Source organism: Rothia sp. HMSC066H02 (genome assembly GCF_001814995.1).
GTDB lineage: Bacteria > Actinomycetota > Actinomycetes > Actinomycetales > Micrococcaceae > Rothia > Rothia mucilaginosa.
Window position 1 is genome coordinate 459,795 of the sequence record NZ_KV818688.1, and the last position, 45,720, is coordinate 505,514.

At 59.5% G+C, this 45,720-nt stretch carries 34 protein-coding genes and 1 tRNA gene; 7 read left to right on the forward strand and 28 right to left on the reverse strand.

The window, feature by feature from the left end; all coding sequences use genetic code 11:
• Positions 1 to 244 precede the first annotated feature (244 nt).
• The 3 genes from HMPREF2999_RS09065 to HMPREF2999_RS09075 form a co-directional block, all read right to left on the reverse strand.
• Positions 245 to 1,018 carry a transcriptional regulator FtsR gene (locus tag HMPREF2999_RS09065; RefSeq protein ID WP_070674954.1) on the reverse strand — a complete coding sequence of 258 codons (774 nt, stop codon included), beginning with the start codon at positions 1,016 to 1,018 and terminating at the stop codon, positions 245 to 247.
• Positions 1,019 to 1,614: 596 nt separating this feature from the next.
• The gene (gene gcvH, locus HMPREF2999_RS09070) at positions 1,615 to 2,007 is read right to left on the reverse strand and encodes a glycine cleavage system protein GcvH (RefSeq protein WP_049337538.1); all 393 of its coding nucleotides are present in this window, start codon (positions 2,005 to 2,007) and stop codon (positions 1,615 to 1,617) included.
• Positions 2,008 to 2,354: 347 nt separating this feature from the next.
• Complete coding sequence (locus tag HMPREF2999_RS09075) at positions 2,355 to 5,846, reverse strand: bifunctional proline dehydrogenase/L-glutamate gamma-semialdehyde dehydrogenase (protein ID WP_070674951.1); 3,492 nt, start codon at positions 5,844 to 5,846, stop codon at positions 2,355 to 2,357.
• A gap of 513 nt (positions 5,847 to 6,359) precedes the next feature.
• Here HMPREF2999_RS09075 and HMPREF2999_RS09080 point away from each other — a divergent pair.
• The gene (locus HMPREF2999_RS09080; protein ID WP_005506591.1) at positions 6,360 to 7,286 is read left to right on the forward strand and encodes a LysR family transcriptional regulator; all 927 of its coding nucleotides are present in this window, start codon (positions 6,360 to 6,362) and stop codon (positions 7,284 to 7,286) included.
• A gap of 197 nt (positions 7,287 to 7,483) precedes the next feature.
• Here the strand turns inward: HMPREF2999_RS09080 and HMPREF2999_RS09085 are convergent, their stop codons facing one another.
• The 3 genes from HMPREF2999_RS09085 to HMPREF2999_RS09095 all read right to left on the reverse strand — a co-directional run bounded on the left by HMPREF2999_RS09085 (position 7,484) and on the right by HMPREF2999_RS09095 (position 10,890).
• The gene (locus HMPREF2999_RS09085; protein WP_070674948.1) at positions 7,484 to 8,302 is read right to left on the reverse strand and encodes a transcriptional initiation protein Tat; all 819 of its coding nucleotides are present in this window, start codon (positions 8,300 to 8,302) and stop codon (positions 7,484 to 7,486) included.
• Positions 8,303 to 8,313: 11 nt separating this feature from the next.
• On the reverse strand, positions 8,314 to 9,690 hold the full coding sequence (locus HMPREF2999_RS09090; protein WP_070674946.1) for a 6-pyruvoyl tetrahydrobiopterin synthase: 1,377 nt from the start codon (positions 9,688 to 9,690) through the stop codon (positions 8,314 to 8,316).
• 252 nt (positions 9,691 to 9,942) lie between these two features.
• Entirely contained in the window at positions 9,943 to 10,890 is a 948-nt protein-coding gene (locus HMPREF2999_RS09095; RefSeq protein ID WP_044150602.1) for a sugar-binding transcriptional regulator, read from the reverse strand.
• 121 nt (positions 10,891 to 11,011) lie between these two features.
• On the opposite strand from HMPREF2999_RS09095, the gene HMPREF2999_RS09100 reads away from it, so the two are divergent.
• The 4 genes from HMPREF2999_RS09100 to HMPREF2999_RS09115 all read left to right on the forward strand — a co-directional run bounded on the left by HMPREF2999_RS09100 (position 11,012) and on the right by HMPREF2999_RS09115 (position 16,471).
• A complete protein-coding gene (locus HMPREF2999_RS09100) occupies positions 11,012 to 12,757 on the forward strand; it encodes a glycerol-3-phosphate dehydrogenase/oxidase (protein ID WP_070674943.1) in 1,746 nt (581 codons plus the stop codon).
• A gap of 344 nt (positions 12,758 to 13,101) precedes the next feature.
• On the forward strand, positions 13,102 to 13,899 hold the full coding sequence (locus tag HMPREF2999_RS09105) for an MIP/aquaporin family protein (protein WP_005507711.1): 798 nt from the start codon (positions 13,102 to 13,104) through the stop codon (positions 13,897 to 13,899).
• Between the two features lie 42 nt (positions 13,900 to 13,941).
• The gene (gene glpK, locus HMPREF2999_RS09110) at positions 13,942 to 15,498 is read left to right on the forward strand and encodes a glycerol kinase GlpK (RefSeq protein ID WP_070674940.1); all 1,557 of its coding nucleotides are present in this window, start codon (positions 13,942 to 13,944) and stop codon (positions 15,496 to 15,498) included.
• Between the two features lie 667 nt (positions 15,499 to 16,165).
• Positions 16,166 to 16,471 carry an N-acyl-D-glutamate deacylase gene (locus tag HMPREF2999_RS09115; RefSeq protein ID WP_239663434.1) on the forward strand — a complete coding sequence of 102 codons (306 nt, stop codon included), beginning with the start codon at positions 16,166 to 16,168 and terminating at the stop codon, positions 16,469 to 16,471.
• Positions 16,472 to 16,563: 92 nt separating this feature from the next.
• Here the strand turns inward: HMPREF2999_RS09115 and HMPREF2999_RS09120 are convergent, their stop codons facing one another.
• Entirely contained in the window at positions 16,564 to 17,202 is a 639-nt protein-coding gene (locus HMPREF2999_RS09120; protein WP_141757063.1) for a hypothetical protein, read from the reverse strand.
• Between the two features lie 311 nt (positions 17,203 to 17,513).
• Between HMPREF2999_RS09120 and HMPREF2999_RS09125 the strand changes: the two genes are divergently transcribed.
• Entirely contained in the window at positions 17,514 to 18,125 is a 612-nt protein-coding gene (locus HMPREF2999_RS09125; protein WP_070674934.1) for a methylated-DNA--[protein]-cysteine S-methyltransferase, read from the forward strand.
• Between the two features lie 215 nt (positions 18,126 to 18,340).
• Complete coding sequence (locus HMPREF2999_RS09130) at positions 18,341 to 19,129, forward strand: DNA-3-methyladenine glycosylase I (RefSeq protein ID WP_070674931.1); 789 nt, start codon at positions 18,341 to 18,343, stop codon at positions 19,127 to 19,129.
• A 135-nt stretch (positions 19,130 to 19,264) separates the two neighbouring features.
• On the opposite strand, the gene HMPREF2999_RS09135 is transcribed toward HMPREF2999_RS09130, so the two are convergent.
• From HMPREF2999_RS09135 to HMPREF2999_RS09235, 21 genes are all read right to left on the reverse strand, one after another.
• Positions 19,265 to 19,654: a DUF1304 domain-containing protein gene (locus HMPREF2999_RS09135; RefSeq protein ID WP_005506606.1), complete on the reverse strand. Its 390-nt coding sequence runs from the start codon at positions 19,652 to 19,654 to the stop codon at positions 19,265 to 19,267.
• 277 nt (positions 19,655 to 19,931) lie between these two features.
• Entirely contained in the window at positions 19,932 to 21,554 is a 1,623-nt protein-coding gene (locus HMPREF2999_RS09140) for an L-lactate permease (protein ID WP_070674928.1), read from the reverse strand.
• A 576-nt stretch (positions 21,555 to 22,130) separates the two neighbouring features.
• Complete coding sequence (locus tag HMPREF2999_RS09145; RefSeq protein ID WP_070674925.1) at positions 22,131 to 23,753, reverse strand: L-lactate permease; 1,623 nt, start codon at positions 23,751 to 23,753, stop codon at positions 22,131 to 22,133.
• A gap of 507 nt (positions 23,754 to 24,260) precedes the next feature.
• Positions 24,261 to 25,898, reverse strand: a complete 1,638-nt coding sequence (locus HMPREF2999_RS09150; RefSeq protein WP_005507703.1) for an L-lactate permease — start codon at positions 25,896 to 25,898, stop codon at positions 24,261 to 24,263.
• A gap of 580 nt (positions 25,899 to 26,478) precedes the next feature.
• A tRNA-Pro gene (locus tag HMPREF2999_RS09155) sits at positions 26,479 to 26,552 on the reverse strand.
• 214 nt (positions 26,553 to 26,766) lie between these two features.
• Positions 26,767 to 28,347, reverse strand: a complete 1,581-nt coding sequence (der, locus tag HMPREF2999_RS09160; RefSeq protein ID WP_049358671.1) for a ribosome biogenesis GTPase Der — start codon at positions 28,345 to 28,347, stop codon at positions 26,767 to 26,769.
• A 111-nt stretch (positions 28,348 to 28,458) separates the two neighbouring features.
• Positions 28,459 to 29,151, reverse strand: a complete 693-nt coding sequence (gene cmk / locus HMPREF2999_RS09165; RefSeq protein ID WP_005507701.1) for a (d)CMP kinase — start codon at positions 29,149 to 29,151, stop codon at positions 28,459 to 28,461.
• A gap of 54 nt (positions 29,152 to 29,205) precedes the next feature.
• On the reverse strand, positions 29,206 to 30,375 hold the full coding sequence (locus HMPREF2999_RS09170; RefSeq protein ID WP_070674922.1) for a prephenate dehydrogenase: 1,170 nt from the start codon (positions 30,373 to 30,375) through the stop codon (positions 29,206 to 29,208).
• A gap of 18 nt (positions 30,376 to 30,393) precedes the next feature.
• On the reverse strand, positions 30,394 to 31,554 hold the full coding sequence (locus HMPREF2999_RS09175) for a pseudouridine synthase (RefSeq protein WP_005507699.1): 1,161 nt from the start codon (positions 31,552 to 31,554) through the stop codon (positions 30,394 to 30,396).
• 81 nt (positions 31,555 to 31,635) lie between these two features.
• Positions 31,636 to 32,682: an SMC-Scp complex subunit ScpB gene (gene scpB, locus HMPREF2999_RS09180; RefSeq protein ID WP_070674919.1), complete on the reverse strand. Its 1,047-nt coding sequence runs from the start codon at positions 32,680 to 32,682 to the stop codon at positions 31,636 to 31,638.
• Positions 32,675 to 33,682, reverse strand: a complete 1,008-nt coding sequence (locus tag HMPREF2999_RS09185) for a segregation and condensation protein A (RefSeq protein WP_070674916.1) — start codon at positions 33,680 to 33,682, stop codon at positions 32,675 to 32,677. Before HMPREF2999_RS09185 ends, scpB begins: the two co-directional genes overlap by 8 nt.
• Positions 33,683 to 33,874: 192 nt before the next feature.
• Complete coding sequence (locus HMPREF2999_RS09190) at positions 33,875 to 34,735, reverse strand: ParA family protein (protein ID WP_005506637.1); 861 nt, start codon at positions 34,733 to 34,735, stop codon at positions 33,875 to 33,877.
• Positions 34,736 to 34,828: 93 nt separating this feature from the next.
• Positions 34,829 to 36,148 (reverse strand): tyrosine recombinase, encoded by a 1,320-nt coding sequence (locus tag HMPREF2999_RS09195; RefSeq protein ID WP_070674913.1) that lies wholly within the window; start codon positions 36,146 to 36,148, stop codon positions 34,829 to 34,831.
• 92 nt (positions 36,149 to 36,240) lie between these two features.
• Positions 36,241 to 36,915 (reverse strand): NUDIX domain-containing protein, encoded by a 675-nt coding sequence (locus HMPREF2999_RS09200; protein WP_070674910.1) that lies wholly within the window; start codon positions 36,913 to 36,915, stop codon positions 36,241 to 36,243.
• A gap of 145 nt (positions 36,916 to 37,060) precedes the next feature.
• On the reverse strand, positions 37,061 to 38,755 hold the full coding sequence (locus tag HMPREF2999_RS09205) for a CTP synthase (RefSeq protein ID WP_005506644.1): 1,695 nt from the start codon (positions 38,753 to 38,755) through the stop codon (positions 37,061 to 37,063).
• Between the two features lie 340 nt (positions 38,756 to 39,095).
• A complete protein-coding gene (gene recN, locus HMPREF2999_RS09210; protein ID WP_070642029.1) occupies positions 39,096 to 40,814 on the reverse strand; it encodes a DNA repair protein RecN in 1,719 nt (572 codons plus the stop codon).
• Positions 40,815 to 40,833: 19 nt separating this feature from the next.
• Positions 40,834 to 41,844, reverse strand: coding sequence for an NAD kinase (locus tag HMPREF2999_RS09215; RefSeq protein WP_083315064.1), 1,011 nt, complete (start codon positions 41,842 to 41,844; stop codon positions 40,834 to 40,836).
• Positions 41,845 to 42,112: 268 nt separating this feature from the next.
• Positions 42,113 to 42,841, reverse strand: coding sequence for a TlyA family RNA methyltransferase (locus HMPREF2999_RS09220; RefSeq protein WP_005506657.1), 729 nt, complete (start codon positions 42,839 to 42,841; stop codon positions 42,113 to 42,115).
• A 90-nt stretch (positions 42,842 to 42,931) separates the two neighbouring features.
• On the reverse strand, positions 42,932 to 43,099 hold the full coding sequence (locus HMPREF2999_RS09225) for a hypothetical protein (RefSeq protein ID WP_005506658.1): 168 nt from the start codon (positions 43,097 to 43,099) through the stop codon (positions 42,932 to 42,934).
• Positions 43,092 to 44,129: an HAD-IIA family hydrolase gene (locus HMPREF2999_RS09230; RefSeq protein ID WP_070674907.1), complete on the reverse strand. Its 1,038-nt coding sequence runs from the start codon at positions 44,127 to 44,129 to the stop codon at positions 43,092 to 43,094. The genes HMPREF2999_RS09225 and HMPREF2999_RS09230 overlap by 8 nt, the downstream gene beginning before the upstream one ends.
• Before the next feature lie 188 nt (positions 44,130 to 44,317).
• Positions 44,318 to 45,418, reverse strand: a complete 1,101-nt coding sequence (locus HMPREF2999_RS09235; protein WP_070674904.1) for a tetratricopeptide repeat protein — start codon at positions 45,416 to 45,418, stop codon at positions 44,318 to 44,320.
• Between the last annotated feature and the right edge of the window lie 302 nt (positions 45,419 to 45,720).

Consider the following 45,720-nt stretch of genomic DNA (forward strand, 5'->3'; position numbering starts at 1 on the left):
GCAGGCCGGGAGCCCCCCTGGTGAGAAAGCTCTTCGTGTTGGACGAAGGGGTAGAAATTCCGAGCGTGCCAGCGTCGGCTTCGTCCAAGTCTAGAGACCGCTACCCGTTGGTGCGGGTAGGGACTATAGAGGGAAACACCGTGGTCAGCAGTGTATCCCGGAAGGAAAACCCCGTTCGGGGTGCGGTAGAACCGCTGAGAGTTTACGAACGGCAGGCTGTCCGGCAGCCTGCGTCTTCATTCGCCTACTCGTAGGTAGGCATCGCCGATTCGACGAGAGTTGCGTGCAGTTGCAGACACAACTTGCGAATCTTGTCGGCTCGTTCCTGCGCCTGAGCCTGGGAAGCTGCGTCGCGGCGCGAGGCCAGCGGAGCCACTGCGATTTCCACGAGGGAAATTTCGCGGTCTGCTGCAGACTTGAACGCGCGCAGGTGACGGGGCTGAATGCCGTGCTGGGTCAGCTCTGCGCTCACGCGGGCAATCAGCACGTCGTAATCGGTATACTCCACGTCCGAGCCATCTTCGAGCAGTCCAAAGTCAATCAGCTCGCGAATCAGTTCGGGAGTGGTGTTAGCGTATTCTGCCAGTTCCCGGAGGCTGTAAGTACGGCCTTCCTGCTCGTCCGGTCCGAGGACGGTATCCAGGACGTCTTCACTTACGGTGGCGGGCATGGAGTTCAGCACGCGACCGGCTTCCAGATCCTCCAGATGCTGACGGATTACCTTGAGCGGCATGTAGTGGTCGCGCTGCATAGTGAGGATGTAGCGCAGGCGCTCAATGTCAGTCTGGGAGTACTTGCGGTAACCGGTTTCGGTACGGCTGGGGTGCACCAGACCGCGCTCCTCCAGGAAGCGAATCTTGGATGCACTAATTCCGGGGAACTCCAGGTCGAGCTGGCTAAGAACCTGACCAATGGTCCGGCTCTTAACGTCACGCGGGTTACGGTCAGAGTCGCCGTTCTCCACGTCCTCTAGTTCAACCTCAGCGTTAGTGAGGTTTTCATCGATGCGTGAGGTCATCTATGTCTTTCGGGTACTTTGTTCAGCCGATGTCGATACGAGCCGAAATTTGAGTGAGTGGCTCGTTCCCCCGGTCGGGAGTCTCGCTTCGTGCCGAACATCTTTGCTTAGTGTTGAGAGTGTGATAGATAAGTTTAGTTGTTTATCACGAAATGATAAACCGCAAACCTTCGAGACAATCTTATAGCCTCACAAGGCATTTTGCTATTTAGCTCGCCCTTTTCAGAGGCTTTTTGAACCCAAAAATAGCCACACAATCAAACACTATCCAGTAGAGACAGTACCAATTTTAGCAAAATTCCAATACTCCGAACACATGCATCTCATATTGGACTGCTTTACGAGGAAAATTTTATCTTCTCGCGATAGTTGAAGTTTTCATCACATTTAACTTGAAAGAGGCTCCCACTAGGGGTTTAGCCATCTTTCAAGCCTCTTCAACAGGTTTAGACACCCTCAAGATGAACCTTAAATACGCCCCACTATTTGCGTTTGTGTGCATTTTAAAAGAAAAACGGCGAGACCAATCGGTCTCGCCGTCTCACCACTACATACCTCTTATCCGAGGCGTATAGAAGGTCTTAGAGTCTATCGACTTAGAGCTTGTCCAGCTCAGCCTTGTACGCCTCTGCATCCAGCAGGTTCGCCAGGTCATCAGCGTTCTCGGGGCGAATCTCAATGATCCAGCCCTCGCCGTAGGGATCGGAGTTAACCAGTGCGGGGTCATCCTCCAGACCCTCGTTCACTGCGACAATCTCGCCTGCAATGGGAGCAAAGAGATCGGAGACAGACTTGGTGGACTCAATCTCACCGAAGCTATCCTCAGCAGCTACAGAGTCGCCGACAGAGGGAAGGTCGACGTAGACGACGTCACCCAGTGCATCCTGAGCGTGGTCGGTAATACCAACACGTACGGTGCCCTCGGCGGTGAGAGCGGAAACCCACTCGTGCTCAGAAGTGTAAGAGAGTTCTGCGGGAACGTTGCTCATAGCAGCGGTGTCCTTTCAGTGTGTTCTTGCGTAGCGCGGACCGTCCCGCGCACGGTGTCGTTCCGTATGTGGGATGACGGAACGTCCTACACCAATTATCACATAAGAAGTAACGCGGGGCACGTCCAAACACCCCCGTACCACTTCTAAGACACTATATTTTCCTTATCCTATCTAGCCGCTCAACAATCACCCTTTCCCAAGCCCCTAGAAGCACCCCTATTACTCACCTCCAGCAACTTACCTCCAGCAGACAGCCATCAGACACACCAAAAGGCTCAGGGCCCCACACCATGAAGGTGCAGGGCCCTGAGCCTTAGGCTAGAGAGCTAAACTCTCACAGCGCCTTAGCGGGAAGAAATGACGCGCTCGGAGAAGCGGTTCGGGTTACCGAAACGGTGTGCGGTAATCGAAACAGCCTGCTCGCGGAGGAAGGGCAGCATCTCGATACGGCCAGCCTCGGTGACGGGTGCGAAGTACACTGCAACGTCCGGGCGACCACCCAGTGCGGTGTAGAGGGACTTCTCATCGTTACCGATGTAGCGGATACGGGTGCCTTCCAGCGGGGTACCAGCCAGTGCGCGAACCGGGGTCTTAGCGTTCGAAGCCAGGTACTCGCGGAACTGAGCGTCCGACTTGACTTCGTACTTGATGCCCTTGTTCTCGAGGACGCCACGGACGTCGACCGGCAGGTCCTTACCGACGGACAGAGCAACCGGTGCGTTAGCTGCCAGACCGGCAAGCACAACGCGCAGGGTCTCTGCTGCGGATGCAGACTCGTCTGCACGAACCAGAACCTGGGTGGGTACGTAGCGCAGGATGTTGCGCTCCACGCCCAGCTTCGAGGGATCGTGACCGAAGCCGAACTCGGTGTCCCAAGCGTGTGCGTCAGAGGAGACACCGCGCTTGATGAATGCGAAGTCCTCGCGCTTGCCCAGCTCGGAGTTCTCGATGGTAGCCAGGGTCTCGCGGACGGTCACGGACTGGGTGACAGCGGTTGCGGTTGCCTGTGCGGGCTCCCAATCGGACAGAGCGATCAGGTAGCTGGGGCCACCAGCCTTGGTACCGGAGCCAACGGTGGACTTCTTCCAACCACCGAAGGGCTGACGCTGAACGATTGCACCGGTAATTGCACGGTTGACGTACAGGTTACCTGCCTGGACCTTGGAGAGCCACAGCTCGAGCTCGTCAGCATCCAGCGAGTGCAGACCTGCGGTCAGACCGTAATCGGGTGCGTTCTGCAGCTCGATTGCCTCTTCCAGGGTGTCAGCGGTCATGATACCCAGGATGGGGCCGAAGTACTCGGTCATGTGGTACTCGGAACCGGGCTTGACGCCTTCGCGAACACCGGGGCTCCACAGGCGACCGGTCTCGTCCAGTTCCTTGGGCTGAACGAGCCAGCGCTCGCCCGGGCCGAGGGTGGTCAGACCACGCAGCAGCTTCTCTTCCGGCTTCTGAACAACGGGGCCCATCTCGGACTCGATGTCCTGCGGGTGTGCCACGTGCAGGGAGCTGACGGAGTCAAGCAGCTGACGGCGGAAACGCTCGGACTGTGCCACGGAGCCAACCAGGATGACGGTGGAGCCAGCGGAGCACTTCTGACCTGCGTGACCGAATGCCGAGTAGACGACGTCCTTGACGGCGAGGTCGATGTCAGCGTTCGGGGTGACGATGATGGAGTTCTTACCCGAGGTCTCACCGAACAGGGGCAGGTCATCACGCCAGGAGCGGAAGAGCTCAGCGGTCTCGTAACCACCGGTCAGGATCAGGCGGTCAACCTCGGGGTGCGAGATGAGCAGCTTGCCTGCAGCGCGGTCAACAACCTTGACGAGCTTCAGAACCTCCTTGGGAACGCCTGCATCCCACATGATCTCTGCGATCAGGGCACCGGTGCGAGCGGTGATGGTTGCGGGCTTGAAGATGACAGCAGAACCTGCAGCCAGACCTGCCAGAACACCACCGGCGGGGATAGCGGTCGGGAAGTTCCACGGGGGAACAACCAGGGTCAGGTCAACAGACTTGGGCTTTGCGCCGTCGATCTTCTCGAGGTCCTCAGCCAGCATTGCGTAGTAGTATGCGAAGTCGATTGCCTCGGAGACCTCGGTGTCGCCCTGCTCCAGGGTCTTGCCAGCCTCAGCTGCCATAACCTCCAGCAGGTCACCGCGGCGCAGTGCGATAGCTTTACCGACCTTGCGCAGAATCTCTGCACGCTCGTGGCCGGAGAGCTTGCCCCATGCCTTGCCAGCTTCCTCAGTTTCCTTGATCAGCTTCTCAGCGTCAGCTTCGCTGGTCAGCTCGTTAGCCTTGAGGGTGTCGATGCCCAGCTTGGTGGTCTTGGAACGCTCGAGGATTGCGCGGCCCCACTCGCGGTTACCTGCCAGTGCGGGGTCGGTGTCGGGGGTGTTCTCGAAGCGGCCTGCCGGTACGAAGACGTTGTCCTCGTTCTCGGTCTGACGGTTCTGGGTGCGCTTGGATGCGGGAACCTCGTCGGTGACGGAGTTCAGTGCACGCATGAAGCGGTCCTCTTCGCGCTTGAAGATGGACTCGTCGGTTGCCAGGTCGAAGATACCGGACATGAAGTTCTCGGAGGAAGCGTTCTCCTCGAGACGACGGATCAGGTATGCGATAGCAACGTCGAATTCCTTGGGGTTCACGACGGGCACGTACAGCAGCAGGTGGCCAACGCGGCGGCGGATAATCTCAGCCTGCTGCTCAGCCATACCGATCAGCATCTCGAACTCGACGCGATCCTTCACGCCGCGGTCCTCGGACAGCAGCAGTGCGAAAGCAACGTCGAAGAGGTTGTGGCCTGCAATACCGAGGCGAACGTTCTTCACGTGCTCGGGGCGCAGTGCGTAGTCCAGAACGCGCTTGTAGTTGGTGTCAGCAGCCTGCTTGGTGTCCCAGGTGGTCAGCGGCCAGCCATGCATAACAGCTTCCACGATTTCCATGGAGAGGTTTGCACCCTTCACCAGGCGGACCTTGATGCCTGCGCCGCCAGCAGCAACGCGCTTTGCGGACCACTCCTGCAGGTGCTGCATTGCAGCCAGGGTGTCGGGCAGGTATGCCTGAAGCACGATACCGGCTTCGAGGTCCTTCAGGTGGGGCTGGTCCAGGATCTTGGTGAACACCTCAATGGTGAGGTCCAGGTCCTTGTATTCCTCCATGTCCAGGTTGATGAACTTCTTGGGGGAGGTGGATGCAGCCAGCTCGTACAGGGGGGTCAGGCGACGAACTGCGGTCTCAACGACCTCGTCGAATGCCCAGTGCTGGTGGGGGCCGGAAACAGCGGACACCTTGATGGAGACGTAGTCAACGTCGTCACGTGCCAGCAGGCGCTTGGTCTCAGCCAGGCGGTGCTCTGCTTCCTTGTCACCCAGAACTGCCTCACCGAGCAGGTTGACGTTCAGGCGGTTACCGGTCTTGGTCAGCTCTGCGATTGCGTCGCCCAGCTTCTCCTCGGAAGCGTCGACGATCAGGTGACCAACCATCTCGCGCAGCACGCGGCGTGCAACGGGAACGGTGGGCCATGCGACCTTGCCAGCCAGCTTGCCACCGAAGCCAACAGCGGACTTCATGTACCAGGGCAGGAAGGAAGGTGCCAGGCCGGAAATACGGGAAAGGTTGCGGCCGGAGACGTTGTCGTCTTCGGGGCGAATAACGCCATCAACAAAGCCGACGGTGAAGGGAAGACCATTGGGGTCCTTCAGAACACCGGCGAGCTGCTCAGCCGCGAAGGTGGGCTTGATCGACTGGGACTCATTTACCCACTGACGAACAAGCTGACGAGCTTCCAGAGCCATCTTCTGGTAGTGCTCAGATGCGAAAGGATGGGTCATCCTTGACTCCTAACTATCTCACTGTGTGCGGTGCACACCACGTTTGGCGATGTCTCTATTTCACCACAAAAGGGTAATAAATACCTCATTAGAAAAACTGAATGTTTTTTCCAAAATCCATTTAGTTTTTCTAAATGATTGTGCGGTGAGGTTTTCACCCCACGCCCCCTCCGAACCTCCTGTTCGAAGAGACAAGGTGAAGTTTGTAGCGACATCGCTATCCATCTCTCTCAGGCTAGCACTTTCAGAAAGCAAATACCGAACCGATTTCGTAACAATCGAACACTTCAAAACCAGTCCCAAAAGCATCTTCGGCTCTAAGAATCATCACATTCAGCGCGAAAATACTCGCTACACAAGCCAACATGCCGGCACCCCACTTCAGGCGTCTCAAAAAGAGCCAGCCGGAAGCCCACGCGGTACCATAGACAAGAGTCCACGATGAGAGACGCACCACGGAAGAACTCAGAGGCACAATCTGCAGAACAACCAGGCGCGCCAGGGAGGAAACACATGTCAATCTACGACATCCGACGCATGCAAATGCTCCTCGAAATCCAAGAACGCGGCACCGTCATCGCTGCCGCAGAAGCGCTCAGCCTCACTCCCTCCGCCGTCTCCCAGCAGATTGCCACCCTCGAAAAAGAAACCGGCACCCCGCTTCTGCAGCGCATCGGCAGGCGCGTACAGCTCACCAGCGCCGGACTCATCATCGTCGACAGCGCCCGCAGCATCCTGCGCGAACTCGACCGCATGCAAACCTCCGTCGCCAACCTCACCGGCGAACCCGCAGGTATGGTCCGCCTCGCCATCTTCCAGTCCGCGGCCTTCGCACTGCTACCGGAAACCCTCAGCTACCTTGCCGAACACGCCCCCTCACTCACGCTGCAAGTACTGCAAATCGACCCCGAAACCGGAACCTCCCTGACCCGAAGCCGCGAATACGACATGGTGCTCTCCGAAGCCTACCCGCACCATCACATCCCCGAATACCCCGAACTGCATTCCGAGCTACTCACCGAAGACCCGCTCAGCCTGATTGTGCCCAGCACCTCCACCATCACCTCCATTGAAGAGGCGCACGCACTGCCCTGGGTCCTGGAAATGGAGCAGAACACCTCCCGCAGCTGGGCGCTCAACCAGTGCCGCACCGCAGGATTCGAGCCGGTCATCCGCTACAGCGCCAATGACATGATTACGAACTCCAACCTCGTCAAAGCAGGATTCGCCGTCACCATCGTGCCCGGCTTCATCCTTTCCTCCCTCTCCACCACCGAGGGGCTACGCATCGTAGAGCTACCCGGCAAGCCCTGCCGCAAAATCTTTACCGCCGTACGCCGAGAGTCCGCCGCCAACCCCGCCATCGCCATGGTGCGCGAAGCACTGCACCACGCGGTGCAGGTGGCATTCGGCGAACACGACAGGACCGAAACCGCATAGGAAAAATCAGCTACCGCTCACGCCGGCAGACTAGACAATGCAAAGGTCGGGGCCGTTCCCAAGAACGACCCCGACCTTTCAATATGTCTTTTTTGAACAGGCGCCTGTATATAGAGGTATAAAAACACACAACGGAGCCACTCCCCCGCCGTGCCCATCCTTCGCTGGGCCATCTTTCACAAGGGCCAGCTCAACTGCTAGTTCAGCGAAGCAACCACAGCCGGGCTCTGCACCTCGTGGAACGAAGAGGACAAACCAGCCGCCGCCATATCCAGCACAGCGCTCACATGAACCTGCTTCAATGCAGAACCGGCAACACCCGAAGCCACCTGATAATTCAGCTGAACATCCAAGCGGTGACCGCGAGGAATAGCAGTGCGCAACTCCAGAACATTCTCGCTACCGGCACCAGCTTGACCGGTCTGCTCGCTACGGCGCACCGCATCAAGATTCAGAGCATCCACAGGAGCCACCAAAGCCGAAGCACCCAGACCGCCCGAAGGCAGCACCGCCTGACCCGAGGTAACACGAAGAGTCACCGCAGGATTCAACAACAAACCAGTCTTCGGATCCTGCGCGCGAGCACGCACCATCAGGCGAGTACCCACCGGCAGCGTCGAATTGCCCTCATTAATAATGCTCAGGCGAGTCGGCAGATTCCGGAAAGCAACAGTACGCGCCGGCTGACTCTGCAAAGACACAGCCTGCACACCGTTAGCAGCCTTCAACTCCAGGCGGATGCACGACTCGTTATAGCGCATCGGAACCTGCACCAGCGCAGAACTCGCCGCGCCGCCGTTCTGTCCACCACTGTGCTGTCCACCGCCGTGCTGACCGCGTTGCCCGCCGCGCTGTCCGCCAGGACGCTGGGTCACGGGGGTCACGCGAGCGCGCTTACCGCCCGAACGAGTTGCCGCCTCCGCAGCGCTCACGCCGCCAGCTACCAGGGCAGCCGAAGCGCCCGCAACCTTCAACGCGGTACGGCGAGAAGCGTTCATTAGATTATTCTTAGTCATTTTCTACTCCTCTAAGCCTTCGCGATACGGTACACGCCGCTAATCGTGCCCTGCCACCAGGTGCCGTAACGGTCAATCGTGCCCACCATCTGCAGGGTGTCACCACCGCCAAGCAGCAGGCTCACATGCTGGGGCAGGCGCTGCTCGTGCATCGTCTTACCGGTTTCCATATCAATCGCGACAGCCCACGCGTAGGCACCATTCGCCAAACCAGCAGGACCACGGCGACGCTCACACGTGTAAATCAGACCGTCAGCGGTGGAATAGCGAGGAACAGCCGAAGAGTACACGTCCTTACGGTCCCAGATCTTACGCAGACCGCGGTCGGTAATATCCCAACGCTCCATACCCGGGGCAAAAAGCGCGCTCGCAGGAACCGACGGGCCGGCACCCTCCGGGTACTTCGGGTAGGGGTAGCCGTAGGTGCTTGCACCGACCATCGTGTTACCCACACCGATCATAGAGTTCTCAGTGCCAGAGGTACCGGCAGTAAACAGGCCGGCGCTACCGACCTTCGCACCGTTATCGGTGCGGTACACAATGACCGACTCCTGAATATCAGAGTTATCGGTCAGCATCACGTAATCCGAACCGTGCGGACCGAAGAACGTCGGGGAGGCACCCGAACCCCACGCGAGCTTACCCGGCTTGCGGGCGCTACCGCGGTCGTAGGCATGCCACCACTTGAGGATGGGCGCGCCGGTTGCGGTTGCGTTCAGCATATAAATAGCGTGGGAAGTCACCACGCTCACACCCTGCGGGCACGCCGAAATCGAGTTATCGATACGCTCACCCGCAATCGACGCCTTATTCAGGCGCATCGAGCGAATCGTGCCGCGGGCAGAATCAATGACCGCAATGTAGCCGTTCTTCGTCGCAGCCCAAATGCGACCGGACCAGTCGGGTACCAGACCAACCACGGCGTCATTGGGGCTCTGGGCGAGCATGCGGCTTAGGTCAATGCGTTCATCAACTCGGATGCTGCGTCCGTCAGCAGAGTGGGAGAGGCGCAGCAGGCACTGAGATCCATCCACCAGAACCATGCGGTCCTGCGCGTCAAGGTAGGCGTACACGCCACCGAGCAGTGCGCCCTTCGGGATGTCCAGGTGCGAGAGCTCGCGGCCGGTATGCGGGTCAAGGATGGACAGCTTCGGGGTAATGAACTCGCCGTGGGCGAAGACCTGGGTGCAGAGCACCTGAATGAAGCCGTCGCGTCCGGCAAGAATCGTCGGGCAGGCGCCGCCAAGCTTCGTGCCGGTAATCTTCCAGTCGCCAGCGCCGGGGCCGGCAAGAGGAGTAGCGTCAGAGGACTGGGCATCACCGTGCATCGTGGTAATGCCGGGTGCGCCCAGGTGCGGATTCGCCTGGGCGTTATAGGTGGGGGTCATGGTTGGTTCTTTCTAACGGTGAGTGGCGCACACCTTCAATGGAGTGCACTAATATGCACTTTCACATGCGCAAACGTTTCACATTGTAGGGTCAGAAAGCAGTTTTTGACGACACTAAAGGGCACCTTGAAACATTGTTCAGGCGGCGCTTGAGAGCTTCACCAGGAAAACTCTCAGCACTACCCTTTCAGATTCAAGGTGCCCCTTTACCCCATCACCACAGACTCCCATACCCGCGGCGATTATTTTTAGCTATTTCTCCATGAGCGCCTTTGCCAGGGCATCATCAAGAACCAAGTCAGTAATCGCACCCGTACGCAACGCGCCGCGCAAAGCACGCACACGGTGAGTACCGGACGCAACGCAAATACGGCGCGGGATACGAGCCAGCTCCTTCGGAGTCGGACCGGACGCACGCTTATTCAACTCAAGATCAGCCCACGAGCCGTCCTCACGCAGAAGAATCGTGCACATATCCCCCACAACGCCCAGCTCACGCAACTGACGCTGCTCCTGCACCTCAAAATAGCCACCCGAGTACACGTGAGAAGGAATAGGTCCACCAAAAGCACCCACACCAAAAATAGCGAGGTCAACGTTCTGTTGGGCATGCAGATTCTTCTGCACGCTACGCTCACGCCACATGGCAGTCTTCGTGTCCGCATAGTCAAAGAACGCGGGAACCGGAAAATGGATAGTCTGCGCATCATAGGCATTCACCAACTGCCCCAGCAAGGAACCCAGGTACGGAATACCCGAATGGTGCGCATTACCGGCACCGTTCAGCTGAACCACAGTCACGCCCTTCAGAGGACGACGCGGCAGGTGGCGAGAAATCTCAGTCATGGTCGAACCCCACGCCACGCCCAGGCTCGTTCCATTGTCAATCAGGGAATCAAGTAGCGCCGCTGCGGTGCGGGATACCTGGCTCATGCGAGCAATGGGGGTAGCGTCCGAACGGACATTCACGAGAGTAACGCGCACCTTATAGCGCTCGCCGATGCGGCGCTCCAGCTCACTGCGGGCACGGAAGGAATCATCCAGACGGATCTGCACCATGCCGCTCTCACGAGCACTTTTAAGCAGACGCGACACAGTGGCGCGAGAAACCCCCAGACGAGCCGCGATAGCGTCCATCGTCATGTTGTGGATGTAGTACAGCTGCGCCGCCTCGTAAGTGTGGTTAGCGCGTTCGTTCATCGACCCCAGACCCCCAGTGAAAATCCGTTCAAGCTACTTGGTTATTATTTCACCATTGGGTTTTACTATTTGCAAGATGAAACCCCACGCCGCGCACGCGGCACGAGAAGAAAGAGCATACATGAGCTCCCAGCACATTGCACAGCAGTCCCAGCTGACCGCTGAGTCCCGCGCCAAGGCACTCAAGAGCATGGTCAATGAAGAACTCGACATCCTGGTTGTGGGCGGCGGCATTACCGGTGCAGGCATTGCCCTCGACGCAGCAACCCGCGGTCTGCGCACCGGTATCGTCGAAGCAGGTGACTGGGCTGCAGGCACCAGTGCATGGTCCTCCAAGCTCGTTCACGGTGGCCTGCGCTACCTCTACAACCTCGACTTCAAGCTCGTGACCGAAGCTCTCACCGAGCGCGGCCTGTTGCTGAACAAGATTGCACCCCACCTCGTGCACGCACAGCCCTTCCTGTGGCCTCTGAAGATGCCCGTCATCGAGCGCGCATACTCCGCAATCGGCATCGGCATGTACGACACCCTGGCATTCCTCGGCTCCCGCGGCAACAAGGGCGTCCCCTCCCAGCGCCACTTCACCAAGGCCGGCACCAAGACCGTCTTCCCCGACATCAAGGACTCCGCATTCAGCGGCGCAATCCAGTTCTACGACGCACGCGTTGACGACGCACGCCTCGTCATCGACGTCGTCCGCACCGCTGCAAGCTACGGCACACTGGCTGCATCCCGCACCCAGGTTGTCGGCTTCACCAAGGACGCATCCGGCCGCGTCATCGGCGCAGAGCTGGCAGACCTGGAGACCGGCGAGCGCCTGAACGTACGCGCAAAGCACGTCATCAACGCAACCGGCGTGTGGACCGAAGAGTCCGAGTCCCTGGCTAACCCCGATGCAGGCCTGGAGGTTCTCGCATCCAAGGGCATCCACATCGTGGTTCCCCGCGACCGCATCAACGCAACCAGCGGTATCTTCACCAAGACCGAGAAGTCCGTTCTCTTCATCATCCCCTGGCAGCGTTACTGGATCATCGGCACCACCGACACCCCCTACACCGAGGACCGCGAGCGCCCCGTCGCAACCAGCAAGGACATCGACTACGTCCTGATGCAGGCGAACAAGCTGATCGCTAACCCGCTGACCCGCGAAGACATCATCGGCACCTACACCGGCCTGCGCCCGCTGCTGCAGCCCAAGGTCAAGGACGGCGCAGCATCCACCAAGGTTTCCCGCGAGCACACCGTGACCGAGGTTGCACCCGGCATGAGCGCAATCGCAGGCGGCAAGCTCACCACCTACCGTGTCATGGCTGCCGACGCTGTCGACTTCGCGCTGGGCGAGCAGGCTAAGCAGAACCCCTCCGTGACCGCAACCATCGGCCTGGTCGGCGCAGACGGCTACCACGCAATCGCCGCTAACCGTGCACGCTACGCCGAGCGTTACGGCTGGGACGAGGCCCGTATCACCCACCTACTCGAGCGTTACGGCGCACAGATTGAGGACCTTGGCGCCCTCATCGATGCAGATTCCTCCCTCGGCGCTCCCCTGGCTAAGGCACCCCAGTTCCTGCGTGCAGACGTCGTCTTCGCTATCCGCTACGAAGGTGCCCTGCACCTGGAGGACGTTCTGGTCCGCCGCGTACGCCTCGACCTCGAGCAGCGCGACCGCGGCCTGGCAGCAGCAGACGAAATCCTCGACATCCTGCGTGCCGAGCTCGGCTGGGACGACAAGAAGGTCAAGGAAGAACTCGACCTCTACGCCGCACGCGTTGCAGCAATGCGCGAGGCAGAGTCCACCTCCACCGATGCTGAGGCATCGGCAAAGATTGAGGCTGTCACCCCCGTGGCACCCCGTGTGAAGCTCTAATCCGCAGAGATTCCACGCACCTTTCGTGACCGGTTATCCGGTACGAACCGACCGTTCACCCCTCACCGAGCATGGGTTATCTCATATTTTCGGTGAGGGGTGGACGAGAGGTTAAATAACCGTTTACGATAATCCCCTGCATAAGAAGCAGCGAGCTAAATACAGGGTTAACCCACTGGTACAATCTGCTTCTCATCCAAAAACATCTATCAATTTTTCGTAGCAATCCGCTACACATTTCAGCACAGCGTTGTGCCCCGATCCGCCCGTGCGGTGAGGACGCACGGGAATACGCAAGCAAAGGTTCGCTTGCCTTCCAGACGCTTCGTCTTCAAGGAGCATCAATGTCTCTTCTTGCTTCCGCAGGAACTGTACTTGCAGCCGGCTCATCCGCTCTCGTGGATGCATCCGGTGCCCCCACCACTCTTGGTTTTGTACTTTCCGAGTTCTTCGGTACCTTCATCCTGATTCTGCTCGGTGCCGGCGTATGCGCCGCAGTGACCCTGAAGAAGTCCTACGCTAAGGACGCAGGCTGGGTTGTTATCACCTTCGGTTGGGGTCTGGCAGTGTTCACCGCCGTATACCTCTCCTTCCACTCCGGTGCACATCTGAGCCCCGCTGTGACCGTTGGCCTGGCAACTGCAGGCCGCGACCTGGCAACGGGCGTTCCCGCAACCCCGCTGAACATCACCCTGTACATCGTCGCTCAGATGCTCGGCGCAATGGCTGGTGCAACCGCAGCCTACCTGACTTACAAGAAGCACTTCGATGAGGACCCGGGGGACCGCCTCGGCATCTTCGCAACCGGCCCCGCTATCAAGTCCTACGGCTGGAACTTGCTCACCGAGATTATCGGTACCTTCGTCCTGATTGGCTGGATTATCGCATCCGGTAAGACCCCCGCCCAGATTGGCCCCTTGGCTGTTGCCCTGGTCGTTGTTTCTATCGGTATGAGCCTCGGTGGCGCAACCGGTTACGCTATCAACCCCGCCCGTGACCTCGGCCCCCGTATCGCCTACACCTTCTTGCCTATCCCCGGTAAGACCGGCTCCAACTGGTCTTACGCATGGGTTCCGGTTGTTGGCCCGATCATCGGCGCTATCCTCGCTGGCCTGATCGTTCCGGCAGTTCTGCCCCTCTAAACCTCTCTAATACCCCCGTTCTTTTGTTCTAAGGAAAAATCAATGACGACTTCTCTGCACTCCGCAACCCTCAACGTCGAACGCAAGTACATCCTCTCCATCGACCAGGGCACCACCAGCTCCCGCGCAATCCTGTTCAACAAGGCGGGCGAGAACGTGGCTCAGGGCCAGCTCGAGCACGAGCAGATCTTCCCCAAGGCCGGCTGGGTCGAGCACAACGCAACCGAGATTTGGCAGAACGTCCGTAAAGTCGTAGCAATGGCTATGGCAAACGGCGAAGTCAACCACCACGAAATCGCTGCAGTCGGCATCACCAACCAGCGCGAAACCACCGTCGTGTGGGACAAGAACACCGGTGAGCCCGTCTACAACGCAATCGTCTGGCAGGACACCCGCACCCAGGAAATCGTTGAAGAGCTCGCAGGCGAAGAGGGTGTTGGCAAGTACCACGACATCGTCGGCCTGAACCTCTCCACCTACTTCTCCGGCCCCAAGATCAAGTGGATCCTGGACAACGTTGAAGGCGCACGCGAGCGCGCAGAGCGCGGCGACCTGCTCTTCGGCAACACCGACACCTGGCTGGTCTGGAACCTGACCGGTGGTGTTGACGGCGGTGTTCACGTCACCGACGTAACCAACGCATCCCGCACCCTGCTGATGAACATCCGCACCCTCGAATGGGATCCGCAGATCGCTGCAGACATGGGTATCCCCATGAGCATGCTGCCCGAAATCAAGTCCTCCTCCGAGGTGTACGGCTTCGGCCGCGCAACCGGTCTGCTCGCAGGTACCCCCATCGCGGGCATCCTGGGCGACCAGCAGGCCGCAACCTTCGGTCAGGCTTGCTTCGAGAAGGGCATGGCGAAGAACACCTACGGTACCGGTAACTTCATGCTCATGAACACCGGCAACGAGCCCGTCTTCTCCAACAACGGTCTGCTGACCACCGTCGCCTACAAGATTGGCGACGCGGCTCCCGTCTACGCTCTGGAAGGCTCGGTCGCAATGAGCGGCTCCCTGATCCAGTGGCTGCGCGACAACCTGCGCATGATTGAGCACGCTGCTGAGTCTGAGGAACTGGCTACCTCCGTCCAGGACTCCGGTGGCTGCTACGTTGTTCCCGCATTCTCCGGTCTGTTCGCACCTCACTGGCGTTCCGACGCTCGTGGCGTCATCGTTGGTCTGACCCGCTACGTGAACCGCGCTCACATCGTGCGTGCGGCGCTGGAAGCAACCGCATTCCAGACCCGCGAGGTTCTGGACGCAATGAACGCTGACTCCGGTGTTGAGCTCTCCGAGCTGCGCGTGGACGGCGGCATGACCGCTAACGAGTTCCTCATGCAGTTCCAGGCTGACATCCTCGGCGTTCCCGTGATCCGCCCGAAGGTTGTTGAGACCACCGCTCTGGGCGCAGCATACGCTGCAGGTATCGCTGTTGGTTTCTGGACCGGCGAGCAGGACGTTGTGGACAACTGGGCTGAGGACAAGCGCTGGCTGCCCTCCATGGAGCCCGCAGAGGTTGACCGCCAGTACCGCCTGTGGAAGAAGGCTGTCTCCCGCACCCTCGAGTGGGTTGACGAGGACGTTCCGACCGCCTAATCGCAGCACCCGTTGCCTAACGGCACGGCCCGCGTACTAGCGACGCCCCGGCTGCTTCTCCCCCGCTATGGGGTTGAAGCAGCGGGGGCTTTTCGCTGTTTTATGACGCTCAGTTCAGCGTTTATTGCGGCGTAATTTCTACAAAAATTAGTGCTGGGGTACCGTTGGTTTTTGTAAATTTGGTATCTTCCGCCGGTCACCTGGCGCGGTGTTGTTCGTGAGGTGTCAATACCGCACAGGACGCGTACGCGACATATTCATGCGCTGTCCTGATAGGAGTCGACGGTTCGCGCTGATACTTTATTTACGCTCCCGTCCGCCGTGGTGCTTCATGTACCGCGGCGGACGGACTTTTATCTCTTGTTACTGGGTTCTCTGCATTAACGATGAGTGGGGTTCGCTTTTCATATTGCAGATCTCGCTGTAAAAATCACTGGTTTTACGCCCCTTGTTGAGATACCCGTTCACTTGTTGTGTGGGGTTGGTCTAACAGCGTTTGTTTGCCTTTGATGTCCACTTCAAGCGCCGTATCATAGGTATATAGGCTTCTTGATTCTATTCTGGTCGCCGAAGATGGCGGTTGGTTACGTATCTGGCACCTTCCGGTGCTCATGAGAACGGAGAGAGGCTCCGTTGGAAGGAGGGAGCGGGTTTCCCCGCACCGATTATGGTTGATGTCCGTCGCCGTAAGCTTGCAATTATTGCTATGAACGTTTCGGTTCTTGCAGCTGCTCTCTCCTGGTTGTTGGTGCTCTTCTCTGCCCTGTACTCTGCCACCGCTGTGCCGTGGGCTCTGGGTGTTGCTATCGTGCTGACTGTGATTGGTGCCTACGCGCTGTACCGCTACTACTCCAAGTACTCGCATGTGCTCCCGAACGAGGACCCGGATGCGCACGATGTGCTTGGCCACGACCTGCACTCGACTCACCTGCCGCATCTGCACCACACGGAGCGTACTTCTGATGGAGCGTAATTCTGACATGGCAGCCGCTAAGTAGCGAGCTCTTCATCCCCTAGACAGCGAATGTGCCGCCTCACCAATACCGGTGAGGCGGCACATTTACTTTAAGATTGCGGTTCAGAGTCCGGTACTGCAACCATGTCTGAACGGTTTGAGTCAGTACTTTGACGCGTTTCAGCTTCGGCTCTGGCTAGTTCTAGTCTTTTGTTCTTTTCGACGATTAGAGCGTTATATTTCCAGCCGGGGATTCGTTCAACAAGCCACCCAACCCAGAGGAGCGCAGCGGTAATGAGAGCGACAGGAATCAGGTAAATGAGGGCTCTCGGGTCCCGGGTGTGGTCTGAGCCAAGCACGGTGAGTTCCCATAGCAGAAGGACTGGTGCCGCCATGGAAGGCATCACTATAAAAAGGATGAGGGCATAGTAAATGCCCATCTTGCTACCGGGTTTACCTCTATTTATACGAGCCTGGGTAACGGCTCTCTCCAGGCGTTTGTATTCCTCTAAGGTTTCGCCGTCTAGAAGCGAATCGTTAGGGATCTTGGCCATGACGTACCGTACGGCTTCTAAATCTGAGGGCGAGCAAATAAAGATATGTCCCTGGGACGTAACGGTATATTCTTTCGCGATGTCGAGGCACGCCTGCGCGTAACGGTTATTAAGCTCTCGGCTCTCCGGGTTTTCTTTGAGTTGCCGGCGGATGTCTTTCAGATCTTCCATGTTTCTCCTTGCAATTTCAGTCATCGTTGAACCCATCGTTGGGGTACGAGAAACACAGGCCATCCCCTACCCGCTGCGGGGTGGAGAAGCCGGAGTATTGAATTGCGGTGTATCGGTGTGTACTTCACAGAATGCCAGCTCTTCAGGTTCAGGCAAAATTGACGGGGCATCCTGAAATGTTTAACGGCGGTGCATACATCTCATACATAACGGTCAGTTATAGACAAAACCCGCTACGGGTACGGTACGGAGGCGCCCCTCCCCTATGATGGTTGAAAGGGGTATTTACCCTTGCACCATCTGCAGTACACACCCACGAGCCTACGAGGAAGAGCATGACCAAAGCGACCGATTCGCCGCAGCCGCCGGAAGCGCTCGCGCGCTGGTACACGCGCTACGCAAGCCCCGTGGGCACTCTCTACATCGCCGCCCGTGCGGATGCGGTTGTCGGCATCTGGTACGAGGATCAGGCGCATTTTCCGCTCCCTCATGAGCTTGGTGGACTGATTGAGAATCCTGACGCCTACCTGCGGGATCACAGCGCTACTGAAGGTGAAGAGCCAGCCGGTGAGTACGCTGCGGCACAGCTGCTGTCGCGTGCTGAGGTGGAGCTCTCCGAGTATTTTGAGCGCAAGCGCACTTCTTTTACGTTGCCGCTAGATCCTGAGGGCACCGATTTTCAGCTGATTGTGTGGGAGCACCTGAAGACTGTTCCTGCCGGGTACACCACCACTTACGGTGAGATTTCGCGTGCGGTTGGCCCCGGTGCTCCGGCGCAGGCTGTGGGTCAGGCGGTCGGCCGCAATAAGGTTTCTATTATGATTCCGTGTCACCGCGTTATTGGTGCTGATGGTAGTTTGACTGGCTACGCTGGCGGTGTTGAGCGTAAGCAGTTCCTTCTCGATCTGGAGGAGCCGGAAGAGGTGCGGGAGGCGCGGCTCTTCTAGCTAGGTCACCCGGCGGTGATTGAGACTTATCAGAGGGCGGAGCGTGCATCGGATGCGGGCTCCGCCCTCTGTCGTACCTGTTTTCGGTTTCGTTGCTCTGCACCACGACACATAATCGAATATACTTGCGATTTTCTCATGCTAGGGCTACTGTTTAAGTAGAACATGCTTCCGAAATACTCGGATGAGCGCAGCAATCTCAGAGAGGAGAAACCGTGACCTCGCAACCTACTATTCCCGCCAACCCCCTCGAAAACACCCCGAGCTACCCCATGTGGGTGACCGATAAGCTTCTGCGCGACTACTACGACACCGAATGGGGTATGCCCGTCACCGATGAGCGGGGGCTCTTCGAAGCACTGAGTCTCGAGGCTTTTCAGGTGGGCCTCTCCTGGCGCACGATTCTTGCCCGCCGTGAGGCATTTCGTCGCGCTTTCGAGGGGTTCGATCCCGAACGCGTGGCTGCGTTCACCGACCAGGATGTTGCGCGGCTCCTCCAGGACGAAGAGATTATCCGTAACGAGCGGAAGATTCGCGCGGTCATCTCCAATGCACGACTGACCCTTCGGATGCGTGAGCTTGCCGCCACGCAGCGTGACGCATCCGCCGAGGATATTCATCTTCCCCTCATTGCTCCGGCGTCCGCCTCAGCTAAGGCAGACAGTGCCGAGGCGGTAGCCACCCGCCGCCGCCGAGTTCGTACGCTCAGCGATGAAGATCTGGACCGGATGCGCGAGCGCACCCTATCCGACGGCACGCGTGTACCGGGCGGGCTACCGGCGTGGCTGTGGTCCTTCGCGCCGCACGAGACTATCGCGCCGCATACCCTGGAGGATATTCCTACCGATACACCCGAGTCCGCGCTTCTTGCCAAATCTTTTAAAGCTCTAGGAGGTGTGTTCTTGGGTCCGGTGACTGCCTATGCGCTCATGTGCGCGGTCGGCATGGTGGATGCGCACCTGGTGGACTCGCATCGGCGCGGCTGTTCGGGGCTCTTTACCTAAGCCCCTCGCCCTAAGCTCCCCACGCTCGGCGTGCTCGCGTCTAAGGGCGCAGAAAAGCCGCGCGCCACTTCGTAGAAGTAAGCACGCGGCTTCTATACGTTGAGAGGTTCCGCTCTGAATTAGATCGTCACAGGGTTAGATCATCACGAAGAGGAAAATCAGCGCCAGCAGCGGCGGGGTCAGCTGAATCAGTGCCGGCTTGCGCTTATCCGGGGAGGTGAGGAACAGGTAGACACCGGCAATCGCCATGGAGCCCAGGCCTGCGAACATGAGTGCCACACCTACCTGCGGGGAGCCGAACCAGAAAGCGAGCAGACCGGTTGCGGCGATCCAGGCGAGCATCAGGTTGTACAGGCCCTGGTTTGCTGCCATCTCCTTGGTAGACTCGGCGAATTCTTCGGTCATTCCGAAGGTTTCGCGGCCCTTGGGCTTAGTCCAGAGGAAGGATTCAATAATCCAGATGTACACGTGAATAGCGATTGCTACGAAGGCAAAAACGGTGGTGACCGTTGCGAGTGCCTGCATTGTTTCTCCTTGAGTAGTAGGTCATCTGTTAGCCGTGTGTCTCACGCAGCGGGCGAGCGAGTAACGCACAGATAACAGCCGGGCAGCCTCTCCTGTGCACGTCTCCGGTGTGTGGGCACAAACACTAATTCTACTCCTGCCGGGCGGATTATCCGCATCGTATGACGTTGGGTACCTCAGATACGGCGAACACTCGCCACGACGTTACGTCACAACGAGCGTTCAGCCCATCTCTCCGGTTCTTCCTCGAAGACAGGAAAAGTCGCTTGGGAAAAGCCTAGTGCACGATGAGCGTGAGCACGTACGTCCAAATGCACAGCAGTACCAGCAGGAAGAGACTGTACTTGATGGTTATGGAGGTAACCTTCGACTCCTGACCCGCCTCGTTCACGGCGGCAACCGCCACCGCAATCGACTGCGGGGACACAATCTTACCCATCACACCACCGGAGGTATTGGCTGCCACGAGCAGACCAGGGTCGACGCCAATCTGATGCGCGGTGCTTGCCTGCAGACCGGCGAAGAGCACGTTGTTATTGGTCACCGAACCGGTCACGAACACGCCAACCCAGCCGATTATGGGCGAGAAGAGCGGGAAGAAAGCGCCAGCCGTAGCCACAGCCAGGGCGATAGAGGAGGTCATGCCCGCGTAGTTCATGAGGTTTGCTACGGACATGACCAGGCAAATCATGTAGATGGGCTTCTTCAACTGCTGCCATGCACCGTTAAGCTCCTGCAGAGTCTCACGGACGGTAATTTTCGAGGTGAACGCAGAGAGCAGAGCCGCCACCAGAATGGCGGTACCCGCCGCACCCAGGATGTTCCAGTTGAAGACCGCGTGGATAGCCAGGCCTTCACCGTCGCCAATCTGATGGTGGATACCGGGCACATGGAAGCTCAGGTTTGCAAAGCCCAGGGCTCCGTTATGGTCAAAGACGGGGCGTAGCACGGTGGACCAGAGCAGGATGGTGATGGAAAGGAAGATGAAGGGGCTCCAGGCGCTCGCAACTTCGCGCAGGCTGTACGTCGGTTCGTCCTGCGCGGAGAGCTCTTCCAGAGTCGGTGCGGTGGGCTCGCGATAGACGTGCTTGGGCTGCCAGAAGTGCATCACGACCGCCAGGAACACCAGTCCGACAAGGGGCGGCAAAATGCCGATGAGCTCGGGGTCCTGCAGGACCCACAGCATGATGCTCTGCAAGCCAGAAATCACGATACCGGTTGCGAGCGCTACTAAGCCTACCTCACGAATGCCGCGCAGACCGTCCTGAATAGCGACCACGAGCACGGGTACGAGGGCCGCAAAAATCTGCAGGACCCAAACCATCTGGTTGGATAGGTGCCCCAGGTCTACGTTACCGATAGCGGCACCGGTGGTCACAGGAATACCGACCGCACCGTAGGCGCCCACGGTGGCGTTAGCGACCAGGGAGAGCATAGCGGCTTTGAGCGGGTTGAAACCCAGGGCAACCAGTAGCGCTACAGAAATAGCAATCGGGATGCCGAAGCCCGCCGCGCCCTCAATAAACCCGGCAAAGCAGAGGGCGATGAGTAGCACCTGGATGCGCTGGTCCGCTGAGATTGAGGAGACTGAGGACCTCACGATGGCGAATTTTCCGCTGCGCACCGCGATGCGGTAGAGCCACACTGCCATGAGCACAATCCATGCAATAGGCCATAGCGCTGAGAGGAATCCGTAGAAAATAGAACCTGCGGCTGCTGTCCAGGGCAGGTGGAAGACTCCGAGTGCGATGCACAGGGTCAGGGCTAGGGTGATTAGCGCTGATTTGATGCCGCTGAGTTTGAAAACCGTGAGGCAGAGTAGAAAAAGAATAATGGGGGATGCCGCTACGAGTGCGGAGAGCACCGGGGAGTTGAGGGGATCGTAGGTTTGCGACCACATGAGAGTGGTATGTCCTTCCTCGCCGCAGGGTGTACCTACAGCGGTTTGGATGCCGCTGTAGGGTGCGTCCGCCTGCCCTTATGGGGTAGCACGAGGCGTAGCCTCACGACGCCTCTACCGCTGAGGGTCCCTGAACGTGAAAGGCGTAGCAACATCATGTGTCTGTGTTGTAGCCTTGGCTGAAGGCAGGGGGCGCGGGGAAGGATATTTCCACGATGCGGGGCGTTGGTTCTCTCGTTGGAGGCCTCGAAGCTAAAAGTTCCTTAGCTCGTGCTCTCGCCTACGGCGCCAATGCCCACTGAGAACTGTATCACTGTGGCATGTGGGTCCTTTGCTAGGTACTGGGTGCTTTTACAGTGTGAAACGCTAGTTAAGAGTCATTACGATTTAGTCCTTGTCGGTAGTTATTTTCTCCGGTCATTCCCTTTCTGCTACCCGAGCCAAACCTATACGGCGGCAGGTAAGAATAAAGCCCCCTCCTCGACCGCACGGGTCGAGAAGAGGGCTTTACCTCAGAATCATCAGGGGTTCAGCGTCACGTTGCTATCTGCCCCGGTATGAGCCTCAGGAATGGCTTTAGCCAGCCATGAGCGACAGAGCGAAGGACCAGACGCAGACCAGGCCCAGCAGAATAGCGCTGTACTTGATGGACATGGAGGTAATCTTCGATTCCTCGCCTGCGCTGTTCACAGCCGCCGCCGCGATCGCGATGGACTGCGGGGAGACGATCTTGCCCATCACGCCACCGGCGGTGTTTGCGGCAACAAGCAGGGTCGGGTCAACAGCGATCTGGGCTGCGGTGGTGGACTGCAGGCCCGCGAAGAGCACGTTAGCGTTGGTCACGGAGCCGGTCACGAACACGCCAATCCAACCGATAATCGGGGACAGCAGCGGGAAGACCGGGCCGGCTGCCGCGAGCGCCAGAGCGATGGAGGTGGTCATACCGGCATAGTTCATGACGTTTGCGACGGACATGACCAGGCAGATCATGAGGATCGGCATCTTCAGCTGGTTCCAGGTACCGCCGAGTTCTTCGAAGGCTTCACCCCAGCTGATAGAGGAGGTCAGGATGGTGATGAGTGCCGCCACCAGAATTGCGGTGCCGGATGCGCCCAGGGTGTTCCAGGAGAACATCGCGGTCACGGTCTTGCCGGCACCGGTGGTGATGGCTTCGTGAATGCCGGGGATGGGGAACGCCAGGGTTGCAGCACCCAGCGGGCCGTTGGTTGCGAAAATCGGCTTCAGGGCAGTGGACCAGAGCAGGATGGTTGCGGAGAGGAAGATGAAGGGGCTCCACGCCTTAACAATCTCGCCGCCGGTGTGCTTCACGTTCTGCTGAGCCTGGGCTTCTTCGAGGCTGGGTGCGGTGGGCTCGCGGAAGATGTGCTTGGGCTGCCACTTCTGCATCACGAGCGCCAGTGCTACCAGGGACAGCAACGGCGGGATGATGTCGACCAGTTCGGGAGAGCCGAGCAGCATCAGGATAGCTGCCTGACCGCCGGAGAAGATGACGCCGGTCATGAGCGCAACCAGGCCGACTTCGCGGATGCCGCGCATGCCGTCCTGGATTGCGACCATCAGCAGCGGCACGAAGGCGACGAAGATCTGCAGTACCGGAACCATGCCTGCGGACAGGTGCGCGGTGTCCAGGCCGCCGACCTTAGCTGCGGTGGTCACGGGGATACCGATAGCACCGTAGGCGCCGGATGCGGCGTTGGCTACCAGCGCCAGCATGGATGCTTTGAGGGGGTTGAAACCCAGGGATACCAGCAGTGCCGCGGAGATAGCGATCGGGATGCCGAAGCCTGCCGCGCCTTCGATGAAGCCACCGAAGCAGAAGGCAATCAGTAGCACCTGGATGCGCTGATCGTTCGAGATGGAGGAGACGGAGGAGCGCACGATGTCGAAGTTACCGGCGCGCACGGCGATGCGGTAAAGCCACACCGCCATGAGCACGATCCAGCCGATGGGCCATGCGCCGGAGAGGAAGCCGGAGAGGATGGATCCGGCACCGGCGGTGATGGGCAGGCCGAAGATGGCGCAACCGATGATGAGGGTGGTGCCGAGGGTCAGCAGTGCTGATTTGAGGCCGCTGAGTTTGAAGACGGTCAGGCCCAGCAGGAAGAGGACGATGGGCACTGCGGCAACCAGCGCGGAGAGCACCGGTGCGTTCAGCGGGTCGTATGTTTGCTGCCACATTGGGGCGGGTATTCCTTTCGGTCTGTGTATTAGCGGTCGCTTCTTCCGGTACGGCACCTGTGCTGTATGGAAGCGTTAGGCCGCATAAAAACCGATGGGCCCAATCCTTGCGTCGTGGATGGGTCCATCGGTGAAGCGTGATGGTCTTGAGCTGCCGGGCGTTTGCTTGTATGACGTGGCGATATTCCGAGGCAATATTCCGTGGCCATATACCGTGGCGCGGCGGTGGTGAGCGGGACTCTTTCCCGCTCACTAGGTACTCATGACTTTATCTGTCTAAGCTAACAGGTCTTCCTCGAGACTTCAGGATAGGGTGACCTTAAGTGTGCACAAATGATACTTATGTGCATAATTGCGCTCCTTAGTCGCGAACCTCCTCCCCGGCGCACAAACACAGAAACGCGAAAGCCCCCTCCTACCGAAGTAGAAGGGGGCTTTCGCTCAACCGTGTCGCGGGCACCTTACCCTCAAAGAAGGTAGGTTACACGCGTCGGGGTTTCACGCTGTTTAGGCTACAACCAGGGACAGGACGTAAACCCAAACACAGGTGATAGCCAGCAGGGCCGCGCTGTATTTGATCGCCATGGAGGTAATCTTGGATTCCTCGCCTGCGCTGTTCACAGCAGCAGCTGCAATCGCGATGGACTGCGGGGAGACGATCTTCGCCATCACACCACCGGCGGTGTTAGATGCAACCAGCAGGGTCTGGCTGACGCCAATCTGCTGTGCGGTGGTAGCCTGCAGGCCAGCGAAGAGGATGTTGTTGTTCACCACGGAGCCGGTCACGAACACGCCGATCCAACCGATGATCGGGGACAGCAGCGGGAAGATTGCGCCCACAGCGGCAACAGCCAGTGCGATGGAGGTAATCATACCCGCGTAGTTCATAACGTTAGCAACGGACATAACCAGGCAGATCATGATGATCGGGGTCTGCAGCTGCTTCCAGGTTGCACCGAGTTCCTCGATAGCCTCACCCCAGCTGATGGAGGAGGTCAGGATGGTGATGATTGCAGCGACCAGAATTGCGGTACCGGAAGCACCAATGATGTTCCAGGTGTAGGTCACGTCAATAGCCTTGGGCTTTGCAACAATCGGTGCCACCTGCTGGATGGTCTGGTGCAGCCACGGAACGGGGAAGGTGATGTTGCTGAAGGCAAGCAGACCGCCCTTAGCGAAGAGCGGCTTCATCGCGGTGGACCAGAGCAGAATCACGACGGACAGGTAGACGAAGGGGCTCCATGCCTTGAGAATCTGACCACCGGAGTGCTTGACGCTCTGCTGAGCCTGAACTTCTTCCAGGGAGGGAGCGGTGGGCTCACGGAAGATGTGCTTCGGCTGCCACTTCTGCATGATGAGTGCCAGTGCGACCAGAGCCAGCAGCGGCGGGATGATGTCGACGAGCTCGGGGTTACCGAGGCCTGCGAGCAGGACGGACTGGCCGCCGGAGTAAATCAGACCGACAATCAGTGCTACCAGACCGACTTCGCGGATACCGCGGATGCCGTCCTGAATAGCAACGAGCAGTACGGGGATCAGAGCTGCGATGATCTGGATAACCAGGACCAGCTCGGTGGACAGACCGTGCAGGTCCACGCCACCACGGGTTGCTGCGGTGGTCACGGGGATACCAATTGCACCGTACGCACCGGAGCTCACGTTAGCAATCAGCGCGAACATTGCAGCCTTGAGCGGGTTGAAGCCCAGGGACACGAGCAGTGCAGCACAGATAGCGATCGGAATACCGAAGCCTGCAGCACCTTCAAGGAAGCCGCCGAAGCAGAAGGCAATCAGCAGCATCTGGACGCGCTGGTCGGTAGAGATGGAGGAGATGGAGGAGCGAACGATTTCAAAGCCACCGGAACGCACGGAAATGCGGTAGAGCCACACTGCCATGAGAACGATCCAGCCGATGGGCCACATGCCCGAGAGGAAACCGTAGAGGATGGAGCCTGCACCTGCGGTGACGGGCATGCCGAAGATAGCGCAACCGATAACGAGTGCGAGCGCCAGGGAGATGACGGCAGATTTAATACCGCTGAGCTTCAGGACGGTGAGGCCCAGAAGGAAGAAAATAATCGGGACTGCTGCCACGAGTGCGGAGAGCGCGCTCGAGTTCAGCGGGTCGTAGACTTGCTGCCACATGGTGTATTGCGTTCCTTTCCGCGCCCGGAGGGGCGGGATCGAGTTGTGCCGTAAAGCCTACCCAATGGTGCGCGTGGCGGTGTGTGTGCCGTGTGCATAAGGCCTGGCTCCCTGTCGTCTTGTGCGTTGGGGAGGCTATCCCACCGGGATATTTGCCTTCACTTGGGTTCGTGTTGGTTTTGCGGCTATGAAATTCAGTGTGTATGAAGTCGTGTTTTAGTCACAGAAACCTAAATATTCCTTGATTTGTCAAGGGAAATTCAGTGCCAAAGCTAAAATTTCTGACCGCTAAAACGCGATTCCTTGTGTACCCAATGTACCACCCATCACCCACAAAATCGGGCATATTCCAACATTTAGATCGAAGCTCATAATTGCACACTAACCTAAAGCCCCACCGCTTTACAGGTGCAATGCCGGCCCCTCCCCCGCCATCCCAAGGAAGAGAGCGCCCTTCGGTGCTTCCAGCCGTGTTTTTGGCGCCGACTCCCGTATTTCCCCATCCAAGCAAGCAAAACAAAAACCACTAAACGGCATACAAAAAAGCTCCGGAAGGAAAAACCTTCCGGAGCTTTATCTGTCGGGTTGACAGGATTTGAACCTGCGACCCCTTGACCCCCAGTCAAGTGCGCTACCAAGCTGCGCCACAACCCGATTCGTTATTCACGATATTGTTTTCAAGGTTTCCCCTGAACACTCGAATAACTATACCGGGCTTTTAACCCCCGCGCAAGCCAGAATCCCTATTTTTAGAAAAAATCTTAAAAATCTTTTCCTCACGGATTTTCCGTGCAGAATCCAGCGCGCGGGGGCCAAGCCTAACAAGGGGCCAGCCCAGCAACACGGCATCAGGCAGACACCCCCGCTACTAGCGGCGGCCGCCCTTACCCTTCTTAGCCTTCGCGCTCTGACGCTCACCCAGGGAGCGGCGCTCACGCACACGCATCGAAATCTCAATCGGAGTACCCGTGAAATCAAAAGTCTCACGCAGACGACGCATAATGAAGCGACGGTAGCCCGGATCCAAGAAACCGGTAGTAAAGAGCACGAACTTCGGCGGACGCGAAGACACCTGAGTACCGAAGAGAATACGCGGCTGCTTACCACCACGCAGCGGGTGCGGATGCGCGGCCACAATCTCGCCCAGGAACGCGTTCAGGCGACCGGTCGGAATACGCGAATCCCACGACTCCAGCGAGTGTTCCAGGGCGGGCACCAGCTTGTCCTTGTGCCAGCCGGTCTTCGCCGAAATGTTCACGCGAGGCGCCCACTGCACGTGCGCCAGGTCGCGCTCAATCTCGCGCTCAAGCATGTAGCGGCGATCCTCATCGAGGGTATCCCACTTATTGAATGCCAGGACCATCGCACGACCCGAATCAATCACGGTCTGCACGATACGCACATCCTGCTCAGAGATCGGCTCGGAAACATCCAACAGCACCACGGCAACCTCAGAGCGCTCCAGAGCAGTCTGGGTACGCAGCGAAGAGTAGAACTCCGCACCCTTAGCCATGTGCTGGCGACGGCGAATACCCGCGGTATCCACAAAACGCCAAGGGTAGCCGCCCAGCTCAATAATCTCGTCAATCGGGTCACGAGTCGTACCAGCCAGGTCATTCACCACGGCACGCTCAGAACCAGCCAGCTTATTCAGCAGCGACGACTTACCCACATTCGGGCGACCCACCAGAGCCACACGACGCGGGCCACCCAGCGCCTCCGGCTGAGCGAACTGCGAGTGCTCCGGCATGACCTCAAGGATCTCATCCAGAGCATCCGCCAGGCCACGACCGTGCAGACCCGACACCGGGAACGGCTGCCCCATACCCAGCGACCAGAGGTTATAAATCTCCGGCTCCAGGTGAGCATCGTCAATCTTGTTAGCAATCAGAATGATCGGCTTCTTCACGCGGCGCAGCATACGCACAATCTGCTCGTCCGAAGCGGTCACACCCACACGGGCGTCCACCACCAGGACCACAACATCGGCCTGCTCCACAGCAATCTCAGCCTGCTCAGCAACCTGAGCATCAATACCGCGAGCGTCAGACTCCCAACCACCGGTATCAACCAGAGTGAAGCTCTTACCCAACCACTCAGCCTTATAGGACACGCGGTCACGAGTCACACCCGGCTTATCCTCAACCACCGCTTCACGGCGGCCCAGAATACGGTTAATGATGGTCGACTTACCCACGTTCGGGCGGCCAACAATCGCCACTACCGGATCAGCGAGCTGCTCTTCCTCTTCCTCAATGTCGAAGCCCCAAGCACCCAGCAGGGCGCGGTCCTCTTCATCCAGGTCGTAGTCCTCAAGACCCTCAAGAAGAGCCTGAGCACGCTGATCAGCGGTCTCATCATCAATCTCAGCGAGGCGCTCGATAACATCGTCCTCGCCACCGCCCAGGTACTTATCTTCGTAATCGTCGCGGATAGCGTCCTCAGCCATGCGCATTCCTTTCTCTACCCGCCCCACGCCCAACCCAAAGGTCAGCACGCGAGCGCGGCTCAACGTCTTATCGGGAGCGGATGCACCACTCCCCCAGCGTTTCGGCGGGGCCTAGCCCGCGCGCTTCGCCTTCAACTGGTCATTCACAGCGTTAATCACTGCAGAGACCGTCGCATTAAAATCAAGATCCGAGCTGTCCACCAGGGTCACGCCCTCGGCAGCTTCCATAAAGTTATTGACCTTCGAATCCTTCGCATCACGCTCAGCGATCTGCTTGCTCAAGTCACCCGAAGCGCCGGACTTCTCCGCGTTCTCCAGGCCGCGGCGCGCCATGCGCACCTCTTCAGAAGCAGTCAGCAGGATGCGCGCATCAGCATCGGGAGCAACCACGGTAGTGATGTCGCGGCCCTCAGCGACCATGCCGTTAATAGCGTGGTTGATCATCCAACGCTGCAGGCCAATCAGGTGCTCACGAACCGCCGGAACCGAAGCCACAGCAGACACCGCCGAAGAAATGCGCTCGCTACGAATCTCCTCACGGATATCGGTCGAGCCCATCAGAATCTCTTCTTCCTTAATGTTCGTACCGAACACCAGGGGCATCTCCTCGACAGCCTTCGCGATCGCCTCAGCGTCGTTCAGGTCAATGCCAAGTTCCAGCACACGGTAGGTTGCGGCACGGTACATTGCACCGGTGTCCAGGTACGCCAGGCCAAAGTGGCGTGCAACTTCCTTAGACACAGACGACTTACCGGAACCGGAGGGACCGTCAATAGCAATCGTCAGTTTAGGGTTCTCGTGCATCAGCACTCCTTAAAATTCGTCTCAAACTTTATGCCGGAAAATACAGCTTTAACTCTACTTCACAACACGCCAACCGCGAGCCGACAAATCGCGGACCAGCGCCTCATGAATAGACGGATTGACCGAGATTTCAGCCATACCCACCGGGGCACCCGTCGAGTGCTCCAGACGCAAATCCTCAAGGTTAGCGCCCAGCTCACCAATCTCGGCAAGCAAACGAGCCAGCGTGCCGGGGGTGTCGTCCACCAGCACCGTCATCTTTGCGAACGCGGCGGGGGCAGTACCGTGCTTACCCGGAATACGGCTCACGCCCGCGTTGCCTTCACTCATCAGCTGCGCCAAATCCAGGCGAGCGCCGGATGCCGTCGGGTTCTCCAGCGTCGCGATGAGGCGGTTCAGGTCATCACGCACCCCGTAGAGGGTCTGCACAATCGGGTCAGCGTTCGCCGCAAAAATCTGCACCCACAGCGTCGGGTCCGAGGCCGCAATACGCACCGTATCGCGCAAACCCTGACCCGCCAGGGACAGCGCATACAGCGGAGTGTCCTGCAGACGCGAAGCCAACAGCGAGCTCATCGCCTGCGGCACATGAGAGATTAGGGCAACCGTCTGATCATGTTCCTCAACGCCCAGAGAAGTCACAATCGCGCCCAGCTCCACCGCCACAGAACGCACCAGACGCACACACTCGGGGCGAACCGAATCGTGCTCGCAGATAATCCACGGACGCGCCTGGAACAGCTCACCGCGAGCAGCCACCGGGCCCGACTTCTCACGCCCAGCCATCGGATGCGAACCCACGTAACGGGACGCATCCGCACCCGAGGCAAGCACATCAGCCAGCGGCTGCACCTTCACCGAGGCAACATCCGTCACCACGGCGCCGGGGTAGCCCGCCTCCGGTCGAGGCGCATAGGTGTTCAACGCGCGAGCGCACACGGCACCGGCACTATCCGGAGGCGCAGCCACCACCACCAGCTGCGGGGCGAACGCGGTGCGCTCCTCCTCCGACAGAGTGGAGAAACTTGTACCGGCACCGATATCCTGCGCCACAGCCTCGGCGGTGGGTGAAATATCTTGGACGTACACGTCCTCGCATCCTGCCGCACGCAACCCCAAACCAATAGAGGCACCCAGCAGACCCGAGCCGATAATGAGCACCGGCCCGGTCAGCGTTGAGTCCATGGGCAGCTCAGATGCGGAAAGCTCAGCGGGCGAGCTCATGACAACTCCTTAGCGTTATTACATGTCCACCGAAGCGAGCAGGTGACCGATCTCAACCTTGGAGAGGTTACGGACGGTACCCTGCTTCTGCGAACCGATACGGATCGGGCCCATCTCAACGCGGACCAGGCGCTCAACCGGGTAGCCGACAGCGTCGAAGAGACGGCGCACGATGCGGTTCTTACCGGAGTGGATGGTCACCTCAACGAGCACGTGGCCGGGGGTGGAGTCCACCAGCTTGAACTCGTCCACGCGGGTCACGCCGTCTTCCAGGCGAATACCCTTCTTCATGGCTGCGCCGACGCCGGGCTCCATGGGGCCGGGAACCTGCACCAGGTAGGTCTTGGGCACCTCGTAGGAGGGGTGGGTGAGGCGGTTCGCCAGTTCCCCATCGTTGGTCAGCAGCAGCAAACCCTCGGTTTCGACGTCCAGGCGGCCCACGTGGAATACGCGCTCGCTCATGGAGGAACGCAGGAAGTCGGAGATGCAGGGGCGACCTTCGGGGTCTTCCATGGTGGAGACCACGCCGGCGGGCTTGTTGAATGCCATGTAGACGAGCTTGTCGTTGGTCTGAACGGTCATGCCGTCCACCTGCACGGTTACCTTGGAGGGGTCCACGCGCACACCCAGCTCGGTCACGACTTCACCGTTGACGGTAACGCGGCCTTCGGTAATCATTTCTTCGCAGACGCGGCGGGATGCCACACCGGCCTGAGCCAGCAGCTTCTGCAGGCGCACGCCGTCGTGGTCGTAGAACTCGTAGTGGTCTACCGGGGCGTTGCGGGGGCGGCGGGGGCGGTGCGGGCCAGCGTAGTTGCTGACGCGGTATTCGCCGCGCTCGTTTGCGAAGGCTTCGCCGGAGCGGTAGGGGCGGCCCGGTGCGCGGCGTTCGCGCTTGGGCAGTTCGGTGCCGCGGCCTCGGCCGGAACCTGCGCGGCCTGCGCCGAACTTCTTCTCGCCAAACTTCTTGTCACCGAACTTCTTCTCGCCGAAGCCCTTTGCGCCGCCCTTGCCTGCGCCACTCTTCGGTGCGCCGGGACGACCGCCGCGTGCGGATGCGCCCTTAGCGCCGGGCTTACCGCCCTGACCGGGACGAGCAGCGCCGGGACGGCCACCGCGGGAGTTCTGGGGGCGACCGGATGCAGAGCGGCCGCCGCGGGAGGAGTTTCCATATGCCATGGTGTTCTTCTCTTTTCTGTCGTATAGTGCGAACGTTTCAGGCTTTTCCCGAACGTTCCTTCGTCTTATTGATTCGTTGTCTTAGTCGTTGCCCTCGGCAAGCACTGCGGCTTCCGTGTCATCGGGCAGGAAAGGCGCAAGCGCCGGCAACTCCTCCAGGGAGTTCAACCCGAGCTTCGCCAACAGCAGCTCCGTGGTTTCGTAGAGGGTCGCGCCGCTTCCGGCTTCTCGCCCTGCTTCACGAATCAGCTGCCGTTGCAGTAGCTGACGGATTGCCGCGTCCGCGTTTACGCCTCGAATGGAGGCTACCCTCGCCCTGGTCACCGGCTGCTGGTAGGCAATCACGGCGAGCGTCTCGTAGGCGGGTTTGCTGAGGGTTGCGCTCTTGGAGCGGGTCACGAAGCGTGCCACCCAGGGGGCGAAGTCGTCGCGGGCGTAGAGTTTCCAGCCTCCTGCGATGTTCCGCAGCTGGAATCCGCGCGGTTCGGGCGCCACCCGGTTTTCGTCTTCTCCGTAGCCGCTTTCTTCGCCGTTGTACTCGCGGTACAGCTGGTCGAGCGCGTGCTCAACAGCTCGTTCGCTGACGATGAGAGCGGAGGAGAGTTCACGCACGCTCACGGGCGCTTCGGCAACGGCAAGGATCGCTTCGATGGCGCTTTTGACGCCGCCGGGGATTGCCTCGACCTTGGAGAATTCGGCTTCGGCATCGACCGCCACGCTGGGTGCGGTGGAGGGGCCTCCCGCCGGAATTTTTACCGATTTCGCTACCGGTTTCGTTACCGATTCCTCCGACTCGCGGGATGCAGTTTCCTGCGATTCCTCAGAGCTGTCGGAAATGTCGGAACCATCGGAGTCCTCTACCGTTTCAGCGGCTTCAGCCTCCTCCGCATCTTCGGTAACCTCAGCTTCTTCGGTCACCTCATCCAGAGGAGCTACCGCTACCTCGTACTCAACCGGTTCAGCGTCCGCCTCAGCAGGCTTCGAGATTTCAGCCTCTACCGCCTCTACCGGCGCCGAGTCTGCCTGTTCCGAATCTTCGTCTGCGTTCGGATTCCAGTAGCCCATGTTCACGATGGCAAGGTCGTCAGGGGTAAATTCACGGTCAAAGCGTGAGCCGTGATTACTCATAATCCTCCTCTACCGGTCCCGTGTTAGCTTCAGATTCGTTCGCTTCGGGTGATTTAGACGTTTCACTGGTTTCGTGCGCATCCTGAGTGCCTGCGGTGTCTGCAGTTTCTTCGCGGATCACGAACTGTGTAGCACTCGCGCTCGCACGTACCCGAATGGCTCCGAGCGGTGCGTCCTGTTCCACGTGCAGGGCACCTTCTTTGTAGAGCTCGAGCAGGGCGAGAAAACGAACCACCGCGATTTCTAGTTCGCCGGATCCTTGAACCAGTTCGGCGAAGCTCAGTTCCCGCGCCGCTGTATCGAGCAGGCTGTGCAGAATGTAGTGTTCTTCAGCCGCGATGGTGGTTAGCGGAACGTGCAGGTGCTCGTTGAGTTCTTCAACGATTTCTTCGGGTTCCGGTTCGGGCTCTTTGGGGGTTCGGCTCAGCGCTGCTGCGGCGATGCGGGCGAACTCTTCGGCACCTCCGGTGAAAACCAGCTCGGGAAGCGCCTGGGCGAACCGTTCTTCAAGGGCTACCGCACGGGGAAAACGCTGCGCTTCTTGCGCCCAGCGTTCAGCAAAAATATCGGCGACTTCGCGGTAGGCGCGGTATTGCAGCAGACGGGCGAAGAGCAGGTCGCGTGCCTCCAGCAGTGCAACGTCCTCTTCGAGGGGTTCACGATGCTGCGGGAGCAGGCGTGCGGTTTTGAGTTCCAGCAGGGTTGCGGCGGTGACCAGAAATTCGCTGGCTTCGTCGAGTGCACGTTCGGTGCCTTCAGCGTAGAGGGCGTGCAGGTATGCGAGGAACTCGTCGGTAACCTCTGCAAGCGCCACCTCGGTAATGTCGAGTTTGCGGCGCGAAATCAGGGTCAGTAGAAGATCAAAGGGACCCTCAAAATTACTGAGGGTGAGGGTGAAACCGCGTTCCGGGTTCTGCAGGCCGCGGCCCTCAGTCCGGGCGTTCGCGGCGGTGTCTGCGTTCGGTGTCGGTACCCTCACGGCAGCGACGTTCGTGGTCATAAACGACCTATTCTCCTTAGGTTTATTCTCCCCGGCTTTGTTGGTGCCGTCTCAGATGCGGCTGCTACTTCGCCTACTTTTTCGGCGTAAGCAGTGTGCGGGGTCTTTAGAATCCACACAATTATACGCCCTCTGCCGGTGTGACTCAAGGGTGAGAGTCACCTCAGCAGAGGGCGTATAGGTGTGGGGGCTTTAGCGTGCGCCGCCCTTGTAGATCAGTTCGCGTGCCACCTGGCGGTATGCTTCCGCGCCGGGGTGGCTGGAGGCGTAGCTGAGAATCGGCTCAGCGGACACCGATGCGTCCGGGAACTTCACGGTGCGCTTGATGACGGTGTCGAAGACCTTGTCGCCGAATGCGTCCACGATGCGTGCCAGAACTTCCTTGGAGTGGATGGTGCGCGCATCGAACATGGTGGCGAGTACGCCGGAGATTTCGAGGTCGGGGTTCAGTCGATCCTGAACCTTCTCGATGGAGTCGACCAGCAGTGCGACGGCGCGCAGTGCGAAGAACTCACAAATCAGCGGAATGATGACGCCTTCGGAGGCGGTCAGTGCATTGACGGTCAGCAGGCCCAGGGAGGGCTGGCAGTCGATGAGGATGACGTCGTATTCGTCACGGACCTTGCGCAGTGCCGAGGCGAGAACCTGCTCGCGAGCCACTTCGTTGACCAGCTGAACTTCAGCTGCGGAGAGGTCAATGTTGGCGGGCAGCAGGTCAATGTTCTCCACGCCGGTGGGCAGGATGACGTCCTTAATGTCGACCTTGCGGTCCATCATGACGTTGTAGACGGTCAGGTCCAGTTCGTGCGGGTTCGCGCCGAAACCGGCGGAGAGAGCACCCTGCGGGTCAAAGTCGACCAGCAACACCTTACGGCCGCATTCTGCCAGTGCCGCGCCCAGGTTAATGGTGGAGGTGGTCTTACCCACGCCGCCCTTCTGATTCACCATAGAGATAATGCGGGCGGGACCGTGGCTGCTCAGCGGAGCCGGGTCGGGGTATACGCGCAGGGGTCGACCGGTGGGGCCGAGTTCTTGAGCCTGAGCTTCAGTCAATGGTTCACCTTCATCAATGAATTCGAAGTTTTAAAGTTTAAGCGTTGTCTATAAGGTTACCTCAAGAGCGCCTGTTCCGCGGATTGACGGGGTTTATCCCCGTTCGTGGGCACGCGGATGCGCCATGCGGTACACCTCCATGAGCCCCTCGGGCGTGACCTTGGTGTACACCTGAGTGGTGGCGATGGAGGCGTGCCCGAGCAGTTCTTGCACCACGCGAATATCGGCGCCGCCCTGCAGCAGGTGCGTTGCGAAGCTGTGGCGCATGGAGTGCGGTGAGAAGTCGGAGCTGAGCCCGGCTGCTTCGGCGGCTTCTTTGAGGATGAGCCAGGCGCCTTGGCGTCCGAGTCTGCCGCCTCGTCCATTGACGAAGAGCGCGGCGGTGCCTTTACCGTGCGCTACGAGGGAGGGGCGGGCACGCACCAGGTAGTCTTGGATTGCTTTTTGGGCGTAGCTTCCGATGGGTACGAGTCGTTCTTTATTTCCCTTACCGAAGAGTCGAACGTAGCCGGGCAAAGTAATCTGGTTGCCGTCTTCATCGGTGAGGGTTCCTTCGAAGTGCACGTCGTCAATATCGGCGTTGAGCATTTCGCTCACGCGCGCGCCGGTGGCGTAGAGGAATTCGAGGATGGCTCGGTTGCGTAGCCCGGTGGCGGTTTCGCGGTCGGGTACGGCGAGTAGCCGCTGGATGTCTTCTACGCTGACTGCTTTGGGTAGGCGTTTAACGTTCTTTGGCGGGGTGACCGGTGCCGCCGGGTCGGTGGGCACGATGAGCGCGGAGACCCAGAAGGCGTGTGCTCCGCGGACTGCCGCCATGGTGCGGGCGATGGAGTTCGGGCCCAGCGGCAGGGGCAGGTTCGGTGCCCCTTCAGCGGTTGGCGTTTCTTTTTCTGGTGCCCCAGCTTTCTCCGGCTGCCCGGCATGACCTTTTCCAGCGCGCCCGTTTCCAGTCCCTCGCCCCGATTCGGAGGCGATCATCAGTGCCAGCGATTCTGCGGCTTCTTCCTGCGCTTCCTGAGATTCCTTCGCGTTCTGGTTGTTCTTCTCCCCCGCGTCGAATCCGGCAAGGGGCACGGTGGGGGCGGCGAGTTCCCGCATGAAGGAGCGCACCTGCGCGGTGGTGATGCGTTCGGGGTCGATGACGCCGAGGGTCGCCATGTAGGCGCTGTATCGTCGCAAATCGCGCGCGTAGGAGGCGATGGTGTGCTCGCTGCTTCCTCGTTCCACTCGCAGGTGGATGAGGTACTGCCCGATTGCTCTCTGCAGCGGGGTCTGGGCCTCCTGGTTGGAAGCACCCAGGGCAGAAGAACCCCGGTTAGAAGAACCCAGCACGGAGGAACCGGCTGAAGAAGGCACGCCGAGCAGACCCGCACCGCGGGGTGTCTTGCTCACCGTGCTTTTTGCCTGCTTCACGCTATCTCCTCTGTCGGTTCTGTTAACGTTTGGGCCTCTTGACCTTTGGGTTTGCCGTAGGCGAGGCTAGTCCCCCGCCCCATGTTCCGTTCTTAGTGGTTGCGGAAGTTCTCCGGCTTTTCGCGGCGCTGCCCCATGTAGGGGTGGAACTCCCAGCCGCCCTCGGCGGGGCGCAGGTCTTCAAAGTTGTTCTGCGCGGCCGCGTAGGTGGCGAGTACTGCCTGGATAGCGAGCGCGTTGTGAACCTTTCCGCCCAGTACCAGCTGTACTGCCTCGGTGAGGGGCACCCAGCGGTAGGTCATTTCTGCTTCTTCGTCGGTGCGTTCGCTACGTTCTTCGGCGGGCAGTTCCGAGAGGTTGCGTGCCAGGTAGATGCGGCCTGCTTCGCTGGTTGCGCCGGGGCTGCTGAAGTAGTCGGTCAGAGCGTTCCAGGTGTCTGCCTGCAGGTCTGCCTCTTCGGCGAGTTCGCGCTGCGCGGCGACCAGGGGGTCTTCACCGTCGATGTCGAGCAGTCCGGCGGGTACTTCCCAGAGGTTCATGCGCACCGGATGGCGGTACTGGTTGAGCATCAGCAGTTCGTTGTTGTCGTTGAGGACCGCCACGGCGACGGCGCCGGGCATTTCCACGACGTCGCGGGTCAGCACGGTGTTTTCGTTGAGTTCGTACTCCTCAACGGCCGTTTCGATCACGTAGCCGCTGTACTTCACGGTGCGGGTGCGGATGGTGCGTTCGGAGGGTGCATCAATAATCTGCTGGTTGTTGCTCATTCTTTCATTGTAGGCGGCTTCTTAGCCCCGCTACGTTTGGCGCGTCAGGTACGGGTACGGATTAAAGCATGTTCAGGTTTAAACGAAAGCATCCCGCTCTCCCCTACGCGGGGGGAGCGGGATGCTGAACGTTCGTGCCTAGATGTTAGGCGCCGCGGCGCTCCAGAGCAGCCTTAATCAGGCCGGAGAAGAGCGGGTGCGGGCGGGTCGGACGCGAGCGGTACTCGGGGTGTGCCTGAGTTGCCACGTAGTAGGGGTGTGCCTCTGCGGGCAGTTCCACGTACTCGACCAGCGAGGAGTCCGGGGAGGTACCGGAGATACGCAGGCCTGCTTCTTCAAGCTGCTCGCGGTACTCGTTGTTCACCTCGTAGCGGTGGCGGTGACGCTCTGCAACCTCGGTTGCACCGTACGCCTTAGCAACCTGAGAGCCGGGAACCAGGTTTGCCTTGTACAGGCCCAGGCGCATGGTGCCGCCCAGGTCACCTGCACCTTCGACGAACTGCTTCTGCTCTTCGATGGTTGCGATGACCGGTACGGAGGTTTCCGGATCGAACTCGGTGGAGGATGCTTCGGTCAGACCCAGTACGTTGCGTGCGTACTCGATGACCATGGACTGCAGACCGAGGCAGATGCCCAGGGTCGGGATCTTGTGCTCGCGTGCGTACTTGAGGGCGCCAATCTTGCCGTCCAGGCCGCGGATGCCGAAGCCGCCGGGCACGAGGATTGCGTCCATGTTGCGCAGCTGGTGGTCTGCATCTTCGTCGGTTGCGCACAGGTCGGCTGCAACCCACTTGATGTTGACCTTCACGTTGTTTGCGAAGCCGCCGGCACGCAGAGCCTCGGAGACCGACAGGTATGCGTCGGGCAGGTCGATGTACTTACCGACCAGGCCAACGTTGACCTCTGCTGCGGGGCGGTGCACTGCGTCGAGCAGGCGGTCCCACTGGGTGAAGTCCGGTGCGGGAGCCTCAATGCCGAAGTAGTCGAGGATGTAGTCGTCGAGCTTCTGGCTGTGCAAGGTCTTGGGGATGTCGTAGATGCTGGGTGCGTCGGCGCAGGAGATGACTGCGTCGCTGTCCACGTCGCATGCGTTACCGATCTTGGTACGGTGCGATACGGGGACCTCACGCTCACAGCGCAGGATCAGGCCGTCAGGCTGGATGCCCAGGCCGCGCAGTGCTGCGACGGAGTGCTGGGTCGGCTTGGTCTTGAGCTCGCCGGAGGGGCCGATGAAGGGCACCAGGGAGACGTGCAGGAAGAAGACGTTCTTGCGGCCAACATCGCGGCGTACCTGGCGTGCTGCTTCCATGAAGGGCAGGGACTCGATATCGCCGACGGTACCACCGATTTCGGTGATAATGATGTCGGGTGCGTTGTCAATTTCCGCTGCGTGACGCATACGGGCCTTGATTTCGTCGGTAATGTGAGGGATGACCTGGACGGTGTCGCCGAGGTATTCGCCGCGGCGTTCCTTTGCGATGACGGAGGAGTAGACCTGGCCGGTGGTCACGTTAGCGGACTGGTCGAGGTTTTCGTCCAGGAAGCGCTCGTAGTGTCCGATGTCGAGGTCGGTTTCAGCACCGTCGTCGGTGACAAAGACTTCACCGTGCTGGAAGGGGTTCATCGTACCGGGGTCGACGTTCAGGTAGGGGTCGAACTTCTGCATGGTCACAGAGAGGCCACGTGCGCGAAGAAGCTGACCGAGGGAAGAGGCCGACAGGCCCTTACCGAGAGAAGATGCAACGCCGCCGGTCACGAAAATCTGGCGGGTTACCTTGTCGTTAGAGGACGCGTTCAGAGCGTTATTTTTTTCATTCACCACGGAATTCAAGCCTACCATTTTCTTGTCTGCTATCCAAGCAGAGGGTTTTGCCGCGAGAGGATTCTCTCAGGCGGCTTTCCCTCCCCTATTTGTCCTTATCACCACTGTAAACGGAGCTGGGGATTTATTATTCCCGCCGCGCCGTGTAGAAGCAGGTGTAGGAGCATTCACAGAGTATCTCACATCCTCTGGGATCCATGCGCCGCTATTGGTCACCGGCGCGGGCTGTACCGGCAACTTTCCAAGGCACGCTCGCGCACTTCTGCCCCTTTGATGGTCTTTAGTGCGAAAGATGCCACCTTTCGGCGCTTTTGCCAGCACTTTCCTCATGCTTTTCCCTGCCGGTTTGCCGTCAGTTTCAGCGCCCCTGCGGCACTTCTCGACCGGCGGCCAGCAGCTCTCGAGCGTGCTCTCGCGCCGATTCTGATTGATCGTGTCCGGAGAGCATTCGCGCCAGTTCCACCACGCGCTCCTCTTCGGAAAGCACCTTAACCTTTGAGAGGGACGCGTCATCGTTTTTCAGCACGAGGATGTGCTGGTCCGCGAAGGCTGCAACCTGCGGCAGGTGGGTGACCACCAGAACCTGCACGTGTCGGGCGAGCATGGCGAGGCGGCGACCGATTTCGATAGCGGCCTTACCGCCCACGCCGGAGTCCACCTCGTCGAAGATGAAGGTGGGTACGGGGTCCACTTCGGCAAGCACTACCTCCAGGGCGAGCATCACGCGGGAGAGCTCGCCGCCGGAGGCGCCCTTACCGAGCGGGCGCGGCACGGCGGTTCGGTGGGGCGCCAGCATGAAGGTCACGGTGTCTCGGCCGTGTACCGAGAACTTTTCGGCTTCGGCAACTTCCACGACCAGGGAGGCGTTCGGCATGGCAAGAGCAGTGAGCTCCTCACTGACGGCGTCCGCCAGTTTCTGCGCGGCGGCACGGCGCAGGGCGGTCAGCTCTTCTGCTTGGGCACCAAGCACCTTGCGTAGCTGTACCAGCTCGGTTTCCAGGGTTTCCTGTCGCTGCGGGTCATCCACCAGGGTCTCGAGGCGTGCACGGGATTCTTCGGCCCATTCGAGGACCTCGGCAATATCGGCACCGTACTTGCGGGTGAGGGTCGCCAGCTGGGCGCGGCGAGTCTGCACCTGCGCCAGACGTTCGGGGCCTTCAACATCCAGGGAGGCCATGTAGGAGGACAGCTCCGAGGAGATATCGGTGGCAAGAATCAACAGTTCGTTGACGCGCGCGGCGAGAGAAGCAAGCTCTTCGTCAGCGTCTGCCTGTGCCTGTAGCGCGGAGCGGCTTGCATCGAGCAGGCTCATGACGCTCTGCTCGTCGCCGGTGGAGTATTCGCTACCGCTGAGCGCCGCGGAGGCGGTTGCCGACGCAATGCGTAGCGCTTCAACGTTCATGAGCTTCACCATTTCGGCTTTGAGCTCTTCTTCTTCGCCCTCCTGCGGGTTGACGGCGCTGATTTCTTCGAGGGCGCCCTGCAGAGTCTGCGCTTCGAGGGCTCGTGCGCGCGAGTTTTCGCGTACTTCCTTCAGCTCTGCGGCAGCGGCGCGGTATCGCTCGTAGTTTTCGCGGTACTTCTCCAGCAGGTTGGAGAGCTCTTCACCGGCGTACAGGTCGAGGGACTGGCGCTGCTCTGCCGCTGATTTGAGGCGCAACTGATCGGACTGGCCGTGGACTGCAACAAGAGTCTGACCAATCTGAGACAGGGTTCCGATGGGTGCGGAGCAACCGCCGACGTGGGCGCGGGAGCGTCCCGAGGCGTTGACAGTGCGCGCTAGAAGCAGCTCGGAGGTCTGTTCGTCGATGTCTTCGGCGGTGCCGCCGGCCTCTTCGGCAAGCTCGAGGGCGCGGTGCCCGTGGGGCAGGCGAATCACTGCTTCGGCAAGGGCACTCTTGGCGCCGTTGCGCACGCTGGATGCGTCGGATCGGGCGCCCAGGAGCATGCCGAGGGCGGTGACGACCATGGTTTTACCTGCGCCGGTTTCGCCGGTCAGCACGGAGAATCCGGGTTCGAGGGGGAGCCTCGCATCGGTGATGATGCCGAGGTCTCGAATATGGATTTCCTCAATCACGAACGTTCATTCCTTTTCTTTAGTGCTTCTCGGTGTCCTGCGGGCCGCGCCAGCCACGGATCGGAAGCTCAAATTTACGCACCAGTCGCTCAGAGAAGGGAGCCGGGTGGATACGGGCGAGCAACACCGACTTTTCGGAGCGTCGCACCTCAATACGGGAGCCGGGGTCCAACTCCACGGTTCGGCGGCCATCACACCAGAGCACGCCGGAGGCGCCGTTTCCGGGCATCATTTCTACCGCCAGGGTGGAGGTCGGCGCTGCTACCAGCGGGCGCGCGAAGAGCGCGTGAGCCGAGAGCGGCACCATGAGAATCGCTTCAACTTCGGGCCAGACGACCGGGCCGCCGCCGGAGAAAGCGTAGGCGGTTGAGCCGGTGGGGGTTCCCATGACCACGCCGTCGCAGCCGAAGCTGCTGAGCGGGCGGCAGTCCACCTCGATAATGACTTCGATCATTTTTTCGCGGTTGCCCTTTTCGACACTGGCTTCGTTCAGCGCCCAGTCGCTGTGCACGCGCTTGCCGTCGTTCCAGACTTCCACGTCGATTGCCATGCGTTCTTCAACGGTGTATTCATTGTTGACGATACAGCGAACGGTTTCGGTCAGGTCGCTCTCTTCGGATTCGGCAAGGAAGCCGACGTGCCCCAGGTTCACACCGATGAGCGGAACGCTGGTTCGGCGTACCATTTCTGCGGCGCGAAGAATCGAACCGTCACCGCCGAGCACCACGCCGAGTTCAATATCGATGAGCGCTACAGATTCGTGGACGACCTGCACGGGGACGGGCTCGTCCCAGTTTTCACTCAGGGTCTCCAGATCGGAGCGAGTCATGACGGGTGCGAGTCCCGCTTCGTAGAGCTGGGTGCATGCCTGTCGGGCGGCATCTCGTGCTTCTTTGCGCCCCACGTGGGCGAAGACGAGAATCTTACGGTGACGCTGCCCTACCGAGTCTTCGGAATCATGGCGCGCGCTAATTGTGGGCAACTGCGAGAGGTCAAAATCTCGCGTTACACGACTTTCCTGTTCTGCCATAACGACTCTCTCCCATCGGGTGTTGAGATCGGGGTGTTGAGATGGTGTATCTACACCTATCATACCGAATATGTTCTCGAAGATTTTCTAAAGAGCTATATTTTTAGAAAATTATTTCGAATAACGTACAGCTGGGGTACCTCTAAAATACCTGTAAAAAATACCCCGACTAAAATACCCCTGAATAGCGCGGCAGCCTAAGAAAGCCCCGCCCTCAACGCGTCCTGCGTTACCGAGCGGTTTTTCTCAGACTGCCTTAGCACTATATTTATTTTCGGCACCAGAGGAAGTACTCTACGTTGCCGTCCTGTCCGGGGAGCGGGCTGGGTTCCATACCCATCACGCGCAATCCGTGGCTTACCGCGGATGCCTGGACTTTTTCGACTGCTTCACGGCGGGCGGATTCTTCGTGGACCACTCCCCCGCGTCCGATGCGGTGCTTGCCGACCTCGAACTGCGGTTTGACCATGAGCACCAGGTCGCCGCCGGTTTCGGTGGCGTTCGCTAGCGCCTCCATGACCAGGGTCAGCGAGATGAACGAGAGGTCAGAAACCGTCAGTTCGACCTGCCCGCCAATGTCTTCGGGCTTCATGTAGCGAACGTTGAGTCCTTCGTACACGCCAACTCGCGGTTCTTCGCGTAGCGTGTCCACGAGCTGCCCGTGTCCTACGTCAACGGCGGCTACGTGGGCGGCTCCTCGACGAAGCAGCACGTCGGTAAAGCCTCCGGTGGATGCTCCCGCGTCCAGGCAACGCTTGCCCTCCACCTCGATATCGGGGAACGCGTCGAGGGCACCGGCGAGCTTGTGCCCTGCGCGGCTGACGTATTCGGTCAGCTCGCTCTGGCGCACGTAGAGGGTATCCTCGGGGCCCACGAGCATGGACGCTTTGCGCGCAACCTTGCCGTTGACTTGCACGTCCCCTGCAGCGATGAGTTTTGCGGCGAGGGTTCGGGAACTCACGAATCCGGCTTCGACCAGGTATTTATCGAGGCGCACGGTGTCCTTGTCTTCTTTCTGTCGTCGTCTGGTGACGGGTTGTCTAGTGGTCCTCAGAGCATTGCAGTTCTGAGGGGGCACCGCCGCGAACTAGGAGAGGTTTTCGAGGTCCTTCTCCAACTGCTCGCTCATCGTTTCGAGGCGCTTGACGCGCTCTACGGGGTCCATGGCGAGGGTCGCCGCGAGTTGGCGCTCGAATTCTGCATCAAGCTCAGCGGTTTCCTCTGCCGTGCTGTTAGTCTCCGGTTCTTTAGGCACCGGGAATCCCCTGGATGTTGGGGCGTGCGCCCTGTTCGGGGTTTGCCGCCCACCATGCCGCGCAGGCTACGCGCCATGCTTCGGCTTCGCTCTCGCTGCCCGCGAATGCTTCGGCATCTGCAATCTCGGGGCCGGTCAGGCTCAGGTTTTCACCGCGGACTCGTGCCTGCCAGGTGGGGCCGGTTGCGGTGACTTCGTAGCCTTCGTAGAGCACTTCAATTTCGGGGTAGGGTGCGAAGAAGTCCTCGAGGGTGCGAAGAATATAGGTCGGACGCTGGTTCGGCACGGCCTCGATGACGTCCTGGTAGGTCTGTACGCCGGTGAGGACGAGGGCGCCGTCCATCTTTGCGTTGTTGGCGCCGAGAATGTCGGTGTCCAGGCGGTCGCCCACAATGACGGGGCGGCTGGAGTTCACGGCCTTTGCAGCAGTGTGGAAGATGGGCGCTTCGGGCTTGCCCGCAACAAGCGGGGTACGGCGTGAGGCGGTTGCTACGGCAGCAACGAGAGTTCCGTTGCCGGGCGCCTGACCGCGCTCCTTGGGGATGGTCTGGTCGGTGTTGGTTGCGATCCACAGTACATCGGGGTTTGCGAGGGTGTAGGCGGCTTCTGCGAGGTCTTCCCAACCCATCTTCGGGTTGAAGCCCTGGATGAGGGCTACGGGGCCTTCTGCTTCGGTACGTACGGGTTCCAGACCTGCGTCACGCACGCAGTCGGCGAGTGCTTCGGTACCGGTGATGAGTACCTTGGAGCCTGCGGGTACGTGCTGTGCGAGCAGTGCGGCGCCTGCCTGTGCGGAGCTGACGACTCGTTCTGCTCGGGTGTGCACGCCCAGTTCTCGCAGGTGCTCTGCTACGGATTCTACGGAGCGCGATGCGTTGTTGGTGACGAAGATGACCGGTACGTTGAGTTCTTCTTCGGCGCGGTTGAGCGCTTCGGGTGCACCTTCGATGGCGAAGGGACCCGCGTAGACTACGCCGTCCAGATCGGAGAGGAGGGCATCGTAGCGGGATAGGAGTGCATTCGTGGTCATAGAGTGTTCCTCTCGGGGTCTCTGGCGGTTGTCGCTATTAATCGTACCTGTTAGACACTCTAGCGTTGGTGCCTTCGGGCGATTATATGGAAAACCGCTGGACGCTCTCCCCTGCTTGGGTGTGGCGTCCAGCGGTTTCATGCTGACACTTAGGTCACGTATTTAGAATTCTTAGATTCTCTGCAGTCTTATTCTGCGGAGGTTTCTTCTGCTTCTTCAGCCTTGGGTGCTTCGGTCTTCTCGTCCTCAGCTTCTTCCTCTTCAGCGGAAGCTTCCGTGGTCTCTTCAGCGTCTTCTGCGGTCTCAGTGAGTTCTACAGACTTCTCTTCCTGTTCGAAGAGGCCTGCTTCACCGAACATGTCGAAGATTTCGGGTTCTGCGAAGTTGCCCTGGCCCAGTGCTGCTTCTGCCATGAATGCGAGGCGTGCCCAGCGTTCTGCTTCCTGGTTACGGCCTGCGTTAGCCAGCGCATCGGAGTATGCGCTGAACAGGCGGGGGCTGTACTCGAAGGCACGCTTGGGGTTCAGCTGAGGAATCTGCAGCGCTACGACAGCTTCAGACTTCTTGCCCTGATCACTGAGGATGCCGGATTCAACGATGGCGAGTTCTACGCGCACGTTGGCGGGCAGTTCTTCCTTCTTGAATTCTGCAATCATTTCCATTGCCTTGGGCAGACGGCCGAGCGCGCGTTCGCAGTCCACCAGCAGTGCCAGGTGGTCTACGGAGCCGCTAATACGGCGGTGGGTGCGCAGTTCGCGCAGTGCCAGTTCGAAGTCTTCTGCCACGTATGCGGCGACGCCAACGGCTTCGCGTACTGCGGCAATACGGCCTGCACTGCGGGATGCGGCAACGGCGTGTTCCAGCGCGAATTCGGGGTCGATGTCGAGGTAGCGACCAGCCATGGCGAGGTGCTTTGCGACGGTTTCTGCGTTGCGCGGTTCCAGGGCGCGCAGCTGACGGAAGGTTGCGCCGTCCAGCTCGCGACCGGTGATGTCGTCGTCAATTTCCGGCGCCTTGGGCTTTGCGGGGCGGTAGCCTGCACGGCCACCGATGCTGCGTACTTCTTCGCGAGGTGCCTCAGACTCAGGGCCGTTGGATCGAGGTGCCTTGGATCGGGAGTCGGAGCGACGGCCGTCGAACTTCTTGCCTCCGCGGTCGTTACGCTTGAAACCGCCCTTGCCGCCAAAGTTCTTGCCGCCCTTCTGGGAGCGGAAGTCCTTTCCTCCGCTGTTCTTGCGGTGCTGGCGGGGGCCGGAGCCGTTAGACTCGTGACGGGGGGTCTCAGACATGAATCTCCTTGGGAGGTATCCGCCAGTGTGGGCGGGTAGGGTATGCAGTCGATTCGGGCGAACCGCTGCCTGAGGCATCAACTCTATGAGGGGTGCTTTAGATACACCCGCTAATGCCTAAACATAAGCCATACCATTCTAGTATAGAGAGCACCATCCGTGCACCCGTACTGATGGGATGTTAAAGACAAATGGGGAGGCCTAAAGGCCTCCCCAAACAAAAATAGCCCCGGCGAAGCCGGGGCTATTGAATAATAAAGCGGCAATAACCTACTCTCCCACACCCACAAAAGTGCAGTACC

Excerpts from the sequence above, each read along its gene's own strand:
- gcvH (WP_049337538.1), bottom strand. The coding sequence starts at position 2,007 with ATGAGCAACGTTCCCGCAGAACTCTCTTACACTTCTGAGCACGAGTGG.
- HMPREF2999_RS09095 (WP_044150602.1), bottom strand. The coding sequence starts at position 10,890 with ATGAACGAACGCGCTAACCACACTTACGAGGCGGCGCAGCTGTACTAC.
- HMPREF2999_RS09085 (WP_070674948.1), bottom strand. The coding sequence starts at position 8,302 with ATGACTAAGAATAATCTAATGAACGCTTCTCGCCGTACCGCGTTGAAG.
- glpK (WP_070674940.1), top strand. The coding sequence starts at position 13,942 with ATGACGACTTCTCTGCACTCCGCAACCCTCAACGTCGAACGCAAGTAC.
- HMPREF2999_RS09125 (WP_070674934.1), top strand. The coding sequence starts at position 17,514 with ATGACCAAAGCGACCGATTCGCCGCAGCCGCCGGAAGCGCTCGCGCGC.
- HMPREF2999_RS09230 (WP_070674907.1), bottom strand. The coding sequence starts at position 44,129 with ATGACCACGAATGCACTCCTATCCCGCTACGATGCCCTCCTCTCCGAT.
- HMPREF2999_RS09120 (WP_141757063.1), bottom strand. The coding sequence starts at position 17,202 with ATGACTGAAATTGCAAGGAGAAACATGGAAGATCTGAAAGACATCCGC.
- HMPREF2999_RS09185 (WP_070674916.1), bottom strand. The coding sequence starts at position 33,682 with ATGACCACGAACGTCGCTGCCGTGAGGGTACCGACACCGAACGCAGAC.
- HMPREF2999_RS09100 (WP_070674943.1), top strand. The coding sequence starts at position 11,012 with ATGAGCTCCCAGCACATTGCACAGCAGTCCCAGCTGACCGCTGAGTCC.
- HMPREF2999_RS09065 (WP_070674954.1), bottom strand. The coding sequence starts at position 1,018 with ATGACCTCACGCATCGATGAAAACCTCACTAACGCTGAGGTTGAACTA.
- HMPREF2999_RS09080 (WP_005506591.1), top strand. The coding sequence starts at position 6,360 with ATGTCAATCTACGACATCCGACGCATGCAAATGCTCCTCGAAATCCAA.
- HMPREF2999_RS09215 (WP_083315064.1), bottom strand. The coding sequence starts at position 41,844 with ATGGCAGAACAGGAAAGTCGTGTAACGCGAGATTTTGACCTCTCGCAG.
- HMPREF2999_RS09140 (WP_070674928.1), bottom strand. The coding sequence starts at position 21,554 with ATGTGGTCGCAAACCTACGATCCCCTCAACTCCCCGGTGCTCTCCGCA.
- HMPREF2999_RS09150 (WP_005507703.1), bottom strand. The coding sequence starts at position 25,898 with ATGTGGCAGCAAGTCTACGACCCGCTGAACTCGAGCGCGCTCTCCGCA.
- HMPREF2999_RS09205 (WP_005506644.1), bottom strand. The coding sequence starts at position 38,755 with ATGGTAGGCTTGAATTCCGTGGTGAATGAAAAAAATAACGCTCTGAAC.
- HMPREF2999_RS09090 (WP_070674946.1), bottom strand. The coding sequence starts at position 9,690 with ATGACCCCCACCTATAACGCCCAGGCGAATCCGCACCTGGGCGCACCC.
- HMPREF2999_RS09170 (WP_070674922.1), bottom strand. The coding sequence starts at position 30,375 with ATGAGCTCGCCCGCTGAGCTTTCCGCATCTGAGCTGCCCATGGACTCA.
- HMPREF2999_RS09175 (WP_005507699.1), bottom strand. The coding sequence starts at position 31,554 with ATGGCATATGGAAACTCCTCCCGCGGCGGCCGCTCTGCATCCGGTCGC.
- HMPREF2999_RS09115 (WP_239663434.1), top strand. The coding sequence starts at position 16,166 with ATGGTTGATGTCCGTCGCCGTAAGCTTGCAATTATTGCTATGAACGTT.
- HMPREF2999_RS09200 (WP_070674910.1), bottom strand. The coding sequence starts at position 36,915 with ATGAGCAACAACCAGCAGATTATTGATGCACCCTCCGAACGCACCATC.
- HMPREF2999_RS09235 (WP_070674904.1), bottom strand. The coding sequence starts at position 45,418 with ATGTCTGAGACCCCCCGTCACGAGTCTAACGGCTCCGGCCCCCGCCAG.
- HMPREF2999_RS09145 (WP_070674925.1), bottom strand. The coding sequence starts at position 23,753 with ATGTGGCAGCAAACATACGACCCGCTGAACGCACCGGTGCTCTCCGCG.
- der (WP_049358671.1), bottom strand. The coding sequence starts at position 28,347 with ATGGCTGAGGACGCTATCCGCGACGATTACGAAGATAAGTACCTGGGC.
- scpB (WP_070674919.1), bottom strand. The coding sequence starts at position 32,682 with ATGAGTAATCACGGCTCACGCTTTGACCGTGAATTTACCCCTGACGAC.
- HMPREF2999_RS09105 (WP_005507711.1), top strand. The coding sequence starts at position 13,102 with ATGTCTCTTCTTGCTTCCGCAGGAACTGTACTTGCAGCCGGCTCATCC.
- HMPREF2999_RS09135 (WP_005506606.1), bottom strand. The coding sequence starts at position 19,654 with ATGCAGGCACTCGCAACGGTCACCACCGTTTTTGCCTTCGTAGCAATC.
- HMPREF2999_RS09075 (WP_070674951.1), bottom strand. The coding sequence starts at position 5,846 with ATGACCCATCCTTTCGCATCTGAGCACTACCAGAAGATGGCTCTGGAA.
- cmk (WP_005507701.1), bottom strand. The coding sequence starts at position 29,151 with ATGCACGAGAACCCTAAACTGACGATTGCTATTGACGGTCCCTCCGGT.